Source organism: Paraburkholderia caledonica (assembly GCF_000383275.1).
Classification (GTDB): Bacteria; Pseudomonadota; Gammaproteobacteria; order Burkholderiales; family Burkholderiaceae; genus Paraburkholderia; species Paraburkholderia caledonica.
This window is the reverse complement of record NZ_KB911037.1, coordinates 230,687-287,167: the sequence shown is the minus strand read 5'-3', so window position 1 is coordinate 287,167 and position 56,481 is coordinate 230,687. Positions and strand designations below refer to the sequence as shown.

Sequence of the window (56,481 nt, the reverse complement as noted above, 5' to 3'; positions counted from 1 at the left end):
AGGGGCGAAGACGGAAATCTACGCGCACATGGTGGCCATGGCGCGGGCGGGCGGTGCCGTCGTCATGGTGAGTTCCGAATTGCCGGAGCTGCTCGGCATGTCGGATCGCGTGCTCGTGATGTATCGCGGCAGCATCGTGACGGAGATTCCGCGCGAAAAAGCGCATTCGGAAGCTGTCATTCAATGGGCTACAACAGGAGCAGGCGCATGACCTCCACGGCAGCCAACCGTGCGGATACGGAGGCGCTGTCGCGCCGCGTGATCCGCCAATTGAGGAGCGGGATCGGGCCACTGTTCGCCGCGCTCGTCATCATCTGTATTGCTTTGTCGATTGCATCGCCCGAGTTTCTGACGACCAGTACGCTGACCAACATCATGGTGCAGGTGTCGGTGGTCGGCATTGCGGCGGTGGGCGGGACCTTCGTCATCATTACGTCGGGAATCGATCTCTCGGTCGGTTCGCTCGTCGCGTTGACGGGCATGGTCGCTGCGACTGTCATGGCCGGGTCGAGTCCGGGGGCGATCGGCCTCGGCATTGCCGGGCTTTGCGCGGCGCTCGCGGTCGGCGCTGCGGCAGGCGCATTGAACGGTCTCGCGGTTGCGTGGCTGCGGCTCGTGCCCTTCATCGTCACACTGGCGATGATGGCCATGGCGCGCGGTTTGACTCTCGCCATTTCGGATGGCCGCACCAAGTTCGATTTTCCGAATGCCTTCACGGCGTTCGGCGCGAAGACGGTCGCCGGCTTGCCGATGCCGATGATAGTCATGCTCGTGATCTTCGTCATAGGTCATGTGTTGTTGCGCAAGACCACGTTCGGCCATCAGGTGTTCGCGGTGGGCGGCAATCAGGAAGCCGCGCGTCTCGCGGGTATCCCGGTGCATCGCGTCGTGTTCCTCACTTACATGCTGGCCGGTGTGACGGCCGCAATTGCCGGGATCGTCCTCGCGGGGCGGCTCAATTCCGCGCTGCCTTCCGCAGCCAACGGGCTGGAGTTGCAGGTGATCGCCGCTGTCGTGATTGGCGGGACCTCGCTTGCCGGAGGACGCGGGTCGATTGTGGGAACGTTCATCGGCGTCGTGCTCATCGGCGTGATCAATGTGGGATTGTCGCTGCTCGGCGTGAATCCCTTCTGGACGCAGTTCATACAGGGCGGCGTAATATTCGCGGCTGTCCTGCTGGATGCGCTCAGTCAGCGACGCAAGCAGTGAGCGTCTTTTTGCATTCTGTGAAAGCACCCCGAACCGGAGGAGCACGACATGAAAAAAATCATCAACGAACCCGATGCCTTTGTCGATGAAATCATCGAAGGCCTGCTTATCGCCCATCCGGCATGGATCAAAAGCGCAACTGCGGACAAGCGGGCGCTGGTACGCAAGGACGCGCCGAAAGCGGGGCGCGTGGGCATCGTGACGGGCGGCGGCTCGGGTCATCTGCCCGGCTTTCTCGGCTATGTGGGCGAGGGTTTGTGCAGCGGCGTCGCGGTGGGCAACGTTTTTTCATCGCCGTCCGCCGAGCAGATACTGGAAGCAACGAAGGCTGTGAATGGCGGCGCCGGGGTGCTCTACGTGTATGGGAACTACGGTGGCGACGTGCTCAACTTCGATCTTGCGGCCGACCTGGCCGAGCCGGACGGCATCGAGATCCAGACGGTCGTGCTGACCGACGACGTGGCCTCGGCGCCCAAGGAACGTGCCGCGGACCGGCGCGGCGTGGCGGGCATGCTGTTCGCCTTCAAATGCGCGGGCGCCGCGGCGGAGCGCGGCGATTCGCTGGACGAAGTGGCGCGTATCTGCGGCAAGGCCAATGCCAATTGCCGCACCATGGGCGTCGGCCTGTCGCCGACGATCCTGCCCGCTGCCGGCAAACCGACCTTCACCCTGCCCGAAGGCGAGATGGAGATCGGCATTGGTATTCATGGCGAGCCCGGCACGCACCGCGGCAACCTCGAATCCGCGGATGCCATTGCTGAACGCATCACGCGTGAGATTCTCGACGATCTGGATGCGGAGAAAGGCTCGCGCGTTGCGTTACTCGTCAACGGACTCGGCGCGACGCCGTTGGAAGAGCTCTATCTGCTTTATCGACGTTCGGCGCGACTTATCGCGGATCGCGGATTGAAGGTGGCGCGCTCGTATGTCGGCGAATATGTGACGAGTCTCGAGATGGCGGGCGCATCCATTACTGTGATGCTGCTCGACGACGAACTTCAGGCGCTGCTCGAAGCACCGGCAAATTCGCCGTTCTTCCGCGACGGCACGCCATCCTGACGAGGCATGCGATGAGTGTATCCAACAACGAACTGCGCGAGCTTCTGACGCGTGCATTGAATGCGCTTCCCGCTCACGCCGACGAACTGCGCGACCTCGATGCCGCCTTGGGCGATGGCGATCTCGGCATCACGGTTCGCGCGGGATCGGCAGCGGTCGTGAATGCGCTTGCCGCATTGCCCGACGGCGCGTCGCTCAGCGATGTGCTGCTGGCCGCGGGGAAGGCCTTCTCGACCGCCAACCCGTCCACGTTCGCGGCACTCGTGGGCGGCGGTCTGCTTGCTGCTGCCAAGGCGGTGCCCGGAGTACAAGGGGTGGGGCGCGCCGAAGCCCTGGCGATTGGGCGCGCGGTGGCGGGTCGCATCGTCGAACGCGGCAAGAGTCAGCTCGGCGACAAGACGGTGCTCGATGCGCTGCTGCCGAGCCTCGATACGCTGGAGGCATCGCAAGGAAGCGCCGTCGAGCTTCTCGACGCGATGATCGCAACGGCGCAGGAAGGCGTCGCCGCTACGGCCTCCATTCAATCGAGAAAAGGCCGTGCCGCGTGGGTGCAGGAACGAAGCATCGGCCATGCGGACCCCGGAGCAACGGCATACGTGCGCTTCTTACAGGCGCTGCGCGAGGCGTGTGCTGGATAGCGCGATTCGAGGTGGGGCCGCTTTGCTTGCTCGTGTAGGAAAACTGCGTTGAAGGGGCGCCGGCCTTTCTACATCCGAAGCTCTGTATCGCGCGCAATCCCGCAATCGGGCTGTTGAACGTCATGCTGCTCCCACTGACACCGTGTACGGTGTCAGTGGTGACCGCTTGCGTCGTATGGACCTGTCGCTTCTCGGTTAGTGCAGGCTCCGTTCAACCTGGAAGCCAGACACCCGCGTCTGGTCGAGAGCACTTCCTGTCTACACGAAATGTCTCTGAAGGACACTGGCTGTCCGGAAAAGACCTTACGTGGTGAACTGCATCCACACTACTATCACTCGCACAACAGTCCGTTGGATCGGGCTGCGATCGGTCATAGGCATGACGCGGCGCACCAATGTCGCGCGCAGGGCCGTGCGTTCGGCATAAGCGCACGAGTTCATAGTTAGATATACGAAGTAAATATTCGACGCCGTTAAATTGTCGAATGTGGCGTGAGTGGAGCCCCGGCGGCGGCAACGCGATCTGAATCTGGCTGTGGTGAAAGCGTTATCGATGCGTGTGGCGAGGCGAGCGCCCAGACGGCGAGTATGGCGTTCTCATAACGGAGACAGCATGATTTCACTTGATACTCGTATCTTGAAGATAGCGGCCGTGGGCGCGTTCTGGCTGACATCGGCGGCCTCGGCAGCCACCGGCGCCGCGAGACCGCCTGCGGGGCCCGTAGCCGCCTGCGAACGTCTTCAAGGCTTTGTCGTCCCTCCATTCGAAATCAGCTTGTCCACTTCCGGCGCGACCGTGGTTTCCGTCAAGCCGGTTGCTGCGAGCGGGACTGGCGCAAAAGCTTTACCGGATTACTGCGAGGTCACAGGCAAGATATCTCCGCTCGACAGATCCGCGCCCGACATCCAGTTCAAGGTCGGACTGCCTGCGCAATGGAACGGCAAGATCGTCATGTTCGGCGGTGGTGGTTTCGACGGCACCATCCCCGACATAACCGGGAACGTACCGAATGGCCCGGTCGACGAACTGGTGCCGCTTGGCCGCGGCTACGCAACCTTTGCGAGCGACTCGGGCCATCAGGCCAACGCGCTCGGCTCACAGGACGGACGCTTCGGCTTGAACGACGAGGCAGTGAGAAATTTTGGCGGTGACGCGTTGAAGAAGACGCACGACGCGGCGCTCGCCATCATCAAGGCCCGGTATGGGCATTGGCCGCATAAGGCCTATTTCGCCGGCGGATCGACCGGCGGCCGCGAAGCCGTGACAGCGATTCAGCGCTGGCCGTCCGATTGGGACGGTGCGATTGCATGGTATCCCGCGTGGGACGACGCTGCTGCGCTGCTCGGCGGTCAACGCATGAACCGTGCGCTCGCGAAACCCGGTGCCTACCTTTCCGTTGGCAAACGCAAAGCGCTGTACGACGCGGCGATGCAGGCATGCGACTCGCTCGACGGCGTTGCCGACGGGCTTATCAGCGACCAGCAGCAGTGTAACGCCCGGTTCGATCCGGTTACCGCTACGTTGAACGGCGCTCCGCTGCGTTGCCGGAACGGCGCGGACACCGGCGACAATTGCCTTTCGGACCCACAAATCGAGGCGTTGAAAACAATAAACTCGACAACGCATTTTCGCTTCCGGCTCGTGAGCGGTGAAACTCAATACCCCGGGTACAACGTCTGGGGAGCGGACCTGGGCATCACCACACGTAGTTCGCCAGTCGAGCCCGTGGTCACGTTTCTCGCTTTCGGAACGTCCCAGCCGGCCAACCCCATGCCCGCAACGGCGCCATACATCAGCGTTCTAACCGACCAGTGGTTCAAGTATGCCGTGACGCGTGACCCTGACTTCAATTCACTGTCGATCGACCCCGAGCAGCCAGGCGTGTGGGCGAACCGTATTAGTGAACTGAGTTCGCAGCTCGATGCAAGCACGGACATCTCGGCTTTCAGGAGGCACGGCGGGAAGTTGCTCCTGGTGCATGGATTAGCCGATGTTCTGGTCAGTACGCGCGCGACCGAGGAATACTATCGGCGGCTACAAGAGCAGTTCGGCATCCGTCAAGTCGATTCCTTCGTACGCTTCTATGAAATTCCAGGAATGGGCCATGCGGTGAGCAGTACCTTCAACGCGACCTGGGATTCACTGTCCGCGCTCGAGCAGTGGGCCGAGAGAGGCAAGGCCCCTGTCGCGCAGGTAACGACCGATACCGCTGGCGTGCCTGGCCGCACGCGGCCGCTGTGCGATTACCCGGAGTGGCCGCGGTACGTAGGTGGCGACGTCAATCGGGCCGAATCGTTTCAATGCTCGCGATGAGCGATTGGCGTGACACCGATTGAGTCGCCGGCAGGGCCTCCACAGGAAATGCGGCCACAACCGCAACGACAAAAGGCGTAAAACGCAGAGATATCGGCAGGCGTGGGCAGGGCCAGCAGCTATTCTTCAGACGTTGTGGCCAACGCATGTGCGCTCGGCTCTGCTGGTCATCTGCAGCCCTTCCGCTGACAGGCGGAAAAAGGGGGTGTATGTCACGTCCTCAACTACCTCGGCCTGCGCGACGCGCACTGCGGCGTCGAGACGCAAACGCGGGCTTCCTGCTGGCCATCGGCATTTCGCTGACTGAACTATCCCTGACACCTGTGGCACTCGCGGCGGGCAGCCTTCCACAAGGCGGCACTTATGTGGCCGGCACCGGCGCGATAGCAGGTCAGGGCAACGGGCTCCTGATTACTCAGCCGGGTTCAACGCGCGGGGTGATCGACTGGAACAGCTTTTCGATCGGCAAGACCAACAGCGTGACGTTCGAGAACGGCTCCGGCGCGACGCTGAACCGGGTGACGGGCGGTTCACCGTCTGCCATCTTCGGCAGGCTGAATGCGACGGGCAGCGTCTATGTGATCAATCCGCAGGGCATCGTCGTTGGACCATCGGGCGTTATCACAACCGGCGGACGCTTCGTGGCGTCGACGCTGGACATCTGCAACGACGCCTTCATGCAGGGCAGCGGCTCGCTCACGCTATCGGGCACCTCGAACGCAGCCGTGATTAATCTCGGCAAGATCAGTTCGAGCGGCGGCGATGTGTTCCTGATTGCGCGGCATAACGTCATTAACGCCGGCACCGTCGCCGCGCTCAACGGCACGGCGGAACTGGCTGCGGGCGAGCAGGTGCTGCTGCAAGACTCCGCCGGCAGCAAGCAGGTGTTCGTGCAGACAGGCAGTCAGGGTACGGTCGTCAACAAGGGGCGAATAGCCGCCGCGCAGGTCAGCTTGCAGGCCGCTGACGGCAACGTGTATGCGTTGGCTGGCAGGGGCACGCGCATCCGCGCGACGGGCACCGCGAGCCGCGACGGCCACGTATGGCTCGTCGCTGACAGCGGCCGTGTCGAACAACTCGGCAAGGTCGCCGCAAGCAACGCTGACGGCAGCGGCGGAATCGTCGACACGCAAGCGGCACAACTGGAGTTGGGCAGGCACGCGGTGGTGAATGCAGGTGAGTGGAATCTCTCGACGCCAAGCTTTACGATCGATGGCGACGCTGCGCATGCTTTGCAGCGTAGTCTGAGCTCGGGCACCTCGGTCGATATCAGCACGACGGGTGCCAACGGCGCGACCGGCGACCTGGGTATCGCATCGAGCGTGCGCTGGCGCGGTCCCGCTTCGCTCACGCTTGCCGCATACCACGACGTCTCGATCGCCGCGGGTACGACCATCGCGAACGATGGTGCAGGCAATCTGAGCTTGCGCGCCGACGCATCCGCCGTCGACAACGGCGGCAGCGTCATCAACAACGGCACGCTGGATTGGTCGAAGAGTACCGGCATCGTCCGTGCGTTTTACGACATGAACGGCAGCTACACTCCGGGGACGAACCTTGCGAACGCAGCATGGACAGCCGCTCCGTATAGCGGCCTCGTCACGCAGATAACCGGCTATAAGCTGGTCAATTCATTGAGCGATCTGCAGAACATCTCGCTCGACCTCGCAGGCAATTACGCGCTAGGCAAGGATCTCGACGCGAGCGCAACCATTACGTCATTCGCTTTCTCTTCGCTCGGTAATGCCGCTACGCCTTTCTCCGGCCAGTTCGACGGCTTGGGTCACGTGATTGACAGGTTTTCACAATCCGATCGAGGTTTGATGCCGGCGGTAGGACTGTTCGGTGTAATCGGTCCGACAGGAGTCGTGCGCAATGTCGGGATGACGAACGCCTATCTCAGCACCAATACCTACTCTCCAGCAGGAATTGCGTTCGGCATTCTGGCCGGGCTGAACCAGGGCATCATCGCGTACAGCTATACGAGCGGGGGGCGCGGCACCGCATCGTTCGAAGGTGCGACGACCGGCGGACTGGTCGGGCGGAACGACGGGTTGATCGAGCGCTCGTCGAGCAGCGCGTTCGTCGGTTCGGCTGGTCTTCTGGGTGGACTTGTCGGTACCAATACCGGGACCGTTTTGCAATCCTACGCAAACGGAGATGTGAGTGCCGGCTACCATGGCAATGCGGGCGGATTGATTGGCGGCAACTCCGGAATCGTCTCGCAATCCTATTCGACTGCTATCGCGGATGGGGGTGTGAGCGCGGGCGGCATCGCCTATTCGAACTCGGGAACAATTGAGCAGTCGTTCGCGGCGGCTCTGGTTCAAGGTTATTGCTGCAGCCCGCCGGATACGTCAACCAGTTTCGGCGCTATCGCCGCCTACAACGCCCCAGCGGCTGGCGCAGGGATATCAACGAACGTCTATTGGGACAAACAGACGACGACCCGAACCGCCAGCGCGGGGACCGGCCCGCAGTTGCCGGAGTCGAACGGCCTGACCACTGCGCAGATGAGCGACCCGGCCAGTTTTGTCGGCTGGGACTTCGGACCGACTGGCGCGTGGGTGATGCCTCCCTTATCCTCGCACCCAGTTCTCAGATGGCAAGTCACCGGGCACTGAATCACGCCGCTTGAATGAGCGTCGGGAGCGTCACGCGACGCGGCGAGCCGGTGTTCGGGGCAGATCAAATACAGAAAGCCCTGGAGCAATGAAGCCTTTGGGTCCGCTTGTAGCGAGTTGCCGCTTTGTCGCGAAAGAGGGTGTCGCCGACGTTTCCGTCCCGCTAGTCAGCGCATCCACTGGATATGTAAAGTTCCGCGCGCCCAACTGGGCGCAGGCACTTATCAACGGTTGATCTCGCCTTTTCTTCCGGAACGCGTAGCTGCTGGGCGACGGCACTCCCGGATGTGAGTGGCGCTTCGCGTCCAACTGAAGCATGTCAGCCAGTCATTTCTGCAATGACGGCAACGTGCTGGACTGCACATCACGTGAGCGGTAGCTTCTTCAAACGCGCAAAACTCGCGCTCGGTGTCTCCATGAGACGACACATGGCTAGTCTTTTCTTCAAGGAGCGCACATACGATGGCAACTGACGAAACAGCACTGATCATTGGTGCTTCCCGCGGACTCGGCCTGGCACTTGCGTCGGAGTTCAGTAGACGCCAGTACAACGTAATCGCCACGTCGCGAGGATCGTCTCCAAAGCTGGCAGAACTGGAGGCGCAATGCTCGGGGAGAGTGACGACCGAAACCGTAGACGTAGTGGACCTGGAATCGGTAAGGGCGCTTTATGAACGCCTCAATGGTCACAAGCTTGACGTGTTATTTCTCAACGCGGGCGTTTGTAAGGCAAACGAACTCACACCGTTGCAGGTGGACGAAAGCGACTTTCTCGACATGATGCTCACCAATGCGCTCAGTCCGATGCGGATTGTCGAAATGTTCCACAACCTCGTCGCGGAAAACGGTGTAATCGCTGTGATGTCGTCCGAAATCGGAAGCATCGAGAACTCCGCCGGGTTCTGGGAACTGTACAGTTCGAGCAAGGCAGCCTTGAACATGCTGATGAAAGCCTTCTCGCAACGTCATCCTCAAGACAACCGCGCGCTCCTTCTTGTGGCCCCGGGCTGGGTTCGAACCGACATGGGCGGCAGCAATGCGACGCTGGATATTTCTGAAAGCATTCCGCTTGTCGTGGACATGATCGAGGCAAACTTCGGGGTCCCGGGTCTGCGCTTCACCGATCGCTACAACAAGGCTATACCTTGGTGAGTGCCAGTGCGCCAACAGGGTGGGGCGTCCGGCTTTCGACCCGCGACGCCCCTTGCTGCTTTCACGCGTGTTGGTAAGCCCGTCAAGGGCCCAGGTAGAAATCGAACGGAATAAGCTCGACCGCCCATCCGCCTTCTTCGCCCAGTGTGGCGGCCGGGTGCATGGACGCGATGCGCAACGCTTCGTCACGGCTATCCGCCTCGATGATGAACAGGCCGCCCACGACTTCCTTCGATTCCGTGTAGGGCCCGTCCGTGACGTGCGTCTTGCCACTGAGCGGGCGAAGCGTGCTCCATTTGTCCAGATCGCCCAGCGACGCGGAAATCAGAACCTTTCCGGTAGCCCGCATCTTCTCGTCCAATGCGGGGCATTGGCTCACCAGAGACTTGACAGCTTCTGGTGTCATGGCGGCGAATTTTTCGGGGGTGAAGTAGGCCAGGCCGAGGTATTTCATGGGAGTTCCTTTGGGTGGGACATACACCTACGACGAACCTGATGATCGAAAATCGACATTCTCCGAAGAGAATTTGTAACGGGTCACGCCAGCCTGTCCTGCTTCGGCCCGGCTGCCGGAGTTCGAACAACAAAAGTACGGCTGAACACTATGGGCTTCGGTCACCGGCCAGTTCAGGAGCGCCACGCGTGGCATACGTCGATTGTTGTCGCTCAGTCTGCCAGCAACCCGTCTTCCCGCAGCACCCGCTGGACGGCCGGTCTATCCCTGATTCGCTGATACCACGCCTGCAGGTGGCGATACGGACCGAGGTCGATATTCGCGTGGTACACCGATTTCATCCACGAGGCGGTGCCCCATCCTGTCAGTGCGAAAAGGTAAGCATCGGCAATCGTAAAGCTGTCGCCCATCAAAAACCGCTTACCGTTTAATTGACCGTCGATCCAGCCGAATCTGCTTTCGAGCTTTGGCCTCGCGGTATCGACCCACTTTCCCGCAGCCACCGCATAAAGCAGCGGAATGAAGCCCTTATGGATTTCGGTGCTCAGGAAGTTGAGCCATTCGAGCAGCCTGTAGCGTTCAATCGAACCATGAGCGGGCGCGAGTTTTGATTCCGGCGACTGGTCAGCAAGGTACTGAGCGATGACGGTACCTTCACGCAGAAATGTGCCGTCCTGCAATTCCAGAAGCGGCACGTAGCCAAGCTCGGAGACATCGTAATAGCTCGTCCCGTCCGGCAGCAAATGGCGCCGCGCGTCGACCGTGACGACATCGGCATTGAGCCCCGTCTCCTGCAATACGATGCAGATTGCTTGCGAACAACTTCCAGGCGCGTGATACAGCTTCATGCGGTCTTCCTTTAATGATCATGTGGCGAGAAGTATCCCGCGCAAAGGCTAAAAAAAGAAGAAGGCAGAAGTTTGTGATATAGGTACAAAAACTATACCGGACAGAAAAGCAATGAGGCAGAGTGCAACGGGATGTTCAATCGAAGAGGCCATGCGTCTGCTAGGTGGGCGCTGGCGTTTGCTGCTGGTGTCCTACCTGGTGGAGGGGCCGAAGCGCTTCAATGAGCTTCGCCGCGATGTGCCGGGGATATCGCAGCGCATGTTGACGCTCGACTTGCGGGCACTGGAACAAGCGGGGCTGATTCAGCGGACGGTCTTTGCAGAGGTCCCCGTGAAAGTCGAGTATCGACTCACGAGTGACGGTGAACGGCTAAAGCCAGTCATCGAAGTCATGCGCGAGTTCGGCCTCTGGCTCAAAGGGCGCCCGATTCTGGACTCTCAGGAAGCGGACCTTGAGTGTGCAGAAGATGCATCGCAATAGATGCCTTCGCGGTTTCCCGAATGGGTGACTGGCGCTTCTACCCGTCAACCGCTCACATGACATATCCTCTTGCCAACGTCACTACGGCCACAACGCGGCCACAACGCGGCCACAACGCGGCCAAAACACGAATAGACATGGAAGACCCCATCATCACCACGCGCGCAGCGGCCGAACTTCTGGGCGTATCGATCCGCACAGCACAGACGTGGATTGAAGAAAATGCTCTCGACTCGTGGAAGACGCCAGGCGGACACCGGAGGGTGCGCCGCAGCGCTGTGATGGATCTCATGGCCCGACTGGCGCGCGAAAGGATTCAGGGACCCGCACTGGTTCTGGTGCATGTGCCACAGCACAAACTTCAGCGGTACGTCGATACCCTCAGCCTCTCGCCCGAATGCACGGTGCACGCGGAGGCCGACACTTTCAGAACGTTGCTCACTGCCGGCTATCTCTTACCCATGATCGTCGTCCTTGAACTGGATGGCGGCGACAGCGATGGTCAGCGCATTGTTCAACAGATTCTCAGTCATCCGGGGCTGGGCCATACCAGTATCGTCGTGACAGGTGATGCAACAGGTGAGGACCTGATTATGCTGGGGGCTTCACGCAGCCGCGTGCACATTCTTCCTGCTAGCTGGACTGCGGAAGCGCTGCAGAGCAAAGTGCGCCAGTTGCTGAGCGACAAGGGCGCGCTTGCTCGGACTGCAACTGGACCGGTCAGCGGGGAGCCGGCTACTAACGAGTCGCAGCGTCTGCTGGCCGTCGCCGCCGCTGGCGTCGTCGATACACCTGAGGAAGAAGCGTTCGACGAGATCACGCGGCTGGCCGCAACGATCCTCGAGGTACCCATTGCGCTGCTGACGCTGCTCACACCTGACCGCCAATGGTTCAAATCTCATTGGGGCCTCGACCGGCAAGAGACGCCCCGTTCATGGGCGTTTTGCAACTTCACTGTCCTGCAGGACGACGTGTTCGTCGTGGAAGATGCAACAGCCGACCGGCGTTTCGCCGAGAACCCGCTGGTGACAGGCGAGCCGCACATCCGGTTCTATGCGGGCGTCAACATCCGCGACATCCAGGGTTACGCGCTTGGTTCGCTGTGCGTGATCGATCGGGCGCCAAGAAGGCTGCCTCATTCTCACCGTGACGCGCTGGCCACGTTGGGTCGCCTCGCGTCTGACCGTATCAACCTGCGCATCAGGGAGCGGCAGCTTAGGTGGGCGGTTGCGGCATCCGCCAACACCAATCCGGCGGGGAGCGCCTGACAGTCCCGGGCGACCGGGAGCCTGGTCGACGAGCCCGCAAACGAGCTTGTTTTGAAGGCCGAGAGACGGCGTTAGGCTTGTGCGGTTGGCGTTAGTTGGCACCGCTACGCACGCACGACTGTGACTCCCGCAGATTTAATCTGTTTAATCACTTCACGGTCGGCGTCCTTCTCGACCACGATGGTCTGTGCGAGCGAGATCTCACCGATGACGAACCGCGACGCCGCATTGAGTTTGGACGACGACGCGAGCACGACTGTTTCTGCCGCACGCGCAGCAAGCGCGCGCTTGATCGCCGCTTCCTCGAAATCGCCTGTACTCAGGCCCGCTTGTGGATGAACGCCGGTCACTCCCATGAAATACCAATCTGCATGGATGCGCGAGATGCCCTCCATAGCAGCGGCGCCAACGGCAACGATCGAATGCTTGTACAGCCGGCCGCCGATCAAGATGACCTCGACGCAGGGATGCTCAGCGAGCGCCGTTGCGACGCTCGGGCTGTGCGTGACAATCGTCGCACGCAGATCAGCGGGCAGTGACTTGACCAGCAATGCGGAAGTGGTTCCGCCGTCAATGATCGCTGTCTGTCCGGGCGCAATCATCATGGCCGCTTGCCGCGCGATCCGCTGCTTGGCCGCTGATTCAATGTCGCGGCGCGCCTCGAACGGTGCGAGCGCCGGAGAAACGGGCAACGCGCCGCCGTGAACGCGTTGCAATAGTCCTTCCGCAGCCAGTTCGCGCAGATCCCGGCGAACGGTGTCTTCCGACACGCCGAATTCAACGCTCAACTCTCCCGCGAGCACCTGGCCATCGCGAGCGAGCGCATCCAGGATGGCTTTCTTACGTTGCGTAGTCAACATTGATGTGCACGAAATATCTTGATATTGCACGAAACTGCACGATACCATGAGCGCCATTCGCTGTCGACTGGAGACGCCATGAGCGCAACGAAAGACCGGGTTCGCATCGTCGAGTCAACCACACTCTCCGACGATTGGTACACGCTGAAAAAGGTGACGTTCGACTTTCTCCGCCGCGACGGTACGTGGCAACGTCAAAGCCGCGAAACGTACGATCGCGGCAACGGGGCAACTATCCTGTTGCATAACCGGCGCACAGGAAATGTCGTGCTCACGCGCCAGTTTCGAATGCCCGTGTTCGTGAACGGGCACGACGGCATGTTGATCGAGGCGGCCGCCGGTCTGCTCGACATGGCCACGCCGGAGGAGCGCATACGCCTCGAAGCGGAGGAGGAGACCGGATATCGCGTGAGCAATATTCGCAAGGTCTTCGAGGCCTACATGAGTCCAGGATCAGTGACCGAGAAGCTGTACTTCTATCTGGGCGAATACGACGCGTCCACGCGCGTGAACGATGGCGGGGGCATCGAAGACGAGGGCGAGGATCTCGAAGTGCTCGAAATGCCGCTCGGGACCGCTTTGCAACTCGTGAGAAGTGGCGAGATCGTCGACGGCAAGACGATCATGCTGTTGCAGCATCTGGCGTTAAGCGAGATTGCGGAGGCAGGCCGAGCATGAAGGCCAACTCGCTCTGAGTGCAGGCCGTTATCGCTGTCTGCAGCAAGCGCTTTCTAGGGACGGTAAGCCCATCGTGAACGTGCCGACCCAGTGCGCTCTTCCCACAACCTGACGTTCGCATCAAAGCACGCTTAAGGGAATCTTAAGGTAACGGGTGCCGTTTTCCTCGGGAGGAGGCAGATCGCCAGCCCGCATATCGACCTGCACGGAAGGCACGATGAGGACGCGTCGCCAATGTGGGCGTGCGTTTCAAGTATCCACTTAACGTGCATGCCTTCTGGCGCACGAACTCGATGACCCGGTCTGCATTCGTCGTTGCAGTGCGTCCTGACTTTGGGTCATAGTCGAGAACCGGGTCAACGATCGCGCATTCCGGTTGCCCGGACTGGAAAACCACGTAACTGACCGTGCGGTCACCGGATCGAAGTACGGCTGAACCGTGGGCTGCATGCTGAACTCCTCAAAGATCGTTCATTCTATTCATGAACAATATATTTTTAAATATAATGTACATGTGTGAATTAGAGGATGATGAAATGAGGAAGAAGTCCGTCCCGATCGACTTTTCGGCGATGCAGGCCTCGGCAGAGAAAGCCTGCGCGCTGTTGAAGGTGCTGGCTAATCCCGACAGGTTGCTGCTGATGTGCCAGTTGTCGCAAGGCGAGTTGTGCGTGAGCGACCTCGAAGAGCAACTGGGAATACGTCAACCTACGCTTTCCCAACAGCTCGGCGTACTTCGCGACAACGAACTCGTCGAAACACGCCGCGAGGGCAAGAGCATCTTCTATTCCATCGCGAGCAAGGAGGCGATTGCGGTCATGAACGTGCTCTACGACCAGTTTTGCGCCCCTTGAAGATGAGGACTGACCATGTCGATTGATACTGCGAGTTTTACGCCAGGCCTGTCCCTGACGGGAGGTCTAATGATTGGCGCCGCAGCGGCGATGCTGGTTCTCTTCAATGGGCGCATTGCGGGCATTAGCGGCATTCTCGGCGGCCTGCTGAGCGGGTCACACAAGATGCTGGGATGGCGGATCGCTTTTCTTGCAGGGTTGATCGGTGCACCTGCGCTGGCGAACCTGCTCGGAGACCCGATAGCGCCTGATATCGAAGCAGGGTGGGTCCAGATACTTCTCGCAGGATTTATGGTTGGCATCGGCACGCGCTACGCAAGCGGTTGCACGAGCGGCCACGGTGTCTGCGGCATCTCGCGTGGCTCCGTTCGTTCGCTTGTCGCGACGGCAATCTTCATGGCAACCGGTTTTCTGACCGTATTCGTGTCCAGACATCTGCTGGGAGGCTGAGATGAGTTTGCTCGTGGCCATGATGTCCGGCCTGCTGTTTGGAGTGGGTCTGATGGTGTCTGGCATGGCCAATCCTGCAAAGGTGCTGGGATTTCTCGATCTCGCGGGACGATGGGACCCTTCACTTGCATTGGTGATGGCAGGAGCGATAGCTGTCGGCGCTATCGCGTTCCCGTTTGCAAAGCGTCGCAAGAAGTCGCTGCTGGGTCTGCCCATGCAGATTCCGGCCAGCGCGAACGTGACGTTGAGACTTGTACTGGGAAGCGCGGTGTTCGGCGTTGGTTGGGGGCTCGCGGGGTTTTGTCCCGGACCGGCACTTGTCGCGCTGGGCGCCGGCCTCCCAAAGGCGTGGGGTTTCGTGGCCGCGATGCTCGCCGGCATGGGCGTGTTCGAGTTCATCGAGCGAGCTAGCCAGCGTCGGCAGGATGGTACGCTCTGATTGGCGGTACAACCGCGCGGTGAAAGGTCTCGCGCGGATGCGCCGGTTCAGATTGCAGGTCGTGCCTGATCGTTCTTCGCTTTGGCCGAACGCTTAGCTGGACCGCTTCAACAACACCTCTTTGAATACGGGCATCGCTGAAAAAACATTCGGCCAACCAGCGTAGAACGCGAGTTGTGTCAGCATTTCAGACGCCTCAGCGTTGGTCAGCCCATTGTCCATCGCGCGATTCAGGTGATACGGAATCTGCGCCACCTGACCATTGGCAACGAGAGCGCTTACGGTCACGAGGCTTCGGTCGCGAGGGGCGAGTCCGGGACGCAGCCAAAGATCGCGAAACAGCGCATTCGTCGTGTACTGAACGACGCCGGGAGCAACCGCGCCGAAATTCTCCTGGACCATCTCCGCACGCTGTTTCTCGGCCGCTTCGTCCAACGGCAGAGGTTCAACATTGGCCGGGGCGAGTTGGTCGGGACCAATGCCACGTTCATCAAAGACGCGTTTGACAATCGCGGAAGCAGCCGTTGCATTGGCCCACCCGGAATAGAAAGCCAGATGCGCGATCATTTCCGAGATCTCCGCGGGCGTCACGCCGTTATCGAGCGCTAAACCAAAGTGAAAAGGCATCTCAATGGTCTGGTTTCGGGCGATGAGCACGGACAGGGTCACAATGCTCCGGTCGCGTGCGGAGAGCCGCGGCCGTTTCCACAATCCGTCGAGCACTGTTTGGTTGGTGTACCGCTCGAACGCCGGAGAAGCCGACTTCAAATCAACGGTTGTCAGCGAATCTTGCATGTTTCTCGTCCTTTCCAGATTCGTACAGGCGGCCAGCAAAACGGCCACGCAAGCTACTGCGACCAGGCGCGATATGGGGTGTGCTTGCGGGCGTGCTTGCCGATTACGGTGTGCGATATTGCTCATCGGTGACTTTCTCTAGCCATTCGACGTTCTTGCCGTCGAGTGCTTCCTGAATCGCGATGTGAGTCATCGCCGTGGTCTCAGTTGCTCCATGCCAGTGTTTGTGGCCCGGCGGGCACCAGATCACGTCGCCTGCGCGGATCTCGACGCGCTCTTCGCCTTCGCATTGAGTCCAGCCGCACCCGGCGGTGACGAGGAGCGTTTGACCGAGCGGATGCGTGTGCCACGCCGTGCGTGCGCCAGGCTCAAACGTCACGGCGGCGCAAGACACTCGCGCGGGCGGCGGCGGGGCGTTGAGCGGGTCGATCCGAACAGTCCCGGTGAACCATTGTTCGGGACCTTTCATTGATGGCTGCGAGCCAGCGCGTTTCAGTTCCATGATTTCTTCGATGTCCGATTAACGTAATACACATGTCCACAATGTAAGCCTTGGCCGGCTAGTGGACTAGGTGGCAAAATCGGGATGCCCTTATGCGCTGGAGCATTAATGAACGAAGACTTCAACGATCTCGCCGGTTTCATTACCGTTGCCCGGGAGCGCAATTTCACTCGCGCGGCGGCGCAACTGGGTGTTTCGCAATCGGCGCTGAGTCGGACCGTGGCGGGTCTCGAGCGACGCATTGGTCTGCAACTGCTGACGCGAACGACCCGCAGCGTTTCGCTGACTGAGGCGGGGGAGCGGCTTCTGTCTGCGATCAGGCCACGCTTCGAGGAAATCGAGGCTGAAGTTGCTTCGTTACGAGGGATGACAAATCGGCCGAGCGGCACCGTCCGGATTACCACCACGGACTACGCCGCCAACACCTTTGTCTGGCCGCGATTGCAGCCTTTGCTTCGTCGATATCCCGATCTCAAGATCGAGCTGGTGAATGACTACGGGCTAGCTGATATCGTTGCCGATCGCTTCGACATTGGCGTAAGGTTGGGCGATCAGATAGAGAAAGACATGGTCGCAGTGCGTATCGCGCCTGACATGACGATGTGCATCGTAGGTTCGCCGAAATACCTGCAGTCGAGGCCGCACGCAAAAAGGCCGCAAGATCTCACTCTTCATAGCTGCATTAATCTGCGGTTACCGACGCGGGACTCTTTACTGCCCTGGGAGTTGTCGAAAGGCCGGCGCGAGTTGCAGGTGCGCGTCGAAGGACAACTTACGTTTAACAACGTGTATCAAATGGTCGATGCAGCCCTTGCCGGATTTGGCCTTGCATACGTGCCGAAGGATCTGGTCGAGCAATACGTCCGCGCTGGGAAGCTTGCATGGGTGCTTGAAGATTGGTGTCCGACCTTCGTCGGGCATCACGCCTATTATTCGACCGGAAGAAAATCTTCGCGGGCGGTCCAGCTTGTAGTCGACGCGCTCAAGGCGGGTTATCAAAGCGGGCGGTGAACGTTTTCAGTACATCGCTACGTGCGAAGAGTTCAATGGGCGAGCGCAAGCCCGGGCCGAAAGGATCAAACGGAGACCCTGGTTGCACGGCGGCGAACGCTCGATAACAAGCGTATTGACTGTAACGCGCCGCTACCACGATCCTGTCGATCAAAATCCGGCCGCCGCAACCACACGCGAAACCGCTGCCCGGTGAAGGAGCGCTCAGCCGTGCGGCGGAACAGCGGGGAGGGCAAGAATCGACAAAAGCTGATCACGCCTTGAACTTAGACTCCGGGTGGCGCGAGAGAAAGACCGGCAGGTCGGTGGTCGGAGGTTTCGCGGGTACGTCGAAGAACATTTCGCACACCCAGCCGCGGTGATACGAAGCGTGGTTCACGAGATGCATGAACATGGCGCCGCGCGACATGATCGAACGCTCGCCCGAGATGAACGCGAACGAAAGCTCTTCGTCTAGCGAGGCGTCGGTTTGGGCATCGGCCCAACTTTCGAACCATGCGTTGAGTTGCTGTTGCGCGACGCGCAAGCTTTCCAGGTCGGCGTGCAAAATCACGTTGCGCGAGGTGAAGCCGTGTTCCTTGCGTTCGAGATGCGCCTTCCAGATCAGATCGACCACGTAGTTGTGGTTAAGCGTGCCGATCATTGTTTTGAACAGCGTCTGCCGTATCTTGACGACTTCATCTGGCGGCAATGCGGCGGTGGCGTCGAACAATACGGTGTCGGCCCAGGTTTTATAACGGGAAAGAATGCGAGCGGTTTGGGTATTGAGCATGCCGGGTTCCTCAATGATTCGTTTGCCTCGTTCAACACATTCAGTGCCGCGCGACACGCGCCGCATCGACATCTCTCCGTCGGCTGAATACGCTGTATACAATTATACATCGGGACGTAGTGGATCGCATTTAGCGGCCACAACAGTCTCGCTCACCGTACCGCATGCGAACACGGACTAACTCAACCGGAAGACCGCCACTGCGTCGCGCAACAGCCTCGCCTGATCGTCGAGCGAGGTGGCCGCGGCCGCTGCCTGTTCGACCAGAGCGGCGTTCTGCTGCGAGACCTCGTCCATCTGCGATACGGCGAGGCTCACCTGTTCGATGCCATCTCGCTGCTCGTCGGACGCGCTCGCAATCTCCCGCATGATTGTGGTGACGCGCGTAATCGAGTCGCTGATCTCGTGCATCGTTTCGCCGGCGACGCTGACGAGTTGCGAGCCCGACGCCACACGTTCGACCGATTCATCGATCAAGGTCTTGATTTCCTTGGCGGCCGCGCCGGCGCGTTGCGCGAGCGAACGCACTTCCGACGCGACCACGGCGAAGCCCCGTCCCTGGTCGCCGGCGCGGGCAGCTTCAACGGCGGCATTGAGCGCGAGGATGTTGGTCTGGAATGCGATGCCTTCGATCACGCCGGTGATGTCGGCGATCTTTTGCGAGCTGCGGTGGATTTCCGTCATCGTTGCCACGACATTGCCGACGACCTGCGAACCGCGCGTCGTGACGCTATGCGCCGACTCAGTCAGCAATTGCGCGGTGCGCGCGTTGTCCGCATTCTGCCGGACTGCCGCGGTCAATTGCTCCATGCTGGCCGCCGTCTCCTGCAGCGAGGCCGCCTGTTCCTCGGTGCGCTGCGAGAGGTCGTTGTTGCCGGCGGCAATCTGCCGCGTGGTGCTGGCAATGGATTCCGAGCCGCGCGTCACTTGCCGCACAACCTTATCCAGACCGCCCTGCATCTGTTGGAGTCCGTCGACGAGCTGGCCCATTTCATCGCTCGTGCGTGCGCGAAGCGACCCAGTCAGATCGCCTTGCGCAATGCGCTGCAGTGCTGCAAGCAGGCTGGAGAGGGGCATCACGATCGCGCGACGCAATCCGTAAGCGCAGGCCGCGCAAATGGCGAGCCCCAGTGCGATCAGCACCGCGCCCACGACGCGCAACCTTGCATTGAAACGCTCGGCCGAAGCAAACGCCTGCTTGCCATATGCGCTCTTCCAGCGATCGAGCGCCTCGCTGCTATTCGAGAGCACGGTCGAGAGCGGCGAGATCGCCTTCGATGCGATGCGGTCCGCCGTGTCGCGATCGCCTTTTTTGAGTGCATCGGCGAGCGGGACGATGCCACGCTGAACGAGTGCAGTGCGCGCCTCATCCACGCGATCTGCAAGCGCCTGCTCCTCTGGCGGAAGCCCGAGTGAACGGTAGGCGTGCCACGCGCGATCGGAGTCCGACAGGTGGCCGAGCGCTTTCGCGACGGCCTCCGGCACATTGGCGCCCTCGGGATGTATCAGCGCGCGATTCAGCACCGCGCGCGCGATCTCCAGCTTCAGATTGGCCCTGCCCACGGCAATCGATGCGGCCAGCTGGTTGGAGTAAGCGTAGTCGAGCGCGTCGTTCGAACGTTGTATCGCGAGCAGCCCGAGCATACCCACCGTGACGATGACCACGCCCAGCACGGCCATCACGGCCGAGAGCCGGCCGGAGATAGAAAGACGACGAAACATTTTTTGTCCCCGATTAACATCTGGTCTGAATCAGTTTGGGTCTCTGCCCGAACCGCTTTGCTGTTCCCATTCGCGAGGCGGTGCGTGATCTGCATCGCGCCGTAATGGCCGCGCGTCTGCTGCTATCACCAGAATCAGTGATGCGCGGTAATGGCGCAGTTCGTCTGCTCATTCACCGCAACGTCCAGCCTCGCTTTCGCATCCTCAATCCGGAATTCGCCCGGTAAGACGACACCGTTCCTGACCGCTGTGACCTCGGCCAGAATCGATACCGCGATTTCCGGTGGCGTACGGCTGCCTATGTAAATGCCGATGGGCCCGCGCAGACGGCTGAGTTCATCGTCGGTGAGATCGAAATGCGTTTCGAGCCGTTCGCGCCGCGCGGCATTGTTGCGGCGCGAACCCAGCGCGCCGACATAGAACGCCGGCGTTCTGACCGCTTCCATCAACGCGAGATCGTCGAGCTTCGGGTCGTGCGTGAGCGCGATCACGGCGCAGCGCTCGTCCAGTTTCATGTCGAGAACGGTGTCGTCAGGCATCGTGCGCACGAGCGTCGTGCCCGGCAGACGCCACACGTCGGTATATTCCTCGCGCGGATCGCACACGGTGACCTGATAGTCGAGTCCGAGCGCGATCTGGCAGAGATACTTCGAGAGCTGGCCTGCGCCGATCACGAGCATCCGGTAACGCGGGCCGTGAACGGTCAGCAACATGCGGCCGTTGAAATCCATGCCGTCGGCTGAGTGAGCCGGCAGGAGTTTCACCGCGCCGCTTTTCATATCGAGCGAACGTGCGACGAGCTGGCCTGCCATCACGCGCCGGCACAGTTCGTCGATGCCGCTTGCGCGCGTCAGCGGCTCGAGCACGAGCTCGATCGTGCCGCCGCACGGCAAGCCGAAGCGGTGCGCTTCGTCGGCGGAGATGCCGTATCTGAGAACTTCCGGGCGTGTCTGCTCGATGCCCTGGCGGCGCACGCGGTCGATCAGATCGTCCTCGATGCAGCCGCCCGAAACCGAACCTGCCACCGAGCCGTCATCCAGAATGGCGAGCATCGCGCCTTCAGGCCGCGGCGACGAACCCCACGTTCTCACAACGGTCACGAGCAGCACGCGCCGTCCGCTTTCGATCCAGCGCGCGCTCGCCTTCAATACTTCGAGATTGACGCTATCCATAAGCACACCGTGTGGTTGCCCGGCCTGAGCCGGGGTTCGGCGAAGTCGCGTTAATGTCGCTTTAGTGCCGCTTCAATGCCGCGATAGCGCCGAGCGCAACGACATCTCGCGCGCAGCCTCCGGCGTGATGGTCCGGTTGAGCATGAAGCAGGCGACACCCGCCGCGAGCAACGGCAATGCGCCGAGCAGGAAGATCGTGCCGATCGGCGTGCCGACGGCGATCAGCAAACCCGCCAGCAGCGGGCCGATGATCGCGCCGATCCGCGCCACGGCGAACGAGGCGCCGGTGGCGGTCGATCGGATGAAGGTCGGATAGATCATGCTGGAAATCGCATTGAGGCCGATGTTGCCGCCCAGCACCAGCAGACCCGAGATCAGCGCCATCGCCATGGTGAGACTCGCGCCCGTGCCGACCGCTACGCCGAGTGCCGCTACCGGAATGGCGCCGAGGATCATCGTCAGCGTCATGACCGATACGCCCTTACGGTCGATCAACCAGCCGAAGAACCAGCTGAAGCCGGCGCCGAGCTGGAACAGCGCCTGGCTGCGCGCTGCGTTGGCGTAGCCGATCTCGTCGGTCAGGAGCGTCGTCATCCATTGCGAGAGGAAGAAGTGCGTGACGAACGAAAGACCGAGCCCGAGCCACAGGAAGGCGGTCATCGCAGAACGGCCCTCGGTAAAGAGGTGCCTCACCGGCACACCCGTGCGGATCTGCTCCGGAATCGAGAAGCGTGTGTCGTCGGCGAAATGCGCGCTCGGCTTGAGCTTGCGCGCGTAGTGGAGAATGCGTTCGCTGCCAGGCTTGCGCAGCGTCAGGTAGCGGATCGATTCAGGCAGGCCGATGAGCAGGATGATGCCCGCCACTACCGCGCCTGCGCCGCCCACGTAGAAGACCGAGCGCCAGCCATACGCCGGGATGATCTCGGCAGCGAGCAAGCCGCCGCCGGAGGAGCCTGCGGTATAGCCGAGATAGAGCAGGGTGATGATGAGCCCGCGCTTGCCTGAGCGCGCGTAATCTGTGATCAGCGAGACCGCCATCGGCATGCCGCCGCCAATGCCGAGCGCGGCGCAAAAGCGCAGCACCGACAGCTCGACCAGGTTGTGCGCGAACGGCACGGCGAACGTGAAGACGCCGAACAGCGAGGTGGCGAGCAGGATCGCGCGGCGCCGGCCGATCCGGTCGGCCAGCATGGCGAACACCACCGAACCCGCCATCCACCCGACGATGCTGATGTTGAACACGGGCGTCATCAGCGCCCGGTTGATGCCCCATTCTTTGATGATGCCGGGGGCGGCGTAATTCAAAGCCTGATTGTCGAAGCCGTCCGCGAGCATGACGAGCGCGCACAGAATGAAAAGGCTCACAGTGAACCAGCTTCGCTCCTGCGTCTCGATGACGTGGGCTATATCGACGGTATTGTTTTGAGTCATGGCTGTCTCCGGATGCCTCTGCTCCACGGGTTGTTCAGTGCGGCGTGCAAGCGTGCGCTTATTCGCCGTGGCCACCCGAGGCCTCCCGTACCGGAGTTTCCGGCTTCACACCGCCGCGCCGGTTGGCCCACGTACGTTCACCCGTTTCGCGCCAGCCGCCCGAGGTCGCCGCTTCTGCGTACTCGTCCCAACGCTTGTCCCAGTCGCCGAGGTGATAGCCATGCCATGGCGGCTGCGGCGTCAGGCTCGGCAGATTCAGCTCTTCCCAGATCTTGCGTGCCGCGCTCATGTATTGCTCCTTCGGCAGCGCGAGCGGCGGCATCGGATGCTTGAGCGTCGCGTCGATCAGCAGCGTGCTTTCGAGCGGCGCGCGGCCGGATTTGGGACCGTGACCGCTCGCGCGGTAAGGCGTCACGTGCAGGTCGTGCGTGAAGTCGGAGCGATAGGCGAGGGACCAGAAGATCGCATCGGCGTTTTCCGGGTCGATGTCTTCGGAAACGGCGATCACGAGCTTGCCGCACTGCGCCTGCAGCGTCGCGGCGCCTTGCAGACCGCGCCAGACTTCCGCCTGCTGCGTACCGCGCGCGAACTGCAGGAAGATCACCTTGCGCAGGTTCGTGAGCGGCTCGTGCATCACCACGCGCTTGATGCCGCGCACGCCCATCACCTTGCTCAAATGTTCGAGGTACAAAGGCTCGTAGGCAACCTTCTTCAGCACGGAGCTTTCGCTCGGTGTCACCTGACTGATGATGGAGACGAAGACAGGCTTCTTCTTCATCGTGATCGCGGTGACGTGCATCGACATGTTGTAGTCTTCGAGCGCGATGTGGCCGTGGCTTTCGCCGAACGGACCTTCGGGCTCCAGCGCGTCGGTGTCGATCAGACCTTCGATGACAATTTCGGCGTCGGCGGGAACGACGAGATCAATGGTCTTGCAACGCACCACCTCGACAGGAGCGCGCATCAAACCGCCGGCGACGGCCATCTCGTCCTGATCGATCTGCAGTTTTTGCGGACCGGTGAACAGCACGGCGGGCGCGCAGCCCAGCACGATCGCGCACGGCATCTTCTCACCCATCGCGCGATATTTTTCCCAGTGCAGATAACCGCCCGCACCCGACAGACGGCTCGCCATGCGCACGCCCAGCCGGTCTTCCGATTTCAGCGCGGCGCGGTAAGTGCCCATATTCTGCACGCCGCTCTCCGGATCTCTGGTTACGCAAAGCGTGGCGGTGAGATAGGGCGCGGCGTCGAAGCCGGGCGTGGAGACGGGCACCGGCAGACGCGACAGGCCTCTTTCCTTCAGCGCATCGCCGCTGATCACGACTTCATGACAGGGCGCCTCGTTCACCATGACGGGCGGGACCGGCTCGGCAATCGCTTCGGTCCATGCCTTGCCGATCTGCTCGACCGGAAGGCCGAGGCCGGTGGCGTAAATTTCCGGCGAGGCGGCGAGTCCGCCGACCAGAACCGGGATGTCGTAGGTGTGTCCTTCGCCGTCCACGACGTTGGTGAAGAGGAAAGCGCGACGCTGATCTTCGTGCAGGCCGCCCTGGAACTGCCAGCGCGCGAGCGGGTGCAACTCGGTGTCCTTGTTGATCGGCCGGTCGATGCGCGTCAGGAGGCCTCTGGCTTCCAGCCGGGCGATATGGTCCTGCAAGTCGCGCGGCGCGCCGCCGGTTGCCGTTTGCGAGTGGTCTTGGGGCAAGGGTGACATTCCGTTTCCTAATATGAGACCCAGCAGCTGGGTAAATCCGTAGGATTGTATGATTGCATGTGAATAAGACGGCTGTCAACGCGACGCTGGGCCTGGAGCCCGGTCGCGGGCTCGCGGCGCGGCGTCGATCAAAGACCGCCCATGCACAGATATTTGATCTCGAGGTAGTCCTCGATGCCGTACTTCGAGCCTTCGCGGCCGAGTCCGGACTGCTTGACGCCGCCGAACGGCGCGACCTCGTTCGAGATGAGGCCGGTATTGATGCCGACCATGCCGTACTCGAGCGCCTCGGCCACGCGCCAGATCCGGCCGATGTCGCGGCTGTAGAAGTAGGCGGCGAGTCCGAACTCAGTGGCATTCGCCGCGGCGATGGCCTCTCTTTCGTTCGTGAAGCGGAAGAGCGGGGCGACGGGGCCGAACGTCTCCTCGGTCGCAAAACGCATCCGTGCGGTCACGTCGCCCACCACGGTCGGTTCGAAGAACAGCTTGCCCGCCGCATGGCGTTTGCCGCCTGTCAGCACGCGCGCGCCGTGCGCGACGGCGTCGGCGATATGCGCCTCGACTTTTTCCACCGCCGCTTCGTTGATGAGCGGCCCTTGCGTCACACCGCTCTCGAATCCGTTGCCGACCTTGATGCGGCCGACCGCCGCCGCGAATTTTTCTGCGAACGCGTCGTACACGCCGTCCTGCACGTAGACGCGGTTGGTGCAAACGCAGGTTTGCCCCGCGTTGCGGTACTTCGAAGCGAGCGCGCCTTCGACGGCGGCGTCGAGATCCGCGTCGTCGAATACGATGAAGGGCGCGTTGCCGCCGAGTTCGAGCGAGAGCTTCTTCACGGTGGGCGCGCACTGACTCATCAGCATGCGGCCCACTGGCGTGGAACCGGTGAACGAGAGCTTGCGCACGATCGGATTGCTCGTCATCTCGGCGCCGATCGAACGCGGGTCGCCGACCACCACGCTGAACACGCCGGCCGGCACGCCCGCGCGATGCGCGAGTTCGGCGAGCGCGAGCGCCGACAGCGGCGTTGCTTCCGCGGGCTTCAGGATCATCGCGCAGCCGGCGGCAAGTGCGGGCGCCACTTTGCGCGTGATCATCGCGGCGGGGAAATTCCACGGCGTGATCGCGGCGCATACGCCGATCGGTTCTTTGGTCACCAGCATCCGTTTGTCGGCGGCGGGCGAGGCGAGTACGTCGCCGTCCACGCGCTTGGCCTGCTCCGCGAACCACTCGATGAACGACGCTGCATAACCGATCTCGCCTTTCGCTTCCGCAAGCGGTTTGCCCTGTTCGGCCGACATGATGATCGCGAGGTCGTCCGTGTTCGCGATCATCAGCGCGTGCCAGCGCTTGAGGATCGTCGATCGCTGTGCGGCGGTGAGCTTGCGCCAGCCGCGCTGCGCGTGTTCGCCGGCTTCGATCGCTCGACGCGTTTCGGCGCCGGTCATGAGCGGCACGTCGGCGATCTTCTCGCCGGTTGCGGGATCGTCGACGGCAAACGTGCGTGCATCGTCGGCGCCGCACCATTGGCCGTCGATGTAAGCGAGCGTGCGCAGCAGGCTCGGGTCTGCGAGCCGGGAAAGCGGATTGAATTCAGTCATGGTCATCGCGAAGAAAGCCCGCCGGCACGCGTCGCGCGACGGGTCTGGAAGTAGGGAAAAGGCGCGGGCGGTGCGCCCGTTACGACTCGTGTTGCTGCTCTTTCCAGCGTTTGATCACGCCCGTCTCGATGTCGAACAGATCGAGCATGCGGCCGACCGTGTGATCGACGATATCGGCGATCGTCTGCGGCTTCGAATAGAACGCCGGAACGACCGGCGCGATGATCGCGCCCATGTCCGAGAGCTGCACGAGCGTGCGCAGATGGCCTCCGTGCAGCGGCGTTTCGCGCACGCCGAGCACGAGGCGCCGGCGCTCCTTCAGCACGACGTCGGCCGCGCGGCTGATCAGAGAACTCGTGATGCCGGTGGCGATCTCGCTCATCGAGCGCACCGAGCACGGCGCGACCAGCATGCCTTTCGTTTTGAACGAACCCGATGAAATAGCCGCGCCGATGTCGCCGGGCGAGTACCAGTGCGACGCTCGCGCGCGAAGGTCCGCGGCGCGGATGTCGGTCTCATAGGTCATCGTGAGTTCGGCGGCCTTGCTGATCACGAGATGCGTCTCGATGCCCGCCTCGGCGAGCAGTTCGAGCGCGCGAATGCCGTAGACCACGCCGGACGCGCCGGTGATGCCGACGATGATGCGCTCCGGAGTGCTGTTATTCGTGCCCACGGTTGCCCTCGACGCCGCGCACGGGCGAATTCGGCTCGACGCCGCTCTGGCGGCGCGCGTGATACGACGCGTCGCGCTGCATCCACTCGCCGCGAGTTGCCTGCTCCGCGTTGCGGTCCCACTCCGCAGTCCAGTCGCCGAGCGAGTAGCCGTACCACGGCGACTCCGGCTTGAGCTTCGGCAGACCGAGGCGCTCCCACAGCGCCTTCGCGTTTTCCATGTATTCCTTCTTCGGCAGCGCGAGCGGCGGCATCGGCGTCTTCATCGTCGCGTCGATCAGCATCGCCGAATCGAGGCCCGTATCGTGGTCCGAGCGCGGACCATGGCCGTGCTCGCGGTACGAAATCAGCTTCACGTCCTCGACCGGATTGCAGCGATATCCCATCGCCCAGAACACGGCGTCGGCGTTGTTCGGATCGATGTCGTCGTCGATCGCGATGACGAACTTGCCGATGGCGGCCTGCAGCGACATCGTGCCGTACAGCGCGCGCCAGATTTCGGTCTTCTTCGAACCGCGCTCGAACTGCAGGAACACGAAGCGGCGCAGATTCGTGAGCGGCTCGTGCAGCGACACTTTCTTGATGCCGCGAATGCCCAGGTGATCGCGCAGATGGCGCAAGAACATCGGCTCATACGCAAGACGCTTGATGACACTCGATTCGGACGGCGTGACCTGCGAGATGATCGACGTCAGCACCGCGTCCTTGCGGCGCGTGATCGCCGTGACTTCGATGGAGAGGTTGTAGTCTTCGAGCGCGACGTAACCGTGGCTCTCGCCGAACGGGCCTTCCGGTTCCAGATATTGCGGATCGACATAGCCTTCGACGACCACTTCCGCTTCGGCCGGCACCAGCAGATCGACTGTGCGGCCTTTGACGACGCGGATCGGCGCGCCGGCGAGACCGCCCGCCACGCTCAGTTCGTCGGTGTTCGGGCGCAGCTTCTGCGGACCCTGGAACGCCACGACCGGCGGCGCGCCGAGCACGATGGCGACCGGCATCTTCTCGCCTTTCGCGGCGTATTTGCGCCAATGGTCGAGACCGCCCGCGCGCAGGTTCACGAGCATCATCATGCCAAGGCGCGTGGCGGATTTCAGATGGCCGCGATACGTGCCCATGTTCTGCACGCCGGTGTCCGGGTCGCGCGAGATCACGCCCGTCATCGTCATGTACGGGGCGGCGTCGAAGCCCGGCGTCGAGATCGGCAGCGGCAGCGATTCGAGGCCGTTGCCCGGACCTTCGAGATTCTTGCCTTCGATCACGATGTCGTGCACCGGGCCGCTTTCCACCACGACGGGCGGCACCGGATTGTCGATCGCGCGATTCCACGCATCGCCGATGTCCTCGAGCGACGGCACGTTCATGCCGATCCGGTAGATCTCCGGATTCGCCGCGATGCCGCCGACGATGACCGGAATGTCGTACTTGCGGCCCTTGCTGTCGACGATATTCGTGAAGAGGAACGCCTTACGCTCCGCTTCGGGAATGCCGCCGCGGAACTGCCAGCGCACGAGCGGATGCATTTCGGTGTCTTTGTTGACCGGCTCGTCGATGCGGTACAGCAAACCTGCCGCTTCGAGACGCGCGATGTGGTCGTGCAAGTCCGCGTAACCGGCATTCGCGGAAGTGTTGGAAGTAGTGTCTTGATCTGCCATGGCTGGGTGTCCCGTAAAGCACCGCATTGCGCGGCGCCCTTATTGCCTGAAGTGTTGCCCGTTGCGCGAAGCGCGCCGGTAGTATTGCGGCGAGTACAGAAGGCGTGTTAGCGGCGCATCGACGTCATCGCGTTGGCGAGCGACGCACCCGCCATTTCGCTCGCGAGCGAGAAGTCGGGAATCGTGATCTCGCGGAAGTACGTCTTCAGCGTGGCAATTGCGATCCGGTCGCGCGTGCAGATCGAGGCGACCATCGCGTCTGCACGCTCGGCGAGCTTCGCGGCTGCGACGACCTCTGCGACGATGCCCCACTCGCGTGCGTTCGCGGCGTCGATCGTCTCGGTCAGATAGACCATGTGCGCAGACGCTTTCGGCGGCACCTTGTAACGCAGCACGGACAGCACGAGCGTCGGCGGCAGATTCTTCTGCAGCTCCGGCAGGCTGAAGCGCGCACTATCGGCAGCAACGGCCAGGTCGCACGCGGTGACGAGTGCGCAGCCGAAACCTTCGGCGTCGCCTTGTACCTCGGCCAGAACCGGCACTTCGCTCTCGTGCATCGCGCGGTAGACGTCGAGAATCGGATCGGCCACGTTACGGCGGAACTGCGCGGCCGTCGGCGGCGTGGCCGGCGGGGCGCCGACCGCACGGCCGCGGCAGAACGCAGGACCGGACGCGCGAATGCGGATGATCTTGACGTTGTTGTCGCGGCCCGCCTTGCGGATTTCCGCGGCGAGCGCGCGCATGGCTTCGAGCGTGAGCATGTTGCCGTGCTCGGGCTGGCCGAGAGTGATCCGGTATTCGGATTCGTGGAGCGCTGCGGTGAATTCGGTCGTCATGGAGTAAAAGTCCAAACAATGAAAACAGGGAAGGGCGCCCGCGCTCCGCGCATGGGAGCGGGGCCTGCGCAGGTCAGCGCGCGTAGGCGCCGGCCTCCTTGAGCTTTTGGAACACGCGCTGCGGAACGAGCGGTGCTTCGGTGAATTCGACGCCGTATTCGGACAGCGCGTCCTCAATCGCAGCGACGATTGCTGCCGCCGCCGGGATCGTGCCGCCTTCGCCCGCACCTTTCACGCCGAGCGGATTCAGCGGCGAGGGCGTTTCGAGGTGCACGATGTCGATGTTCGGCACGTCGGTTGCCATCGGCAGCAGGTATTCGCCGAAGTTCGTCGTGATGGGCTGCGCGTTCTCGTCGTATTGCATCCATTCGAGCGTCGCGTTGCCGATGCCGTGTGCAACCGAGCCGATCACCTGGCCGTCGACGATCATCGGGTTGATGAGCTTGCCGGAGTCGTGCGCCATCACGTAGTTGAGGATCGTGATGTGGCCCGTCTCGCGATCCACTTCTAGTTCGACGACAGCGGTGCCGTTGCAATACGTCGACTGCGCGGGCGAAAAGTATTTGGTCTCTTCGAGACCGGCGGTGAGGCCCTCGGGCATCGTGAAGCCGGGCATGCCCTGCGAGATTTTCGCGAGTTGCCCGTAGCTCATGCGCTGCTCGATGCCGGCGCGCCGCGCAACGTGACCTTCGACCAGCAACAGTTCTTCGGGCTTGCACTTCCACAGGTGAGCAGTGAGCGTGAGCATCTTTTCGCCCACGGCCTGCGCGGCGATGTAGACGGAGTTGCCCGCATTCACCGTCACACGGCTCGCAAACGTGCCGACGCCCATCGAGATGCCGCCCGTGTCGCCCGTGATGACGTCGATCGTTTCGAGCGGCACGTTCAGCTGTTCCGCGCAGATCTGCGCGAAGGTCGTCTTGTGGCCCTGGCCTTGCGGCGATGCGCCCGTGATCACGGCGATGCGGCCGTTCGCCTGCACGCGCACCGTCGCGCCTTCGAACGGACCCATGCCTGTGCCTTCGACGAAGCTCGCCATGCCGATGCCGATGAAGCGTCCTTCACGGCGCGCCTCGGCCTTGCGTTGCGCAAAGCTCGAGTACTTCGCGCGCTCGAGCGCCGCTTTCTGGCAGGCCGGATAGTCGCCGCTGTCGTAACGCAGCGGGCTGCCGTCGCGATAGATGAAGCCCGCGTCGTACGGCATCTGCTCGGGCTGGATCAGGTTGCGCCAGCGTAACTCCGCGCGGTCCATGCCGAGGGCGCGCGCGGCCTTGTCGAGTATCCGCTCCATTGCGAACACCGCCTGCGGACGGCCCGCGCCGCGCACAGGCGAGGTCGCGCATTTGTTCGTGTAGACGACGTCGAGCTTCGCGCCCATCGCCGGAATCACGTAAGGGCCGGGCGTGGTCGTGATCGAGATGTACGGCGTGATGATGCCCCACGGCAGGAACGCGCCGTTGTCGTGCACCATCTCCAGTTTCACGCCTCGAATCTTGCCGTCGTTTTCGAGCGCGATTTTCACGGTCCACCACTGGTCGCGTTCCTGCGTGACCGCGAGAAAGTGTTCGCGCCGGTCTTCGATCCATTTGACGGGGCGCTTGAGCGCAACCGCCGCAATCGCGACGAGCGCTTCTTCCGGATAGAACGGCAGCTTCGGACCGAAGCCGCCGCCGACGTCGTTCATCAGCACGCGCAGCTTTTCCGCGTCCCATTCGAGCAGTTCGACGAGATTCTTCTTCTCGTGGTGCGGCGCCTGGCCCGACGACCAGACGGTCAACTCGCCGTTGGCAGCGTGAAATTCGGCGAGATAACCGCGGGTTTCCATCGGATGCGCGGAGCCGCGGTTCTGCCAGTAGGTTTCCTCGACGACGTGCGGCGCGCCGTTGAAGGCCGCGTCGATGTCGCCAAAACCCATTTCGATATGCGCGACGACATTGTCTTTCGCGTCGGTGTGGCAAAGCGGCGACTCGGGGCGCAGGCCGTCGCGGCAATCGGCCACGGCGGGCAGCGTGTCGTATTCGACTTCGATCAGGCCGCACGCGTCTTCGGCGATATAGCGGTTGTCCGCGACCACGAAGGCCACCGCTTCGCCCGCGAACGTCACTTCCGTCGAGGCAAGCAATTCCTGCGTGCGCTCGAAACGGATTGCCGGATTCGGCAGCATCGAAGGCGCGCGGCCCCGTGCGCGGCCGCTCAGGTCCGCGTGTGTGTAGACGGCGTGCACACCCTTCAGTTCGCGAGCGGCCGTGCAGTCGATCGAGACGATTTTCGCGTGCGCATGCGAGCTGCGCAGCACGGCGGCTTGCAGCATGTTCGGCAGATGCACGTCGTCCACGTAGGAACCCTGACCTTGCAGCAGCTTCTTGTCTTCGGTGCGCGTCACGCGCTTGCCGATGTAGCGCTGGTCGGTGGGCGCTCCCTTCAGATCGGAAATTTCCATCGTGTTACTCCGTAGCGTGTGCCGCAGGCGTCGTCGACGCTGCCGCACGCTGATCGCGGATGCGTTGGGCGGCAAGCAGCGCAGCGGCCACGATCGGCTGATAGCCCGTGCAGCGGCACAGGTTGCCCGTGATCGCTTCGCGGATTTCCGATTCGCTCGGCGAATCCGTTTCGTTCAGCAATTCGGTGAGCGTCATCAGCATGCCGGGCGTGCAGAAGCCGCATTGCAGCGCGTGCGTTTCGGTGAAGGCTTTCTGCAGTTCGTTCAGCGTGCCGTCTGCGTGAGCAAGGCCTTCCACGGTAGTCAGCGAGCGGCCGTTGACCTGGGCGGCAAGCGTCAGACAGGCGCGCGCGGTGCGGCCTTCGATCAGCACGGTGCAGGCACCGCATACGCCGTGCTCGCAACCGTAGTGCGTTCCGGTGAGTTCGAGGTCGTGACGCAGGAAGTCACCGAGCATGCGCCGCGATTCGACTTCGCGCTCATAAGCGGTGCCGTTGACGACGACTCTGACAGTACGAGTCTCCATGTCCATCTCCTTAGTCACTCTACGATTGTCTTGCGACACGCGAGAACGCACGTTTCAGCGCTCTTTCGGTCAGGACGCCTGCAAGATGCTGGCGGTAGTCGGTACTGACGTGCGCGTCGGTCATGACGTCGAGCGCGCTGGCGGCGTCGCTCGCCATGCGCAGCGCGGCGTCGTCCATCGGGCGGCCGCGCAGCGCGGTCTCCACGTCGTGCATGCGGACGGGGCCGGGCGCAACGCCGCAGATCGTGAGCGACACGCGGTCGAGGTTGCCTTGCGCGTCGGCGGTGCAGAGCGCCGCGACGCCGACGATCGCGTAATCGCCATGACGTCGCGCGAATTCTTCGAATGCATAGCCATGACCTTCGGGCCAGATGTCGAGCGAAATGCCTGCGAGCAGTTCGCCTTCTTCGAGCGCGGGGGTCATGTACATCACGGCCCAGTCGGACATCGGTAATTCGCGGTGCGTGACCGCGCCGTCTTCATAGCGTGCAATGGTCAACACGCCGTCGAGCGCGGCGGTGAAGCAGGGCTGTTCCGACGAAGGATCGAGCTGGCACAGACTGCCGCCGAGCGTGCCGCGATTGCGGATCTGCTTGTGGCTCACGAGCTGATACGCCTCCCGGATCAGCGGCGCGCGTTGAATGACGAGCGGCGACAATTCGATGTCGCGTTGCCGCGCCATCGCGCCGATGTGGAGGCGATCGCCGCGCTGCTCGATGCGGGTCAGTGCTTCGACGCCGTTCAGGTCGATCAGATGACTCGTCATCAGATACCGGAAGTTCATCATCGGCATCAGCGACTGACCGCCCGCCAGCACTCGCGCGTCCTCGAGCGTGCCGAGCAGTTGCACGGCTTCGTCGAGCGTGGTCGGCGCGTGGTACAGAAATTCACTGGGTTTCATGCGTGCTCCGATAGTGCAGCGGTGGCGTCTTCAATGTTGCTGTTTAGCGCCGAAGAGCCGCGCGAAGAAATTCCGGACCGACTGCCACATGGCTTTGCGCATGAGCGCGCCCGCGTCGAGCGGAACAACCGGCGCGGGTGCGGGCGGCGGGCGGCGCGTTTCGGCCGCCGGGCGCGACGCATCCGTCGTGGCGGTCTGCGTTGCCTCGTTGATCCGATCAGTTTGATCGCCGGGAGCCGATGCGGCGCCGTCGGACGTCGCGGGCGTCGCATGCGCAGCTTGCGCCGACGTGGCGGTTTCAGCGGCATACGCGGCGTCGGACTCGATCAGCGCGGTCAGATTCTTCGCGAACTGGTTCAGCAACTGCTGCGAGAGCGCTTCGATCATTCCGGCGCCGCGTCCATACTGCGCGACGGTGCCCGACAGATTCACGTCCGAGACGACGTCCACTTTGGTCTTGCCACTGCCGGCGTCGGTCACGGCCGCGTTGATCTGCGCATCTGCGCCGCCGCGTCCCTTCGTGTCGGTGCCGCTTGCGGACACCACGACCTTGCGGTCTGCGTCGTTCTGTTCAGCGATCTTGAATTTGCCCGCGAATTTCAGCGTGAGCGGGCCGAGCTTTACGGTGAAGCCACCCTTGTAGCTGCCGTCGGGCTGATGTTCCTTCAGTTCCGCGCCCGGAAAGCACGGGGCGGACCGTTCGATGTCGATCATGGTCTTCCAGACGTCGGACGGCGGTGCATCGACGGTGAAAGACGAACGGATTGTGATTGCCATACTGCCTCCTCGAGACGATCGGCCATGGCGGCCGCCGCTCCATTTATTCGATCACTGCTGGGCCGCGCGGCGTGCGAAGAGGTGTTCGCGTGCGCACGGCCAGCGTTTCATTTCATTGAGCAAGGCTCGACAGAAAATCGTCGAACACCGTTGCGAAGACTTCACGCATGTCGAATGCGCCGAAATGCGCGGCGCCCGGCACCACGACAAAACGGCTGTGCGGCAGCGCGTCTGCGATCTTCTGCGATACCGCCGGCGCAATGCTCGCGTCGGCCTCGCCCGCGACGACGAGCGCCGGCGCTTTCACGCGGGGCAGCTCGCCGAGGTTGTCCAACTGCGAGATGGCCTGCCAGTTCGCGCTCCAGCTGTACCAGTCGTCGGCGGCAAGACGTGCGCGGCATTTTTCGACGAGATCCGGGCGCGGGGTGTCGGCGGTGAACCAGCGTGCGATCGTGTCGTCCGTGACTTCGGACATCGAGCCCTGGCGGCTCATGTCGCCGCGCGCAAGGATGCGCGGACGCACTTCGTCGGGGAAGCCGCCCGCCGTGCCGCACAGAATCAGCGCGCCGGCGAGTTCGGGGAACTGGATCGCAACGCGCTGCGCAATCATGCCGCCCATCGAGACGCCGATCAGCGTGGCGCCGCTCAGGTGCTCCTTGCGCAGCACGGCGGCGACGTCGGCCGCATGATCGGCGAGCGTGACGGGCGACGTGATGACGCTCGACTCGCCGTGGCCGCGAAGGTCGATTGCGACGACATCATAGGACGCCGCCCAATGCTCGACATATTCGTCCCACCAGCTCCGGTCGACGCCGATCGGATGAAGCAGGACCAGCGGCCGGCCCGTCCCGCGACGGGAGTAGGCGATGCGGCCTGCGGGGATTTCGCAGAAAGTTGACTGAGACATGACTTGTACAGGTAACGCGTCGGTGACAGGTGTTTCGCGCCCGGCCGCCGGATGGGCAGCTCGCGGCGCGCAACGCCTGGAACTCCCGGAACCGCCAGGCGGACGTGCCCGAGATGAATTGCGACGACGGATCGCAATGTGCCGCGATCTTGACGGATCGCTTGCGGGATTCAGGCCGTTGCCGCGGCTTTTGCCTTCAGATCGAGCACGACCGCTTTTGCCCGGCGCAGCCCTTCGGCGGCGACCGGAATGCCTGCGTAGACGCCTGCCTGCAAGACAACTTCGGCAATTTCCTCTTCCGTCACACCGTTGTTGACCGCGCCGCGCGTATGAACTTCGAATTCGTGCCAGCGGCCGAGCGACGCCAGCATCGCGAGGTTCAACATGCTGCGCGTGGCTCGCGTGAGGCCGTCCCGGTTCCACACGTTGCCCCAGCATACGTCTTCCGTGTACTCGAGGAACACGGTGTCGAAAAGATGAGGATTCGCGTTGTTCTGCGTATGGTTCGCGCCCAGTACTTCCTTGCGGATCTTTGCGCCGATGGCACGACGTTCGGATAGCGTGATGTCTTCCATGAGTATCCTTCGAGTTTGTCCAGCGGTTGTAGGATTGTATAATGAGAGCGAGTATCGGAGCTTAGCCGTCGAATGTCAATATGATTGTATTACGAAGTATGGCGGCTCCTATTTTTCTACGGCAAAGGGAAGGGATGAATACCAATAGACTGGTTGTGCGGCCGGTGGCCACGCTGCGGCAGCAGGTGATAGATGGTCTGCGTGCGTGTATTAGCGATCTGACGTTCAAACCGGGCGACCGGCTGATCGAGCGCGAGCTCTGTGAAATGCTCGGCGTCAGCCGCACGCTTGTTCGTGAGGCGCTGAGCCAGCTGGTCGCGGAAGGGCTCGTGCAGATCATTCCGCACAAAGGTCCGATCGTCGCCGTCATGACGGGCGACGAGGCGCGCGGTCTATACGAAGTGCGCGCCGTGCTGGAGGCGCTTGCGGGCCGCCAGTTCACCGAGCGGGCAACCGAAGAACAGCGTACAGCGCTGAAGAATGCATTGAACGAACTGGCGTCGATGCGCGACATGCAAGGTCAGGAAGGCACCATGCGCTTCCTGAAGCAGAAGGCGCAGTTCTACGACGTGATCCTCGAAGGCGCGGGCAATCCGGTGCTCACCGAGATGCTGCGTCTCGTCCATACCCGCGTGATGATGCTGCGTGCCACTACGCTTTCCCAGGAAGGCCGCCTCGTGCAGAGCTACGACGAGATCGCCGCGATTGTCGACGCGGTGATGCGCAACGATGCCGACGCTGCGGCGGCGGCGTGCAAACACCATGTCGAGCAGGCGGAAAGGCTGGCGGTTCAGGTTCTGGCCGTCGCAGCCAATGACTAGCAGCGGTCATCGCAACGGCGGCATATGCCCGCCGCTTGCCTGACCTGATCCATCCCGCATAAGGCAGGGCGCGCCAATTGCGAGCTGCCGTCCGTCTGGCTGTCGTGCCGTAATACAATAATCCGTATTGCAATCTAATTGCATTACGATATACTGCGCCCATTGACGAAAGCGGGCCTATGACCCGTACCAATCACACCGCTCGCCCTCACGGCGGAAGATCAGGAGACGGGAACCATGGGCACATCGCAGGGCGCCAAGGCGGCGCCGGTGGCTTCGGTCGACGCGCAGGCATACAGACTGTCGCGTTACCAGTGGCTGGCGCTGATTTCAGCGTTCCTCGGCTGGATGTTCGATTCGATGGACCTGAATCTCTTCACGCTAGTGCTCGTGCCCAGCGTGAGCCAGCTGCTGCATAGCACCGACGCAACGGAAATCAGCAAGATCGGCAGCTACATCATTGCGGGCAAGCTGCTCACCTGGGGGATCGGCGGCGTGCTGTTCGGCGTAGCCGCGGACCGGTACGGCCGCTCGCGTGTCATGGGCCTCACCATCCTCATCTATGCGGCCTTCACGCTCTTGAGCGCATTCGCAAAAACGTGGCCGCAGCTTGCCGTCGCGCAGGCAATGGCTGGTTTCGGTATCGGCGGCGAGTGGGCGGCAGGCGCCGCGCTCGTCGCCGAATCATGGCCGGGGCGGCAACGCAACCGCGCCATGCAGATCATGCAAATGGCCTTCGCGTTCGGCTTTCTTGCCGCGGCGCTCGACAACCTGCTGCTCGGCCGATTCGGCTGGCGCGTCGTGCTCGGTGTGGGCGCAGCGCCGGCACTCGTCACCATTCTCGTGCGCCGCTTCGTGCCCGAGCCGCAGCGCTGGGTGCAAGTGCGGGAGAGCGTCGTCGCGGAATCGGCGATGCAAACCTTCACCGCCATTTTCGCGCCGGGACTTCGGCGCAAGACGATTATCGGCGTGATCGTGTCGTCGGCGGCCATGCTCGGCTGCTGGGGCGGTCTCACGTTCCTGCCGAGCTGGATTCATCAGCTTTCGGCTGCCGCTGCCGATCAGCGCAACATCGGCACCACGGTGAGCTACGCGTTCATCCTGATGATGTTCGGCGCGACGCTCGGTTATCTGACACTGATCTGGATGCTCGACGCCTTCGGCCGACGTATGTCGTATTTCATATTTTCGTTAGGATCGCTGATCGTGTCGCTCGTGCTGTTCATGACGGTGCACGACGTCGGCGGCGTGCTCTGGCTCATGCCGGTGTACGGCTATTTCGTGATCGGCGCGTTCGGCACGTTCGCCGCCTATCTGCCCGAACTTTTCCCGACCCGTGTGCGGGCAACTGGCCAAGGCTTCTGCTGGAACATGGCGCGAGCGTTGACGAGCATCGGTCCGATCGCTGGCAACGCGGTAGTGAGCAAATTCGGCTCGTTTCCGGCGGCGTCGGCTGCAGTGTCGCTGCTCTTTATCGTCGGCATGGTGTCGATCTGGTTCGGTCCGGAAACGAAAGGCGTTCCGCTCGACAACTGAAGTTCGCCGGCAGCAGGCGCGCGTCGCCAGACAGGCTTTCCTTTTGGTTCAATGGAACAAACCTTGAATACACACATGCCGAAACCCGGCGCATCGACCCGAGACGCCACCGCGGACATTGCGCCGGCGGGCGTGTTCGACATCGGGATCAACGGGCGTTTGCCGCTGCCGCAACTGGCCGTGCTCGCGCTGCAGAACGTATTCGGAATGACCGGTATGTTCGTTTTTCCGGGAATTCTCGGGCGCGCCTTCCATCTGGCCGATGAGCAGATCGCCTACCTGTACGGAATGACGTTCATCGCGTGCGGGATCATCACGATCCTGCAATCGGTGCTGCTGTTGCGTCTACCGATCGTGCAGGGCCCTTATGCAGGCAGTTTCGGCGCGCTCCTGACGGTAGGGCATTTGCAGTCGGGCGGGCTCGGCACGGCATTCGGATCGTTCTTCGCCGCTTCGCTGATCTGGTGCGTGCTCACGGTGCCGATCCGAGGACGCAGCGTTGCAGGCGTATTCGCGAAGCATCTGCGCCTGCCGATCATCTCCGGAATGATGGTGATGCTGATCGTCGTGCAGATCGCAAGCGTAGCCTTGCCGACGTGGATCGGAAGCACTAAAAGCCCTGGTTTCCCAGTCGTGAATCTGCTTTCGGGCACGGTGGCGGTGGCGGGCATCGTGTTCGCGATGCTGTGGGGCGGACAGCGTATGCGTCGCGTGGCGATCCTGGTGGGCCTCGCGCTCGGCACGTTGGCTTATACGCTGTTCCAGCCCGTGTCGTTCACCGCGGTTGCTGCGGCGCCGTTCCTCGTCGAACCGCGCATCTTTCCATTCGGCTTCGGCGTGCGGCCGGATCTCGTCGCCGTGTTCCTGCTCGTGCTGATTCCCGCCGGCATGGGATCGATGGCGCTCTATCAGGCTGTTGCCGAATGGGGCGATGAGACACTGAGTCCCGGCCGGATGTCAGAAGGCTTGTTCGGGGTCGCACTCGGCTCGGTGGTTGCGGCGGTCTGGGGCGGCTTCAGCACCATTGCGTATCCGGACAACATCGGCATTCTGCGCGCCACGAGGGTGGGCTCGCGTTTCGTTACACTCGCCGCCGGCTGCCTGCTGATCGTGCTGGGCGGTTGCGTGAAGTTCGACATGTTGCTGGTCGTCGTGCCGATTCCGGTGATCTCGGCTGCCGCAACGCTGCTGTTCGGCATCGTCTTCATGCATGGCGTGCATATTCTCGCGCAGGTGGAATGGGACGATCGGCGGCTGATCGTATCGGGGCTCGCGTTTCTCATTGGCCTTGGTGGTCTCTTCATCTCGCCCGAAGTGATTCATGCAATGCCGCTGATGCTCCAGCTCGTCGTTCAGCAGCCTGTGATTTCGGGCGGTCTGACTCTCGTCATATTGCACTCGCTACTTTGCTCGAAACAGAAGGCGCCGAACACGCCTTCGGCTGCGCCGTCGCGCACACAGAATCAGACATAAGCAGGGCAGCAGGGCGGACATCCCTGCGCGTCGTTTTCCGGTGACGCGCATAGATATAAAAAGTAGAGACCACAGAATCTATATTTCGTAGTCCGTAAAAAAACGTCGACGTCGTAAACGTGACTGGACATATCCTGGCATGTCCGTCGCGCGCCGGCTCGCATGCGCACGTCCAGGTTGGAGAAGCAGGAGACTTAGATGCGAATAAGACTGAAAGTAATGGCGCTGATTATTGGCGCTGCGTTTTGTGCAGAAGCCGCTCACGCGCAATCTAGCGTGCAGCTTTATGGACTTCTCGATGCGTTTGTCGGCTACAAGAAGCCGATGAACGGTCGGGCGAGCGTGATCGCCGGTAATGGCGGCATGACCGCGCCGTACTTCGGCCTGCGCGGCACGGAAGATCTGGGCGGCGGCACCAAGGTCGTGTTCGATCTCGAAGGGTACTTCAACATTCAGACCGGCGCGATGGGCCGCACCGGCTTTCCGCAGGACGGGCTGTTCTCGCGCAACGCGTATGTTGGCTTGACCGGCCGTTACGGCACGGTGACGGCCGGCCTGATTCCGCCGTTGCTCTGGTTCTCGACCATCACTTTCAACCCGTTCTTCAACTCGTTCGTGTTTTCGCCGATCGTGCTGCAGAGCTACGTCGGCGTGAATGGACAGGGTGTATTCGGCAATGCGGGCGAATGGTGGAACTCGGTGTACTACGCGTCGCCGTCGTACAACGGGCTCGTAGGACGCGCGATGTATTCATTCGGCAACGAAGCGGGCCATCCCGGCCAGAACAAGTGGAGCGGCCAGGTCTCGTACAACAACGGCGGTTTCGCGACCTCGGTCGTCTATCAGCAGATCAAGTACAGCCTTAACGCCGGCGATCTCGGCACGCTGATTCCGGGGCTAACCACGCAGTCCGTAGTGAACCTCGGCGTTTCGTACAGCATGAACTTCGTGAAGCTCTACGGACAATATCAGCACGTGTGGGATTCGATCTCGAACGGCGATGTCGGCATCGACACCGCACAGATTGGTTTCGCCATTCCCGTGGGCGTGGGCCGGATTCTCGGTTCGGATGCTTATTCAAAGAGTTCCGGTCACGCGTCCGTCTACCGCAACACCTGGGCGCTTTCGTACGACTACCCGCTGTCCAAACGCACCGATGTCTATGCCGCGGTGCTGTCCGACCGCGCGAGCAGGATGGCGACCGGCACCACAGTCGGCGGCGGTCTGCGCACGCAATTCTGATTGATGGCCCACTGCGCCGAGTGCGCGGATTTCTCGGGCAATCCCCGAAAGATGGCGGAGGGATGGGCAGCGCATGGCATGCCCTCTCGCCTCACAGATTAACGATTTCAATGGAGGAGATATGTTTGAAACTGGAGTAAGGGGGCGCGGCACGCGCAGGATCGGCATGCGGCGCTCGCTGGCGGCAATGACACTGGTGGGACTGTCGAGCGGTGCAGCGCACGCACAAAGCAGCGTTACGTTGTATGGCTCGCTGGACGGCGGGCTGCGTAATCTCGTGAACGGCACCAAGGCAGGCGGTGCAGCGCTGTCTATGGCCTCGAACGGCGTCTATAAATCGAATCGCTGGGGATTTCTTGGGATCGAGGACCTGGGCGGCGGCTACTATGTACGCTTCAATCTCGAAGCGGGCTATATTCTGTCGACTGGCGCGAACAGCGCCTCTAACAACACGCTGTTTTCGCGCACGTCGACGGTTGGAATCGGTGGCCCGTTCGGTCAGGTAGACGTGGGGCATCAGTTCACACTGCAGCACCGCCTGATCAAAGACTTCGAGCCATTCGATCTGCGTTATCTGGGCATTACCGAAGCGGCGGCGATTTCGGGCGGCACGAGCGGCCGCGACGACAACGCGATCCACTATCACGGAGACTTCGGTCCGTGGACGCCTCGTGCGGTCTACGCGCCGGGTGGCATCGCGGGCAGTTTGTCTAGCGGCTCCATGATCGCGGGCGGCCTGAATTACCACACCAGGATGTTCAAGTTCGGCGCCGGCTATACGCATCGTTCGAATCCGCTTTCGACTACAGCGACCACGACCCCGTATTTCGCCAACAATCAATACACCGCTGGCGGTGCCGTGACGATCGGTCCGGTCGATCTGATGGCGGGCTATTCGCTCACTACACAGTCCGTTCCTTCGACGGTGCATGGCGAGACTCGCAACCAATACCTGTGGGGCGGTTTCCGTTATAAGGTGTCGTCGTTCTTCAACGTGACGGGCGCGTATTACGACAACAAGAACTCGACGGCCGGCGTGGACGGCAGGAAGGACGTTTCTATTCTCGGCGTCACCTATTCGCTGTCGAAAAGCACTCAGTTCTATGCTGACGTCGACTACACGCATTTCACTGGCGGCTATGTCACCAACGCAACGCTCAACCCATCCGGACATGCGAAGCAGACCGGCGTCTCATTCGGTATGAACCATAACTTCTAGTGCTTTTGAGTGGCTATGGCAGTAAGCCTCCCGGAGGGAAAGCGGATTCCGATTTCCGTTCTCCGGGAGGAGTACTTCAATCAATGCGCTTCGCACGGGCGTTACATAGCGAGAATTTCCCTGACTGCATCGTCGATGAACTTGACGTCGACGGGATTGGCCGCGGGGCCGCCCGCGAAATGACCCCACACTGATTCGATAGGCCGAAGTAGTGCATTGGGCATCTTCGAGACTTCATACTCACTGTCTTCCGGCGGAAAATATAGATCGGTGCGCCCGGGCATCACAATAGCTCTGGCGGTGATGCTGCCCAACGCCCGATCGAAATCACCTTGATAAAGCGAATTCGCGGAGATATCGGCGTATTGCCAGCTCCGCATCATTGACAGGATATTGTTCGCGTCTTTCTTCAGGAAATCGCCTTCCCAGAAGTGAGTGATGAAGTCCTCCAGCGAGCCATATCCCATCGCTTCCATGTCGGCATCGGCGCCGATAATCTTGTTGAAGTCCTTGCTGTCACGAAACGCATACGGCGGCGACTCTGGATCGACGCCGATCTTGATGGTCTTTCCGGCCAGGGACGGATATTTCTGTGCCACTTTCGACGGCTCGCACGATTGAGCGGATGCGCCTTGTGCGAGAAGAAGGCTGGTGACAGCGCATAAGAGAAGCTTGAACGCTTTTGACATGGACATGGCGGACCTTTGAAGAGGTTGAACAAAATATCGGTTAAACAGGTGGTATGGCGATGCGAGAAGAGGGGGAGTCAATGGCCAAGGAAGTCCATGTGACTTGCGATCGAACCCGGCGTAGTGATGCAGATGCGGCCTTCGTCGCGCGCGCGGACGATATGCTCGAGCGCTCGGCGCAAGTGAACCAGGCGATGCGGCTGTCCTGCCAGGTATGCATGCAAGGCAATGCCCATCACCAGCGGCTCGCGGGTGGATTGCCGCAGCATCTCCTCGAAGTGATCTATCACCAGATCGGCGAACGACCTTGCGTCCATCTGACGCGCGAGGATCATTGGAATATCGTTGACTTCTTCCGGGTACGGAATAGCCCACAGCGGCTGACCGTTGCGTGTAACGAGGCGCGTGGGTTGATCGTCGTGACACCAGTTGAGCGTGTACTGGTAACCCGCTTCCGCCACGAGATCGCTGGTGACATGACTCTCGGACAACCACGGCGATAACCAGCCTGCTGGCTGCTGCGCGCTTTCCGCGGCGATTCGCTCGCGACATGCCACGATCAGCGCACGTTCGTCGGCCTCGGACAGCGTTCCTTGTCTTTCTGAATTGGTATGGCCGTGGGCGACAAGTTCATCGCCACGTTGGGCGAACGCGGCGACCAGGTCAGGGCAATGATCATAGAGCGCCGTATTGATGATGCCCGCTACCGGTAGCGCCAGCTCATCGAACAGATCGAGACAGCGCCATGCTCCCACGCGCAACGCGTACTCGCGCCATGCGTGATTTAGTACGTCTGGCTCAGGCATCACTGGACCGATGGTGGGGCCCAGTCCTTCGCCGAACGCAAAATGTTCGATGTTGAAACCGATGTAGACAGCGAGGCGGGAACCGTCGGGCCAGCGATAGACAGGGCGGCCGCCGATCGGCGAATAGTCAAAGCGCCCGTGGCCGGCCAGCGCGCGATATGCGGGAGAATCCATGGTGCAGTGTCCTGTCGAACGGCGCGTACGCCTGTGTTCACGTCAGGACCCATCGTACGGAAGCCAAAATCGCCGCATCGAGCTTGCTGCGAACAAACTCTTGTCCGCGCGCGTATTGAAGCCGCCGCTTGCTACGTCACGCTACGTCACGCGGAGAACAGCGATTTCCGGATGATCGCGTGCACGCCCCAATTGCCGTCTACGACCTGCGTCACACCGAAGTCGATCGCGACTGAGATCAGCGAAATCGCCTCGTCCTCGGACAGGCCCTTGGTCGTCATGAGGAAACGCCGCGTTTTGATGAAAGCGTCGCGCATCGCGAGGTCGAGGGTGGATTTTTCGTACACGGCGCTTTGCGCGCTGGTACCGAACTCGGCCAGATAGTTTGGATAGCTGAAGCCGTGGAGTACCCATTCGTCTGCGGTTTCTACTAACGGATACGTGAGGTCGGCGTACACCTGGTTGGCGAGCGTTTCTTTCTTGTGAAGCACTACCTGGAATTCGCCGGTGAGCGAACACTCGATCGCTGTGCCGCACAGTTCCGAGTCTCCTTGAGATGCATGCGGGTCGCCGATGGAGAGGAGGGCGCCGGGCACGCCGACCGGCAAGAACACGCTCGCGCCGCGGGTGACGCGCCAGTTGTCGAGATTTCCGCCGAAGGTCGAAGGCGGAATCGAATCGATCAGCCCATCCTGCTGCGGCGCGACGCTGATCACGCCAAAATGCGGACGCACCGGAATCTGGACATTCTTCAGGATGTCGTGATTCTCAACCACTGTCGAATGATCGACCGGCACGCCGGGATAATCGATTGTCGGATGCATCACGCCGAAAGGATCGCGTTGGGGTGTCCAGCGGAAGTTGTAGACGGCGCGGGCGCAGGCGGTCTCGCTGTCGGTTGCGTCCGCATCGAGTTCATAGATGGTGACGACCTCGCGCGGTTTCGGCTCGGTCAATAGCTCGCGATAGTGGAATCCCCACCACGCGGCAGCATTGCTGCCGAACGCACGGCCGGCGAATTTCGGATTGGCGCACCGTCGCGGGTGAATGTCGAGGATACGCACTTCCAGCACGTCGCCGGGTTGCGCGCCGCGCACGGCGATAGGTCCGGTGCAGATGTGCACGCCGAAGCCTTCTCCCGCGCCACGGCCGTAAATGGACGCATCCATGGGCCCCGCGCCGCGCCGGTTCACGTTCTTACGCGCCGCGGTCCAGTGGAACACGCTTTCGGCGCCAGGATCGCCGCGCACCATCCGCTCCCAGTCGTCGGCTGCGTGTTGCGTGAGTGTTTCGATAGTCACGGTATCTGCACTGTCGATTTCCAGCACGGGCTTGAGATCGTGACTGAAGTAGCCCCAATGAATCGTATTGGCGGTTGCGCGCAGCAGATGATGACGCGGCTTGCTGGACTCGCGAGTGGGCGATGGGGAAGGAACTTCGGGTTGCGTCGCAACGTACGGCTCGTCCGCGGCTTCCTGAACGGCATCTTGGCCGGCGAGTTGTGCATGCACGAGCAGGTTCCCCGCGTTGACGGGCAAGCCGCGTGAGATACGCCGCACGAGATGGCGCGCTAGTTCGAGACTCGCTTCGTGCCGGAAAGTGCGCGGCGATGCCCGGTATTGCTCGCGGAACGCACGGCTGAAATAGGCCGCGTCATTGAAACCCCAGCGGAAGCAGACATCGGCAATGGAGAGCTTTTCATATAGCGGATTGACCAGATCCGCGCGGCAACGCTCTAGCCTGCGCGAGCGCAGATAAGTCGAGAAATTCTGTCCGACTGCTTCGAAAAGCTTCTGTAAATAACGCGGCGAGACGCGCTCCTGTTTCGCTATCGATGTGAGCCCGAGATTCGGATCGGCCAGATTGGCCTCGATCGTTCGGCACACGCGCGAGAAAAGGGCGGCTTGAGATGGAGTGAGACCACTGAAGCTGCCTTCCTTGTCATGACCGACGAGAGACGCGACGAGGAACTCCGCAAGCGCGAGTTCCAGTGGACGCAACTCGTCGAGCGTCAACGTTTCCACGCTTTCCGCAACCGAGCGCAGAAAGCCGGAAAACACATGGCCGATACCGGCGTCGCCTGGCAACCGCCCGGCACGCAATGAAAACGGTGTTAGAAGACGTGCGTTGATCGCAGCGCGAGGCACGCGGATCACAAACGCCCGAAAGTCTGACGCGAACGATAGGAGCGCTTCCTCGCGCGAGGAAGCATAGACGATATCGCCGGGAGCAACGCTCTCGCTCGCACCGTCGGCAACGAGCGTCAGGCAGCCGTCGATATGCAGCACGATCAGAAGACTGTCTGCGCCGTCGACATTGAGTTCGATGGTTTGCGCGAAAGCGGCGAGCGCGATCAACTCGAAGCCGTTGGTCGACGTGCGTGACCTGACGGTGCCATGCAAGTGGGGAGCGGCTGCCTCAGGCGCGCCGGAACGCAGGCCGAATCGGCCCAGCGCCTCTTTCCATGCTCGCAGGCGATCTGTCTCGGCGTATGACTCGGTGGTGAAACGCTGTAGATCCAACCCAAGGCTCCCGTACGCTGACGAACGTCAGTCGAGTTGTTCAAGGGCAATGTCCGTGCCATCGATAACAGCCCGGTTGGCGCCGCAGCGCTGCGCTACGGCAGTGCGCGGGCGCACCGCCGTGGCGCGCGCGCACAGCTCACGCGCGAGGTCGTTTCTTCGGAGGAAAAATGCTGCGGGGGATCTTGCAGTGAATGCCCTGACGGCCATCGACCACCTGCGTCACGGAGAAATCGGCCGCCACGCTCATCAGCGAATAGGCGTCGTCGCGCGATAACCCTTGCCGTTCGGTGAGCAGAAGCAACATATCGCGAGAAGCGTTTCTGGTCGCGATATTCAGGTCTTCATCGAAACCGTGGACGATCCAATAATCTGGCGTCTCCAGCAACGGTGAAGGGAATGTAAAGTCCCGCCGCAACACGATCTGGAACATCACATTGAGCGAGGCCTCAATTGCGGTGCCGCTAATCTCGCCATCGCCTTGCGATACATGCGGGTCGCCGATCGAGAATAGACCACCGTCCACCGCGACTGGGTAATACATGGTGGATCCAGCGCCGATGCGCCAATTATCGATATTGCCGCCATGCGCGCCGGGTGGCACAGTGCTCACGCGGCCAGCCACGTCGGGCGCGACGCCTGCGGTGCCCAGGTGAGGGCGCACCGGCACACGAATGCCTTCGAGCGCGAGTTCGCGGCAGCAGTCCCGAACGTCCGATCGCTTGCCCGGCACCAGATATTTTCCGGGGTAGTCGTATGCATACAATGCGTGAGCCGTATTGGACGTCTGATCGAGCTCATAGATCGTGACCCGCTCTTTGTCGAAGTCGGCAAACAGATGACCCCAGTGCGCGGCGAGATTCGAGCCGTAATTGAAACGCGGGGTCATTTGTAAGTAACGCACCTCGAGCAGGTCGCCGGGTCTCGCGTCTCTCACGAAGATCGGCCCCGTCATGAGATGCACGCCGGGTTGCCGATCGGATTCCGGAATCGTGTCGTATAGCGCCCGCACCGTGTCGTCCATCATCAGATCGGGCGCGTCGCCCGCATGATGCGTGATCGCTTCGGCGCGCACGAAATCGCCGCTTTCGACGATCAGCGCGGGCGCTAGCGCCGCATCAAAGTAGCCCCAGTGGACATTCCGTGTAATGGCTGGCAGTTCGTGAAGCATGCTTGGCTTGGCTCCGTAAGAGTATGCAGTCGGTGCGGCGCTACCGATGGCAGATCGTACGGGCGACAAAATGCAACGACTTGGGCGACTGCGCACAAAAGCTTGTGCGTGAGCGAATCACGCCTACAGGCTCTGACTCACTTCAGTAGCGACTTCAGCGAACGCGCGCGCAGCGGCAGTTCGGTACGCGCCTTTGCGCCGCAAGAGCGCGGCGGTTCGCTGCGGTAACGAAGGTTCGAGCTTGAGGAGCGACAGGTCACCGTTTTGCCGCGCGATGGCCGCGGGCAATATGGTCGCGAGCTGGCTGCAGCCGACAATCCCGATGACAGCGCTAATAGAGTTGGCCTCTACTGCTATGCGCGGTGCCACGCCGTGCTCGCGGCAGTAGTGATCGATGTAATGCCGCGTGGCGAACGTTTCGTTTAGCAGTACCCAAGCTTCCCGTTCGAAGTCGCGAGGCGTTAGCGCGCCGCGCTTCCTCGCTCGGGGATGCGAGTTTCCGACCACGACAGCAAGCGCCTCGACAAGCAGAGACTCAGTTTCGATATCGGGTGAATGCGTGTCTGCGAACGCGATGCCCATATCCAGCTCGTCTTCGTTCAAAAGTACTTCCATCCGTTCCTGCGACATCTCCTCGATATTCAGGATGATGCCGGGATAACGCTGGTTGAACCTGTCGACAAGCGGTCCGACGAGGTAGGCGGTGAAAGTCGGCGTCATGCCGAGCCGCAATGAACCACGGCTCAGGTCGTGCACGTCGTGAATAGCCCGTCTGCCGGCGTCCAGATCCTGAAGCGCTCGTTGAGCATAGAGCAGCCACGCCGCGCCGGCGTCGGTCAACCGGATTGTCCGGCCACTTCGATCGAGCAATTGCACGCATAACGTGTCCTCGAGTTGCCTGATCTGCTGCGACAGGGTGGGCTGCGAGACATGCAGTGCCTCTGCCGCGCGCGTGAAATTGCGATGCTCGGCCACGGCGAGGAAGTAGCGGATATGTCGGAGCAGCATGGTCCCTCACTATAGGCGTCTCCTATAGAAACCATAATAAACCGGTCTTGGACGCTATGGTTGAACGGATTCATGCTTCGACCATCGGTTCACAACTTGCCGGAGGGGCGAAGAGATGAAAGACATCATTGACGGTTTCCTGAAGTTCCAGCGCGACGCCTTTCCCCGACGCTCCGAGTTGTTCAAGCGACTGGCCACGAGCCAGAATCCGCGCACTCTCTTTATCTCGTGCTCCGACAGCCGGCTCGTCCCCGAACTCGTTACACAGCGTGAGCCGGGAGATCTGTTCGTGATACGCAACGCAGGCAACATCGTGCCGTCGTACGGTCCCGAACCCGGCGGCGTTTCGGCGACGGTCGAATACGCTGTGTCGGCGCTCGGTGTCACCGACGTCGTGATCTGCGGCCACTCGGATTGCGGCGCGATGACCGCAATCGCCGCCTGCAAATGTTTGGACCACATGCCCGCCGTGCGCAACTGGTTGCGCTATGCGGATTCCGCGAGAGTCGTCAACGAGTCACGCGTGCACGGCAGCGAGCGTGAGCGCATCGACTCGATGGTCCGCGAAAACGTGATTGCTCAGCTGGCGAACATCAAGACGCACCCATCCGTGAGACTCGCGCTCGAACAGGGGCATCTCGCGCTGCACGGCTGGGTCTACAACATCGAAACCGGTTCTATTGATGCGCTCGACGGCACGACCGACCGCTTTGTTTCGCTCTCCGAGCATCCGCATGTCTGTGCAACGCCTGCACGACTTTCCCGCGCTGCCTGAATCCTGTTCATCAACTGAAGGAACCATCATGACCCAGTCGCAATTCAGCCAAACCACTCGCCAGAATCTCGCGGATGTGATCATCGACGCGAAGATCCGGAAGAACCTGACCTTTGAGCAGATCAACGAAGGTACCGGTCTCAGCCTCGCATTCGTCACGGCTGCGCTGCTCGGCCAGCATCCGCTGCCTGCCGACGCTGCCAAGGTCGTCGCCGACAAGCTCGATCTCGATGAAGGCGCCGTACGCCTGTTACAGAGCATTCCGGTGCGCGGCAGCATCCCGGGGGGCGTACCGACCGATCCAACGATCTATCGGTTCTATGAAATGGTGCAGATCTACGGCTCAACCCTCAAGGCGCTCGTGCACGAGAAGTTTGGCGACGGCATTATCAGCGCGATCAACTTCAAGCTGGACATCAAGAAAGTGGACGATCCAGAGGGTGGGTCGCGGGCCGTAATCACGCTCGACGGCAAGTATCTGCCGACCAAGCCATTCTGAGTCGACAGTGAAGCATTTTCGGGGCGATGTGACTGCTGCCTGCTAATACGAATCACGTTGGACTTCAGCGGAAAACGTGGTTCGCTCCATGAAAAGGGAGATATGAAAGTGAAAGTACTTGTCAGACTCGGAACGATTGCGAAAGAAGCCGTATTAACCAGACTCGTGTTGGTACTGGTTTCCATCGCTGCGAGTTCTCTGCTTGTTTCCACTCTAGCTGTGGCCGATCCCGTGAGCCCGTCCTCGACGAGCACGAGTGCAACGCCGGATGACTATTTTCATACCGGTGCAGGTGCACGATATCTGCGACGTGCCGATGAAGACATCGTCGTCAATCCTCAACGCGGAAACATCACGGTGCTGATGGGGTCCGGTGGCAACATCACGGTTCTATCGGGCAGGGACGGTAAATTCCTGGTGGACGCGGGCATCAGCAAGTCGCAGCGAAAAGTCCGGGCGGCGCTCGACACCATCGGTCCCTCGCCGCTGAAATACGTGGTCAATACTCATTGGCACTGGGACCATACCGACGGCAACGCGTGGATGCATGAGGCGGGTGCCACTATCGTTGCCCAAAGGAATACCGCAAAGCATTTGACTGAAACGACGCATGTCAATGCGTGGAACTGGACCTTCGACCCGGTGCCGGCAGATGCGCGCCCGACACTCCTGATCGATCACAAGAAGACTTTCAATTTTTCGGGCACCAGCGTCGAAGTGGAAAATTTCGGCGGTGGCCATACCGATGGCGATCTGTGGGTGTACTTCAAGAATGCCGATGTGCTTGCTCTCGGCGACACATTCTGGAATGGCATCTATCCATACATCGACAATGAGGACGGCGGCAGTATCGACGGCGCGATCAATTGGGCCAATAAAGCTGTTGCGCGCACGACTGATCACACGATCGTTGTCCCTGGTCATGGTCCCGTTGGTACGCGAACTCAATTGATCGAGTTCCGGGACATGCTTGTCACGGTACGCAATAACGTGATGACGCTGAAGCAGCAAGGTAAATCGCTTGACGAAATCATTGCCGCCAAGCCGACCGCCGCCTTCGATGCAAAATGGGGGAATTTCGTGTTCAACGGCGATCAGTTCACGAAGATGGTCTACGCCGGTCTGCGATCGGGAAACTGAATTTCGCCGCGCGCCATCGTAGGCGCTAGCTCATGTGCCCCACGACGACGCGTGGGGCGGCCCGCTGTCGCGAGGGCAGCAGTCTTACCGTGTGCCAGATGGCGAACAGCGGGCCGTGACGGTGGCTTCATCGCCACCGATAGTCAACGAATTGCTTCTACTTACCCGATGCCGGCGACTTCACACTCGGCGTCGCCAAGGTGTTGTTGCCGCCCACCGGTGCGGTGGCGCCGGAAGTCGAATCGCTGTTGACGCTGCTCGGCAGACCCGAGTTGGGACGGCCGGACATGCCGCTGTCGGAATTGGTGGTGCCCGGTGTGCCGTAGCCGCCCGTTGCACTATTCACCTGGTTTGCGGGGCTAGCCGTGCTGCCTGCCGAACCGTTCCCACCGGAGCCACCGGCGGCCTGTGCGTAGGCGCCGCCCGACAGCGTGAGTGCGGCGACAGCCGCGAATAAGGCGCTCGTTGCCTTGCTCATAATTTCTGCCTCCTTTGTCAGAGAGAATTGGGACGCAGCCGTTTGCCGCATCCTTAATACCTGTGGAGCAATCAATGTGCCGGGCCTCGCGCGGTGGCAAAAAGATGCATATCCAATGTCCGGCGGGGACCGAGCCATTCCTCATGTCGCACTGCCGGCTGGCACGTGCGGCCGAACGTTGGGTCAAAGCATCGGCCGCTATTGCTGCGTTAGCATCAGGTTCAGGTTCTGAACCGCAGCGCCGGATGCGCCTTTGCCAAGATTATCGAAAACCGCAGAAAGCAGAACGTGCCCGTGATCCACGGCAGGAAATACGCTTAAGCGCATGTCGTTGGTACCGTTCAGCACTTGCGGGTCCAGGTGCTTCTCAGCGCACGATTCATGCAGCGGCACGACACGCACGTGAGCCGCCTCGGCATAGTGGCGTGCGAGGCATGTGTGTAACGTCGCGCCATCCACGCCGGGTGCCAGCAGCCGCAACTGCAGGGGCACCGTCAGCACGATGCCCTGGCGGAACGCCCCATACGCAGGCACGAAGATCGGACGCTGCGCGAGCAGCGCGTGCTGCTGGATCTCCGGCGTGTGCTTGTGCGCGAGATCCAGACCATATACCTGGAATGAAGGCGCGTTGATGGCATCGGGACCTTCATGCTCCTCCACTCCGGCACGCCCGCGTCCGGAGTAACCGGACACCGCATGAATGCTGATAGGGTAGTTGTCGGGTATCAGCCCGGCCTGCAACAGCGGACGCAGCAAGCCGATCGCACCCGTCGGGTAGCAACCGGGATTGGTGACCCGACGTGCGCTCGCAATGCGCTCACGCTGTCCCGACGTCATTTCCGGAAAACCGTATGTCCAGCCCGTCTGCGTGCGGTGGGCCGAACTTGCGTCGATGACTCTGACGGCAGGATTAACGATGGCGTTCACCGCCTCGCGTGCGGCGGCATCGGGCAAACAGAGAATCGCGATGTCGCAGGCGTTGATGGCTTCCGCGCGAAGGCGTGCATCTTTGCGTTCCGCGGCGGCAAGCGTGAACACCGTGATGTCGGTCCGATTGCGCAGCCTTTCATGGATCTGCAGTCCGGTGGTGCCTTGGTCGCCATCGATGAAAATAACGGGAGCGCTCATACGCGAAATACTCCGAGTGGTGGTAATGGGCAAAACGAGCTCGCATGTTCACCGAACCGCTAAAATAGGAAAAGTTGAATTTTATAACCTTGCAATTCAGTTTTCCTGAATCGGGATGTCGACATGCGAGAGATCAGTCTGGACCGCCTGCGTACTCTGATTGCGATTACCGAGCGTGGCTCGTTTGCCGATGCAGCGCGCGCGCTGAATCTGGCGCCGCCGACGGTCAGCCTGCATATCGCTGAACTCGAAAGTCGCATCGGGGCGCCGCTCCTGTCGAGAAAGCGCGGTCAGGTGAGGCCGTCGGCAATAGGTGAGGTGCTAGTGGAGCGCGCGCGTCGACTGCTGGCCGATGCGGAGCAGGCGTTGGACGATATTCAACGCCAGGTGCAGGGGATAGAAGGGCGCGTGCGGCTCGGTGCGTCGACCGGCGTGATCGCGTACCTGTTGCCGCAAGCGCTCGAGGTGCTGCGCGAGAATAACCCTGCAATCGATATTCAGCTTGCGGTACTCACGTCGCATGAAACGCTGTCGCGCCTGGCGGATGGGACGCTGGATATCGGGCTGGTCGCGCTGCCGCAGCCCCGCGTGGCTGGACTCGTGATAAAGCCCTGGCGCCGGGACCCTGTAATGGCCTTCGTCCCCGCGCATTGGCGGTGCCCCGCCCGGGTGACGCCTGAATGGCTCGCCGCTCAACCTCTCATTCTCAATGACGCGACTACACGTCTCTCGCGCCTGACGGCCGAGTGGTTTGCGACCGCCGGGCATCATCCTGCGCCGCGCATCCAGCTCAACTACAACGACGCGATCAAGAGTCTGGTAGCGGCAGGGTACGGCGCAGCGCTGCTGCCCCATGAGGCCACCACGCCAGTCCCCGATCGGCGGATTGTCATGCGTCCACTGCGCCCGGCGTTGTGGCGTCGGCTCGGCATCGCACATCGGGCAGGGTACGTTGAGCGTTCCACTCAACATGTACTCGATGTGTTGTGGGACCTACGATTAGCGTAAACGTTGCCTGGTCATCGAATCTGACATCGGGTTTCATTGACAGCGTGGCCTCGTGTTAAGCGTTTTCTATCACCTGCGATTCGCGTATTTCCTATCTTTCCTGTACCTTATTTACTACATTTAATCCGGTGTGCGAATCATTGGTGACTCAAGCCGGGCCACAAGTCAGTTTCCGATTCAAGTCACTTCCAGCTACTAGCGAGACGTCATGGGAAAACACAAAATCACTTTTGCAGTTGCGATGCTGTCACTGCTCGCGACGATCCAGACTGCGCTTGCACAGTCGGTCCCGGTACCGGTCACCACCGAGAATTTCATTCGTGCGGAATCCGATGCCGAGTTGGCTAAGGTGGTGAAAAGCAATGGATTCGGGAAATTCTTCCACAACAGGGAAATTGCTCCGGTGGACCAGCAGATCGTCGTGCGCGTGAATCGGGATACGCTCTATTCTTCGGCAGTGTTCGATCTCGATGCTGGTCCGGTGACCATCACCTTGCCCGACGCGGGAAAGCGCTTCCGTTCGATGATCGTCATCAACCAGAATCACTATGCTCAGGAAGTCGTGTACAACCCCGGCAGATACACGCTGGACAGAAAGCAGATCGGCACGCGGTATGTGCTCGCGACGGTCCGTACGCTAGTCAACCCGGCTGATCCGGGCGATCTTGCCAAGGCTCATGCGTTGCAAGACGACACCAGGATCGAGCAGAAAAATGTTGGAAGTTTCGACGTGCCCAACTGGGACGAGGCAAGCCAAAAGAAAGTCCGCGACGCGCTTCTGGTGCTTGGGGCAACTCTGCCTAGCGCTCGCAAATCGTTTGGCCGTGAGAGTGACGTTGATCCAGTCCACCATCTCATCGGTACAGCAACTTTGTGGGGCGGAAATCCGGATAAAGATGCCATCTACCTCACCCGGACTCCTTCGAGAAATGACGGTACGACGATCTATAAGATCCACGTTGACCGAGGCGTACCGGTTATTGGTTTCTGGTCGGTAACCGTGTATAACGCGGCGGGACTGATCGACCCGAATCCACTCAACGCCTACTCGTTGAACAACACCACCGCGCACAGGAACGCGGACGGCTCGGTGGATATTCAGTTCGGCGGATGCGACGGGAAAGCATCTAACTGTTTGCCCATCGCTGCAGGGTGGAACTACACGGTACGCCTGTATCGGCCCAAGCCGGAAGTTGTGAACGGCAAGTGGACGTTTCCGGAGGCTCAGCCGGCTTGAGAGAAGTTGGCTGGTGATCGGGAATCGCGCAGATACGCAATCGGACGGGAGTTCGACGGTCCACTCGTTCGCATGAAGAAAACCGCGTCCAATGTTCCTGTTTGACGGCGCTCTCCGTGTGCCGCGGTTCGCGTCAGTCGACGGGCGGCACCGCACCTTCCTGCAAGGTCTTGATGAGCCGCTCGCGCCGCTTTTCGAGGTCCGCGATCTGGCGATCGATGGCTTCGAGTCTTGCCCGCTGGACGTCGGTGATCTGGTCGCAGGAGCGGGCGCCTTCGATTAGAAGCATGCAGTCGGGAAAGCCGCGAATATCGTCGATGGTGAAACCGGTCGCGATCATGCGCTGAACCTGCTTGACCTGCGTGACTGCCTTCTCGGGGAACATGCGATAGCCATTGCTCGCACGTACCGAGGCAAGCAGACCGTGTTCGTCGTAATGCCGGATTGATCGCACGCTCGCGCCGGTGAGTTGCGAGAGTTGTCCGATCGTCAGCAGTTCCTGTGAGGGTGTGTCTTTCATAAAGAGCAGGCTAGCATAATTTGCTTGACCATCACACCAGTGTAAGGGTTGAGACTAGCCGCACTGACACTTCCTCGGGAAAGACAATGACCTTACGAACGTTCCCTCGCTTTCTGATCGCCGTGTTCTGCGCAGCGACACTGTTCGCATCCGCACCCGGCGCGATCGCGGCGCCCACCAGCTATACGGTGACATCGTCGGATGGGGTGAAGCTTGCGGTTCAGGAAAGCGGTGATCCGGACGGTCCGCCCATCATTCTGGTGCATGGGCTGCTCGGTAGCCACCTGAACTGGGAAGCTCAGGTGCAAAGTCCCGAATTGCGCCGATACCGGATCATTACGTACGATCTGCGCGGCCACGGTCTGTCGGACAAGCCGTCCGGCCCAGAGCCATACCACGACGGAAACCGCTGGGGGGACGACCTCGCAGCGGTGATCGAGGGCTCGCACGCGCGCAAGCCCGTCCTGGTTGGGTGGTCGCTCGGCGGTGTGGTGATATCGAACTACCTTGCAAAGTATGGCGATCGCGCGGTCGCGGGTGCCGTGTATGTCGACGGCGTGGTCGAGCTCGCGCCGGTTCAGATCGTCGACCATCCCGATGTGTATCGGGACATGATTTCGCCGGATCTGAAGACGCATCTCGACGGCGAGCGCACCTTCGTCGGCCTGTGTTTCAACCATCGGCCTGACGCCGACACCTTTGACCGGCTGCTCGCGAACGCCGCAATGGCATCGTGGGACATGCAAAAAGAAGTGCCGACAATGACGGTGTTCGCTGCAGAGGGGCTCGGCAAGGCGCGCGTGCCGTTACTCTTCATCTACGGCGGCCACGACGCGCTGGTCGACACGCATGCGACGCTGGCTCGCGCGACCGCGCTGAATCCGCGCATCGTCAGCAAGGTGTACGCGGACTCGGGTCACGCGCCGTTCATCGAGGAAGCCGCGCGTTTCAATCGCGATCTGGCCGAGTTTGTCAGGTCAGCGTCGCAGCAATGAAGCCACGTTTTACGAGGAGATGAGCATGACGCATGGAGACGAACACGACTTCTTTCCGGGCTTCGCGAGCCTCGACGTGGAAGCGGGCAATGTCTCGTTTCGCGGCAGGATCGGCGGGAGCGGATCGCCGGTTCTGCTTTTGCACGGTTACCCGCAAACCCACGTCGCGTGGCGATTGATTGCGCCGACGCTCGCGAGGTCGCACACCGTCATCGTGCCCGATCTGCCGGGGTACGGCGACAGCCGCACCCGCAACGATCAGCCGCGTTGGACCAAACGTCGCGTAGCCAGCGCGCTCGTCGCGCTGATGGGCCGGCTCGGGCACGAGCGCTTCGCGGTGGTCGGGCATGACCGGGGCGCTCGGGCCGGATACCGGCTTGCGCTCGACCATCCTCAATGCGTTGCGGCATATGCCTCGCTGACCGTGATACCGACGCTCGATGCATTCGCATCTATCGACAAGACATTCGCTTTGAACGCCTGGCACTGGTTCTTCCTGGCGCAGCCCGGCGATCTCCCGGAGCGGATGCTTGCGGCTGACCCGGACGCTTATCTCGACGCTGCACTGGCGAAGATGGCCGGTGGTCTGGAGCGGATCGATCCCTTGGCCCTCGACGCCTATCGAACCGCGTTCAGAAGTCCGCATGCGCGCCACGCCATGTGCGAAGACTATCGAGCCGCTGCTTGCGAGGACCTGGAG

Annotated in this window: 54 protein-coding genes (2 of these 54 only partly in view); 26 read left to right on the top strand and 28 right to left on the bottom strand. The window is 61.4% G+C overall.

The genetic code is table 11. From position 1 onward, the window contains the following. The 7 genes from H281_RS0113955 to H281_RS0113925 all read left to right on the top strand — a co-directional run. Window positions 1–211 carry the 3' portion of a sugar ABC transporter ATP-binding protein gene (locus H281_RS0113955; RefSeq protein WP_020067734.1) on the top strand. It extends 1,325 nt beyond the left edge of the window, so the window shows 211 of its 1,536 coding nt (coding positions 1,326–1,536); its start codon lies off the left edge, out of view; it ends in the stop codon at window positions 209–211. Continuing rightward, window positions 208–1,209, top strand: coding sequence for an ABC transporter permease (locus tag H281_RS0113950; protein WP_020067733.1), 1,002 nt, complete (start codon window positions 208–210; stop codon window positions 1,207–1,209). Before H281_RS0113955 ends, H281_RS0113950 begins: the two co-directional genes overlap by 4 nt. A gap of 48 nt (window positions 1,210–1,257) precedes the next feature. Further along, window positions 1,258–2,268, top strand: a complete 1,011-nt coding sequence (locus tag H281_RS0113945; protein ID WP_020067732.1) for a dihydroxyacetone kinase subunit DhaK — start codon at window positions 1,258–1,260, stop codon at window positions 2,266–2,268. Window positions 2,269–2,279: 11 nt separating this feature from the next. Further along, window positions 2,280–2,906 carry a DAK2 domain-containing protein gene (locus H281_RS0113940; RefSeq protein WP_020067731.1) on the top strand — a complete coding sequence of 209 codons (627 nt, stop codon included), beginning with the start codon at window positions 2,280–2,282 and terminating at the stop codon, window positions 2,904–2,906. Window positions 2,907–3,519: 613 nt separating this feature from the next. Further along, window positions 3,520–5,220 carry a tannase/feruloyl esterase family alpha/beta hydrolase gene (locus H281_RS0113935; RefSeq protein WP_020067730.1) on the top strand — a complete coding sequence of 567 codons (1,701 nt, stop codon included), beginning with the start codon at window positions 3,520–3,522 and terminating at the stop codon, window positions 5,218–5,220. Window positions 5,221–5,429: 209 nt separating this feature from the next. Then, window positions 5,430–7,844, top strand: coding sequence for a two-partner secretion domain-containing protein (locus H281_RS0113930; RefSeq protein ID WP_020067729.1), 2,415 nt, complete (start codon window positions 5,430–5,432; stop codon window positions 7,842–7,844). Window positions 7,845–8,306: 462 nt separating this feature from the next. Next, entirely contained in the window at window positions 8,307–8,996 is a 690-nt protein-coding gene (locus H281_RS0113925; protein WP_020067728.1) for an SDR family NAD(P)-dependent oxidoreductase, read from the top strand. A gap of 82 nt (window positions 8,997–9,078) precedes the next feature. Here the strand turns inward: H281_RS0113925 and H281_RS0113920 are convergent, their stop codons facing one another. After that, window positions 9,079–9,450, bottom strand: a complete 372-nt coding sequence (locus tag H281_RS0113920; RefSeq protein WP_020067727.1) for a YciI family protein — start codon at window positions 9,448–9,450, stop codon at window positions 9,079–9,081. 212 nt (window positions 9,451–9,662) lie between these two features. Then, a complete protein-coding gene (locus H281_RS0113915) occupies window positions 9,663–10,298 on the bottom strand; it encodes a glutathione binding-like protein (protein ID WP_020067726.1) in 636 nt (211 codons plus the stop codon). Window positions 10,299–10,410: 112 nt separating this feature from the next. On the opposite strand from H281_RS0113915, the gene H281_RS34645 reads away from it, so the two are divergent. After that, the gene (locus H281_RS34645; RefSeq protein ID WP_051120963.1) at window positions 10,411–10,779 is read left to right on the top strand and encodes a winged helix-turn-helix transcriptional regulator; all 369 of its coding nucleotides are present in this window, start codon (window positions 10,411–10,413) and stop codon (window positions 10,777–10,779) included. A gap of 137 nt (window positions 10,780–10,916) precedes the next feature. Further along, window positions 10,917–12,047, top strand: a complete 1,131-nt coding sequence (locus tag H281_RS0113905) for a GAF domain-containing protein (protein ID WP_020067724.1) — start codon at window positions 10,917–10,919, stop codon at window positions 12,045–12,047. 104 nt (window positions 12,048–12,151) lie between these two features. Here the strand turns inward: H281_RS0113905 and H281_RS0113900 are convergent, their stop codons facing one another. Next, window positions 12,152–12,907 (bottom strand): DeoR/GlpR family DNA-binding transcription regulator, encoded by a 756-nt coding sequence (locus H281_RS0113900; RefSeq protein WP_027804581.1) that lies wholly within the window; start codon window positions 12,905–12,907, stop codon window positions 12,152–12,154. A gap of 78 nt (window positions 12,908–12,985) precedes the next feature. Between H281_RS0113900 and H281_RS0113895 the strand changes: the two genes are divergently transcribed. From H281_RS0113895 to H281_RS0113880, 4 genes are all read left to right on the top strand, one after another. Beyond that, the gene (locus H281_RS0113895) at window positions 12,986–13,585 is read left to right on the top strand and encodes an NUDIX domain-containing protein (protein WP_020067722.1); all 600 of its coding nucleotides are present in this window, start codon (window positions 12,986–12,988) and stop codon (window positions 13,583–13,585) included. 536 nt (window positions 13,586–14,121) lie between these two features. Continuing rightward, window positions 14,122–14,439 (top strand): ArsR/SmtB family transcription factor, encoded by a 318-nt coding sequence (locus tag H281_RS0113890; RefSeq protein ID WP_027804580.1) that lies wholly within the window; start codon window positions 14,122–14,124, stop codon window positions 14,437–14,439. A gap of 15 nt (window positions 14,440–14,454) precedes the next feature. Next, on the top strand, window positions 14,455–14,889 hold the full coding sequence (locus tag H281_RS0113885) for a YeeE/YedE family protein (protein WP_027804579.1): 435 nt from the start codon (window positions 14,455–14,457) through the stop codon (window positions 14,887–14,889). A 1-nt stretch (window position 14,890) separates the two neighbouring features. Further along, on the top strand, window positions 14,891–15,328 hold the full coding sequence (locus H281_RS0113880; protein WP_020067719.1) for a DUF6691 family protein: 438 nt from the start codon (window positions 14,891–14,893) through the stop codon (window positions 15,326–15,328). 93 nt (window positions 15,329–15,421) lie between these two features. Here the strand turns inward: H281_RS0113880 and H281_RS0113875 are convergent, their stop codons facing one another. Both H281_RS0113875 and H281_RS0113870 read right to left on the bottom strand, forming a co-directional pair. Next, entirely contained in the window at window positions 15,422–16,123 is a 702-nt protein-coding gene (locus H281_RS0113875; protein ID WP_020067718.1) for a carboxymuconolactone decarboxylase family protein, read from the bottom strand. Window positions 16,124–16,226: 103 nt separating this feature from the next. Next, window positions 16,227–16,625 carry a (R)-mandelonitrile lyase gene (locus H281_RS0113870; RefSeq protein ID WP_020067717.1) on the bottom strand — a complete coding sequence of 133 codons (399 nt, stop codon included), beginning with the start codon at window positions 16,623–16,625 and terminating at the stop codon, window positions 16,227–16,229. Between the two features lie 108 nt (window positions 16,626–16,733). On the opposite strand from H281_RS0113870, the gene H281_RS0113865 reads away from it, so the two are divergent. After that, complete coding sequence (locus H281_RS0113865) at window positions 16,734–17,636, top strand: LysR family transcriptional regulator (RefSeq protein ID WP_020067716.1); 903 nt, start codon at window positions 16,734–16,736, stop codon at window positions 17,634–17,636. 253 nt (window positions 17,637–17,889) lie between these two features. On the opposite strand, the gene H281_RS0113860 is transcribed toward H281_RS0113865, so the two are convergent. The 15 genes from H281_RS0113860 to H281_RS0113790 form a co-directional block, all read right to left on the bottom strand. After that, window positions 17,890–18,408, bottom strand: a complete 519-nt coding sequence (locus H281_RS0113860; protein WP_027804577.1) for a DinB family protein — start codon at window positions 18,406–18,408, stop codon at window positions 17,890–17,892. Between the two features lie 177 nt (window positions 18,409–18,585). Then, on the bottom strand, window positions 18,586–20,130 hold the full coding sequence (locus H281_RS0113855) for a methyl-accepting chemotaxis protein (RefSeq protein WP_027804576.1): 1,545 nt from the start codon (window positions 20,128–20,130) through the stop codon (window positions 18,586–18,588). 134 nt (window positions 20,131–20,264) lie between these two features. Beyond that, entirely contained in the window at window positions 20,265–21,302 is a 1,038-nt protein-coding gene (locus tag H281_RS0113850; RefSeq protein WP_020067713.1) for an XdhC family protein, read from the bottom strand. A 72-nt stretch (window positions 21,303–21,374) separates the two neighbouring features. Then, window positions 21,375–22,733, bottom strand: a complete 1,359-nt coding sequence (locus tag H281_RS0113845) for an MFS transporter (RefSeq protein ID WP_020067712.1) — start codon at window positions 22,731–22,733, stop codon at window positions 21,375–21,377. 58 nt (window positions 22,734–22,791) lie between these two features. Continuing rightward, window positions 22,792–24,450 (bottom strand): UbiD family decarboxylase, encoded by a 1,659-nt coding sequence (locus H281_RS0113840; protein WP_020067711.1) that lies wholly within the window; start codon window positions 24,448–24,450, stop codon window positions 22,792–22,794. A gap of 128 nt (window positions 24,451–24,578) precedes the next feature. Continuing rightward, complete coding sequence (locus H281_RS0113835; protein WP_020067710.1) at window positions 24,579–26,051, bottom strand: NAD-dependent succinate-semialdehyde dehydrogenase; 1,473 nt, start codon at window positions 26,049–26,051, stop codon at window positions 24,579–24,581. A 79-nt stretch (window positions 26,052–26,130) separates the two neighbouring features. After that, a complete protein-coding gene (locus tag H281_RS0113830; protein WP_020067709.1) occupies window positions 26,131–26,724 on the bottom strand; it encodes a UbiX family flavin prenyltransferase in 594 nt (197 codons plus the stop codon). After that, entirely contained in the window at window positions 26,711–28,378 is a 1,668-nt protein-coding gene (locus H281_RS0113825; protein ID WP_020067708.1) for a UbiD family decarboxylase, read from the bottom strand. Before H281_RS0113825 ends, H281_RS0113830 begins: the two co-directional genes overlap by 14 nt. Window positions 28,379–28,485: 107 nt before the next feature. After that, window positions 28,486–29,214 (bottom strand): enoyl-CoA hydratase/isomerase family protein, encoded by a 729-nt coding sequence (locus H281_RS0113820; protein WP_020067707.1) that lies wholly within the window; start codon window positions 29,212–29,214, stop codon window positions 28,486–28,488. 73 nt (window positions 29,215–29,287) lie between these two features. After that, window positions 29,288–31,654 carry a xanthine dehydrogenase family protein molybdopterin-binding subunit gene (locus tag H281_RS0113815; RefSeq protein ID WP_020067706.1) on the bottom strand — a complete coding sequence of 789 codons (2,367 nt, stop codon included), beginning with the start codon at window positions 31,652–31,654 and terminating at the stop codon, window positions 29,288–29,290. 4 nt (window positions 31,655–31,658) lie between these two features. Beyond that, window positions 31,659–32,180 (bottom strand): (2Fe-2S)-binding protein, encoded by a 522-nt coding sequence (locus tag H281_RS34640; RefSeq protein WP_020067705.1) that lies wholly within the window; start codon window positions 32,178–32,180, stop codon window positions 31,659–31,661. A 19-nt stretch (window positions 32,181–32,199) separates the two neighbouring features. Further along, window positions 32,200–33,081, bottom strand: a complete 882-nt coding sequence (locus H281_RS0113805) for an FAD binding domain-containing protein (RefSeq protein WP_020067704.1) — start codon at window positions 33,079–33,081, stop codon at window positions 32,200–32,202. 30 nt (window positions 33,082–33,111) lie between these two features. Next, complete coding sequence (locus H281_RS0113800) at window positions 33,112–33,858, bottom strand: SRPBCC family protein (protein ID WP_020067703.1); 747 nt, start codon at window positions 33,856–33,858, stop codon at window positions 33,112–33,114. A 112-nt stretch (window positions 33,859–33,970) separates the two neighbouring features. Continuing rightward, window positions 33,971–34,765: an alpha/beta fold hydrolase gene (locus H281_RS0113795; protein WP_020067702.1), complete on the bottom strand. Its 795-nt coding sequence runs from the start codon at window positions 34,763–34,765 to the stop codon at window positions 33,971–33,973. 170 nt (window positions 34,766–34,935) lie between these two features. Continuing rightward, on the bottom strand, window positions 34,936–35,340 hold the full coding sequence (locus H281_RS0113790; RefSeq protein ID WP_020067701.1) for a carboxymuconolactone decarboxylase family protein: 405 nt from the start codon (window positions 35,338–35,340) through the stop codon (window positions 34,936–34,938). A 134-nt stretch (window positions 35,341–35,474) separates the two neighbouring features. Between H281_RS0113790 and H281_RS0113785 the strand changes: the two genes are divergently transcribed. From H281_RS0113785 to H281_RS0113765, 5 genes are all read left to right on the top strand, one after another. Continuing rightward, window positions 35,475–36,161 carry a GntR family transcriptional regulator gene (locus H281_RS0113785; protein ID WP_020067700.1) on the top strand — a complete coding sequence of 229 codons (687 nt, stop codon included), beginning with the start codon at window positions 35,475–35,477 and terminating at the stop codon, window positions 36,159–36,161. Window positions 36,162–36,398: 237 nt separating this feature from the next. Then, on the top strand, window positions 36,399–37,697 hold the full coding sequence (locus tag H281_RS0113780) for an MFS transporter (protein WP_020067699.1): 1,299 nt from the start codon (window positions 36,399–36,401) through the stop codon (window positions 37,695–37,697). 63 nt (window positions 37,698–37,760) lie between these two features. Then, on the top strand, window positions 37,761–39,170 hold the full coding sequence (locus tag H281_RS0113775) for a uracil-xanthine permease family protein (RefSeq protein WP_241077878.1): 1,410 nt from the start codon (window positions 37,761–37,763) through the stop codon (window positions 39,168–39,170). A 198-nt stretch (window positions 39,171–39,368) separates the two neighbouring features. Beyond that, window positions 39,369–40,412: a porin gene (locus H281_RS0113770; RefSeq protein WP_027804573.1), complete on the top strand. Its 1,044-nt coding sequence runs from the start codon at window positions 39,369–39,371 to the stop codon at window positions 40,410–40,412. Window positions 40,413–40,533: 121 nt separating this feature from the next. After that, window positions 40,534–41,631, top strand: coding sequence for a porin (locus H281_RS0113765; RefSeq protein ID WP_051120960.1), 1,098 nt, complete (start codon window positions 40,534–40,536; stop codon window positions 41,629–41,631). A 101-nt stretch (window positions 41,632–41,732) separates the two neighbouring features. On the opposite strand, the gene H281_RS35995 is transcribed toward H281_RS0113765, so the two are convergent. From H281_RS35995 to cynR, 5 genes are all read right to left on the bottom strand, one after another. After that, the gene (locus H281_RS35995) at window positions 41,733–42,320 is read right to left on the bottom strand and encodes an alpha/beta hydrolase family protein (protein WP_241077877.1); all 588 of its coding nucleotides are present in this window, start codon (window positions 42,318–42,320) and stop codon (window positions 41,733–41,735) included. A gap of 77 nt (window positions 42,321–42,397) precedes the next feature. Then, entirely contained in the window at window positions 42,398–43,300 is a 903-nt protein-coding gene (locus H281_RS0113755; protein ID WP_020067694.1) for a polysaccharide deacetylase family protein, read from the bottom strand. Window positions 43,301–43,446: 146 nt separating this feature from the next. Continuing rightward, window positions 43,447–45,822 (bottom strand): acetamidase/formamidase family protein, encoded by a 2,376-nt coding sequence (locus H281_RS0113750; RefSeq protein WP_020067693.1) that lies wholly within the window; start codon window positions 45,820–45,822, stop codon window positions 43,447–43,449. Window positions 45,823–45,961: 139 nt separating this feature from the next. Further along, window positions 45,962–46,993, bottom strand: a complete 1,032-nt coding sequence (locus tag H281_RS0113745) for an acetamidase/formamidase family protein (RefSeq protein ID WP_020067692.1) — start codon at window positions 46,991–46,993, stop codon at window positions 45,962–45,964. 123 nt (window positions 46,994–47,116) lie between these two features. Continuing rightward, window positions 47,117–48,001 (bottom strand): transcriptional regulator CynR, encoded by an 885-nt coding sequence (cynR, locus tag H281_RS0113740; RefSeq protein WP_020067691.1) that lies wholly within the window; start codon window positions 47,999–48,001, stop codon window positions 47,117–47,119. 115 nt (window positions 48,002–48,116) lie between these two features. Here cynR and H281_RS0113735 point away from each other — a divergent pair, with 115 nt between their 5' ends. The 3 genes from H281_RS0113735 (at window position 48,117) to H281_RS0113725 (ending at window position 50,415) form a co-directional block, all read left to right on the top strand. Further along, window positions 48,117–48,776: a carbonic anhydrase gene (locus H281_RS0113735; RefSeq protein ID WP_020067690.1), complete on the top strand. Its 660-nt coding sequence runs from the start codon at window positions 48,117–48,119 to the stop codon at window positions 48,774–48,776. Window positions 48,777–48,804: 28 nt separating this feature from the next. Beyond that, window positions 48,805–49,275, top strand: coding sequence for a cyanase (gene cynS, locus H281_RS0113730; RefSeq protein WP_020067689.1), 471 nt, complete (start codon window positions 48,805–48,807; stop codon window positions 49,273–49,275). Between the two features lie 102 nt (window positions 49,276–49,377). Next, window positions 49,378–50,415 carry an MBL fold metallo-hydrolase gene (locus H281_RS0113725; RefSeq protein ID WP_020067688.1) on the top strand — a complete coding sequence of 346 codons (1,038 nt, stop codon included), beginning with the start codon at window positions 49,378–49,380 and terminating at the stop codon, window positions 50,413–50,415. A 157-nt stretch (window positions 50,416–50,572) separates the two neighbouring features. Here H281_RS0113725 and H281_RS0113720 read toward each other — a convergent pair whose 3' ends face one another. Continuing rightward, window positions 50,573–50,893 (bottom strand): hypothetical protein, encoded by a 321-nt coding sequence (locus tag H281_RS0113720; RefSeq protein WP_020067687.1) that lies wholly within the window; start codon window positions 50,891–50,893, stop codon window positions 50,573–50,575. Between the two features lie 198 nt (window positions 50,894–51,091). Then, window positions 51,092–52,021 carry an N-acetyl-gamma-glutamyl-phosphate reductase gene (gene argC / locus H281_RS0113715; RefSeq protein ID WP_020067686.1) on the bottom strand — a complete coding sequence of 310 codons (930 nt, stop codon included), beginning with the start codon at window positions 52,019–52,021 and terminating at the stop codon, window positions 51,092–51,094. 123 nt (window positions 52,022–52,144) lie between these two features. Between argC and H281_RS0113710 the strand changes: the two genes are divergently transcribed. After that, window positions 52,145–53,029, top strand: coding sequence for a LysR family transcriptional regulator (locus H281_RS0113710; RefSeq protein WP_020067685.1), 885 nt, complete (start codon window positions 52,145–52,147; stop codon window positions 53,027–53,029). A gap of 208 nt (window positions 53,030–53,237) precedes the next feature. Further along, on the top strand, window positions 53,238–54,266 hold the full coding sequence (locus tag H281_RS0113705; protein WP_020067684.1) for a DUF1214 domain-containing protein: 1,029 nt from the start codon (window positions 53,238–53,240) through the stop codon (window positions 54,264–54,266). A gap of 133 nt (window positions 54,267–54,399) precedes the next feature. On the opposite strand, the gene H281_RS0113700 is transcribed toward H281_RS0113705, so the two are convergent. Beyond that, on the bottom strand, window positions 54,400–54,786 hold the full coding sequence (locus tag H281_RS0113700; RefSeq protein ID WP_020067683.1) for a MerR family transcriptional regulator: 387 nt from the start codon (window positions 54,784–54,786) through the stop codon (window positions 54,400–54,402). An 86-nt stretch (window positions 54,787–54,872) separates the two neighbouring features. Here H281_RS0113700 and H281_RS0113695 point away from each other — a divergent pair, with 86 nt between their 5' ends. Both H281_RS0113695 and H281_RS0113690 read left to right on the top strand, forming a co-directional pair. After that, window positions 54,873–55,781, top strand: coding sequence for an alpha/beta fold hydrolase (locus tag H281_RS0113695; protein WP_020067682.1), 909 nt, complete (start codon window positions 54,873–54,875; stop codon window positions 55,779–55,781). A gap of 25 nt (window positions 55,782–55,806) precedes the next feature. Beyond that, window positions 55,807–56,481 carry the 5' portion of an alpha/beta fold hydrolase gene (locus tag H281_RS0113690; protein WP_020067681.1) on the top strand. Its footprint extends 225 nt past the window's final position, so the window shows 675 of its 900 coding nt (coding positions 1–675); it begins with the start codon at window positions 55,807–55,809; the stop codon falls past the right edge of the window.

Excerpts from the sequence above, each read along its gene's own strand:
- H281_RS0113950 (WP_020067733.1), top strand. The coding sequence starts at position 208 with ATGACCTCCACGGCAGCCAACCGTGCGGATACGGAGGCGCTGTCGCGC.
- H281_RS0113945 (WP_020067732.1), top strand. The coding sequence starts at position 1,258 with ATGAAAAAAATCATCAACGAACCCGATGCCTTTGTCGATGAAATCATC.
- H281_RS0113940 (WP_020067731.1), top strand. The coding sequence starts at position 2,280 with ATGAGTGTATCCAACAACGAACTGCGCGAGCTTCTGACGCGTGCATTG.
- H281_RS0113935 (WP_020067730.1), top strand. The coding sequence starts at position 3,520 with ATGATTTCACTTGATACTCGTATCTTGAAGATAGCGGCCGTGGGCGCG.
- H281_RS0113930 (WP_020067729.1), top strand. The coding sequence starts at position 5,430 with ATGTCACGTCCTCAACTACCTCGGCCTGCGCGACGCGCACTGCGGCGT.
- H281_RS0113925 (WP_020067728.1), top strand. The coding sequence starts at position 8,307 with ATGGCAACTGACGAAACAGCACTGATCATTGGTGCTTCCCGCGGACTC.
- H281_RS0113920 (WP_020067727.1), bottom strand. The coding sequence starts at position 9,450 with ATGAAATACCTCGGCCTGGCCTACTTCACCCCCGAAAAATTCGCCGCC.
- H281_RS0113915 (WP_020067726.1), bottom strand. The coding sequence starts at position 10,298 with ATGAAGCTGTATCACGCGCCTGGAAGTTGTTCGCAAGCAATCTGCATC.
- H281_RS34645 (WP_051120963.1), top strand. The coding sequence starts at position 10,411 with ATGAGGCAGAGTGCAACGGGATGTTCAATCGAAGAGGCCATGCGTCTG.
- H281_RS0113905 (WP_020067724.1), top strand. The coding sequence starts at position 10,917 with ATGGAAGACCCCATCATCACCACGCGCGCAGCGGCCGAACTTCTGGGC.
- H281_RS0113900 (WP_027804581.1), bottom strand. The coding sequence starts at position 12,907 with ATGTTGACTACGCAACGTAAGAAAGCCATCCTGGATGCGCTCGCTCGC.
- H281_RS0113895 (WP_020067722.1), top strand. The coding sequence starts at position 12,986 with ATGAGCGCAACGAAAGACCGGGTTCGCATCGTCGAGTCAACCACACTC.
- H281_RS0113890 (WP_027804580.1), top strand. The coding sequence starts at position 14,122 with ATGAGGAAGAAGTCCGTCCCGATCGACTTTTCGGCGATGCAGGCCTCG.
- H281_RS0113885 (WP_027804579.1), top strand. The coding sequence starts at position 14,455 with ATGTCGATTGATACTGCGAGTTTTACGCCAGGCCTGTCCCTGACGGGA.
- H281_RS0113880 (WP_020067719.1), top strand. The coding sequence starts at position 14,891 with ATGAGTTTGCTCGTGGCCATGATGTCCGGCCTGCTGTTTGGAGTGGGT.
- H281_RS0113875 (WP_020067718.1), bottom strand. The coding sequence starts at position 16,123 with ATGCAAGATTCGCTGACAACCGTTGATTTGAAGTCGGCTTCTCCGGCG.
- H281_RS0113870 (WP_020067717.1), bottom strand. The coding sequence starts at position 16,625 with ATGGAACTGAAACGCGCTGGCTCGCAGCCATCAATGAAAGGTCCCGAA.
- H281_RS0113865 (WP_020067716.1), top strand. The coding sequence starts at position 16,734 with ATGAACGAAGACTTCAACGATCTCGCCGGTTTCATTACCGTTGCCCGG.
- H281_RS0113860 (WP_027804577.1), bottom strand. The coding sequence starts at position 18,408 with ATGCTCAATACCCAAACCGCTCGCATTCTTTCCCGTTATAAAACCTGG.
- H281_RS0113855 (WP_027804576.1), bottom strand. The coding sequence starts at position 20,130 with ATGTTTCGTCGTCTTTCTATCTCCGGCCGGCTCTCGGCCGTGATGGCC.
- H281_RS0113850 (WP_020067713.1), bottom strand. The coding sequence starts at position 21,302 with ATGGATAGCGTCAATCTCGAAGTATTGAAGGCGAGCGCGCGCTGGATC.
- H281_RS0113845 (WP_020067712.1), bottom strand. The coding sequence starts at position 22,733 with ATGACTCAAAACAATACCGTCGATATAGCCCACGTCATCGAGACGCAG.
- H281_RS0113840 (WP_020067711.1), bottom strand. The coding sequence starts at position 24,450 with ATGTCACCCTTGCCCCAAGACCACTCGCAAACGGCAACCGGCGGCGCG.
- H281_RS0113835 (WP_020067710.1), bottom strand. The coding sequence starts at position 26,051 with ATGACTGAATTCAATCCGCTTTCCCGGCTCGCAGACCCGAGCCTGCTG.
- H281_RS0113825 (WP_020067708.1), bottom strand. The coding sequence starts at position 28,378 with ATGGCAGATCAAGACACTACTTCCAACACTTCCGCGAATGCCGGTTAC.
- H281_RS0113820 (WP_020067707.1), bottom strand. The coding sequence starts at position 29,214 with ATGACGACCGAATTCACCGCAGCGCTCCACGAATCCGAATACCGGATC.
- H281_RS0113815 (WP_020067706.1), bottom strand. The coding sequence starts at position 31,654 with ATGGAAATTTCCGATCTGAAGGGAGCGCCCACCGACCAGCGCTACATC.
- H281_RS34640 (WP_020067705.1), bottom strand. The coding sequence starts at position 32,180 with ATGGAGACTCGTACTGTCAGAGTCGTCGTCAACGGCACCGCTTATGAG.
- H281_RS0113805 (WP_020067704.1), bottom strand. The coding sequence starts at position 33,081 with ATGAAACCCAGTGAATTTCTGTACCACGCGCCGACCACGCTCGACGAA.
- H281_RS0113800 (WP_020067703.1), bottom strand. The coding sequence starts at position 33,858 with ATGGCAATCACAATCCGTTCGTCTTTCACCGTCGATGCACCGCCGTCC.
- H281_RS0113795 (WP_020067702.1), bottom strand. The coding sequence starts at position 34,765 with ATGTCTCAGTCAACTTTCTGCGAAATCCCCGCAGGCCGCATCGCCTAC.
- H281_RS0113790 (WP_020067701.1), bottom strand. The coding sequence starts at position 35,340 with ATGGAAGACATCACGCTATCCGAACGTCGTGCCATCGGCGCAAAGATC.
- H281_RS0113785 (WP_020067700.1), top strand. The coding sequence starts at position 35,475 with ATGAATACCAATAGACTGGTTGTGCGGCCGGTGGCCACGCTGCGGCAG.
- H281_RS0113780 (WP_020067699.1), top strand. The coding sequence starts at position 36,399 with ATGGGCACATCGCAGGGCGCCAAGGCGGCGCCGGTGGCTTCGGTCGAC.
- H281_RS0113770 (WP_027804573.1), top strand. The coding sequence starts at position 39,369 with ATGCGAATAAGACTGAAAGTAATGGCGCTGATTATTGGCGCTGCGTTT.
- H281_RS0113765 (WP_051120960.1), top strand. The coding sequence starts at position 40,534 with ATGTTTGAAACTGGAGTAAGGGGGCGCGGCACGCGCAGGATCGGCATG.
- H281_RS35995 (WP_241077877.1), bottom strand. The coding sequence starts at position 42,320 with ATGTCAAAAGCGTTCAAGCTTCTCTTATGCGCTGTCACCAGCCTTCTT.
- H281_RS0113755 (WP_020067694.1), bottom strand. The coding sequence starts at position 43,300 with ATGGATTCTCCCGCATATCGCGCGCTGGCCGGCCACGGGCGCTTTGAC.
- H281_RS0113745 (WP_020067692.1), bottom strand. The coding sequence starts at position 46,993 with ATGCTTCACGAACTGCCAGCCATTACACGGAATGTCCACTGGGGCTAC.
- cynR (WP_020067691.1), bottom strand. The coding sequence starts at position 48,001 with ATGCTGCTCCGACATATCCGCTACTTCCTCGCCGTGGCCGAGCATCGC.
- H281_RS0113735 (WP_020067690.1), top strand. The coding sequence starts at position 48,117 with ATGAAAGACATCATTGACGGTTTCCTGAAGTTCCAGCGCGACGCCTTT.
- cynS (WP_020067689.1), top strand. The coding sequence starts at position 48,805 with ATGACCCAGTCGCAATTCAGCCAAACCACTCGCCAGAATCTCGCGGAT.
- H281_RS0113725 (WP_020067688.1), top strand. The coding sequence starts at position 49,378 with ATGAAAGTGAAAGTACTTGTCAGACTCGGAACGATTGCGAAAGAAGCC.
- H281_RS0113720 (WP_020067687.1), bottom strand. The coding sequence starts at position 50,893 with ATGAGCAAGGCAACGAGCGCCTTATTCGCGGCTGTCGCCGCACTCACG.
- argC (WP_020067686.1), bottom strand. The coding sequence starts at position 52,021 with ATGAGCGCTCCCGTTATTTTCATCGATGGCGACCAAGGCACCACCGGA.
- H281_RS0113710 (WP_020067685.1), top strand. The coding sequence starts at position 52,145 with ATGCGAGAGATCAGTCTGGACCGCCTGCGTACTCTGATTGCGATTACC.
- H281_RS0113705 (WP_020067684.1), top strand. The coding sequence starts at position 53,238 with ATGGGAAAACACAAAATCACTTTTGCAGTTGCGATGCTGTCACTGCTC.
- H281_RS0113700 (WP_020067683.1), bottom strand. The coding sequence starts at position 54,786 with ATGAAAGACACACCCTCACAGGAACTGCTGACGATCGGACAACTCTCG.
- H281_RS0113695 (WP_020067682.1), top strand. The coding sequence starts at position 54,873 with ATGACCTTACGAACGTTCCCTCGCTTTCTGATCGCCGTGTTCTGCGCA.